Raw genomic sequence first — 57,671 nt, forward strand, 5'->3', positions numbered from 1 at the left:
CTTGGAGAGCTTCTTGTTGCCCTCGCCCATGACGTAGGGGAGGTGGCCGAAGGCGGGGATCTCCTTGGCGATGCCGAGGGAGATCAGCGCCCGGTAGAGGGCGATCTGGCGCGGGGTGGAGGAGAGCAGGTCCTCGCCGCGCAGGACGTGGGTGATCTCCATCAGCGCGTCGTCGACCGGGTTGACGAGCGTGTAGAGCGGGGCGCCGTTGGCGCGCACGATGCCGTAGTCCGGGACGTTCTCGGGCTGGACGGTGATCTCGCCGCGGACCAGGTCGGTGAAGGTGATGGCCTCGTCGGGCATCCGGAAGCGGACGATCGCGGGGCGGCCCTCGGTCTCGTACGCCTCCTTCTGCTCGTCGGTGAGGTCGCGGCAGTGCCCGTCGTAGCCGGACGGCTTGCCGGCGGCGCGGGCGGCGTCGCGGCGGGCGTCCAGCTCCTCGGTGGAGCAGTAGCAGTGGTACGCGTGACCGGCCGCCAGCAGCTTCCCGGCGACGTCCTTGTAGAGGTCCATGCGCTGGGACTGGCGGTACGGCGCGTGCGGGCCGCCGACCTCCGGGCCCTCGTCCCAGTCGAGGCCGAGCCAGCGCATCGAGTCCAGGAGCTGCTGGTAGCTCTCCTCGGAGTCGCGCGCGGCGTCGGTGTCCTCGATGCGGAAGACCATGGTGCCGCCGGTGTGCCGGGCGTAGGCCCAGTTGAAGAGGGCGGTACGGACGAGGCCCACGTGCGGGTCGCCCGTCGGGGAGGGGCAGAACCTTACGCGGACGGGGACGGAGGGTGCGTTAGCCACGCTTGATCACCTTGTTGGTGAGAGTGCCGATGCCTTCGATGGTGACGGCGACCTCGTCGCCGACGTTCAGGGGTCCGACACCCGCGGGGGTGCCGGTGAGGATGACGTCTCCGGGGAGGAGGGTCATCGCTTCGGAGAGGTGCGAGACCAGGTCGCCGACCGAGCGGACCATGTCGCTGGTGCGGCCGAGCTGGCGCTGCTCTCCGTTGACCGTGCACTGGATGGTGAGGTCGGCGGGGTCGAGGTCCGTCTCCACCCAGGGGCCGAGCGGACAGGAGGTGTCGAAGCCCTTGGCGCGGGCCCACTGCTTCTCCCGCTGCTGGACGTCACGGGCGGTGACGTCGTTGGCCGCGGTGTAGCCGAAGACCACGTCCTTGACGCGGTCCGCGGGGACCTCGCGGCACATGCGGCCGATGACCACGGCCAGTTCGGCCTCGTGGTGCAGTTCGGAGGAGAAGGAGGGGTACGCGATCGAGTCGCCGGGGCCGATCACCGAGGTGGACGGCTTGAAGAAGGCGAGGGGGAGGTCCGGCACCTCGTTGCCGAGTTCCGCCGCGTGCTCCGCGTAGTTGCGGCCGATGCCCACGACCTTGCTGGGCAGCACGGGCGGCAGGAGGCGCACCTTGCTGAGGGGGACCTTGACGCCGGACAGCTCGAAGTCGGCGTACGGGATGCCCTTGATGATGTCGAGGACGAGGTCACCGGAGTCAACGGTTCCGTCGCCCTCGACCGCGCCGAAGGCGACGTTGCCGTCGATGGAGAATCTGGCGATGCGCACGGTGTGCCTGTGCCCCTCACTGAGCTGGCGGAAGTCTGACGCTCCAGGCTAACGCGGGTGGGGGTGGCGACTTCGCCCCGTTCGGCGTGCGGGGCTCCGGCGCGCGGCGCGGGGCCGCGTTACGCGGAGACGGCCTCGGGGAGCTGCTGGGCCTCCGGGGCGACCATCAGGACGGTGCGGCGGGCGTTCGCGGTGACGGCGGGCAGTTCCTGGGCGTACTGGGGCAGGGCGGCCGTCTTGGGCGTGGCGGAGGAGTCCAGGTGGGCGAGCGTCGTGCGCTGCGGGTTGGCCAGGTTGCGGATCGCAGGGGCCGACTTCTTCGCCGTCTTCGTCGTCATGTGCAGGTCGCGCCTATTCGTGAGGGCGCCGCGCGGGCGCCGATGGTCGGATTCGCAATCCCTGTAAAGCGTCAGGCTAAACATCCGCTTCCCGGCCAAAGCCGGGAATGTGCGGGGATCTTCGTGTGAGTTTGCTCACGGGTTGTTGGGCAAATGTCGCAATTCGGGCTGTTGATCTTGCGGAGGGAAACGGACATTGCATGCCTGAAGGCACCATTCCGCTCCCGATCATCCCGTGTGGGGCGCGACCGGGGCACCCCCCACCCCTAAGTGACTCGTCAGTAATTGCCCGTTTGATACCGATAAGGACTCTACGACTGGTGACCCGGTCGACACAAAGCGTCACTCCGGCCGTACCGCGAAACACGGGCCTTGTTGGAGATCCTGCACTGTGCTGGAATTCCCCGGACCGCGGTCACTCACGACCACCCAATGGGGACGATCCGGTACCCCACGACTCGACACCGTTCGGCCGCTCTGCGGCGGAACGCCTGGTCCAGAGGTTGCGACGCTAGTGCAGGGACGTTTCAAGAGGGATGGCAGCGCTGCGGCGGAGCAGGAGCCGCGCGGCGGGACCGACCGTGGCTCATCGCCCCAGCCCCAGCACGCCCGGACCCCCCAGGACAGGGACCCGGCGCAGGCCGGCGGAGCACCCGGGGCCGCCCAGCACGGCGGTTCGGGCGGTGACCGCGGCAGCGGTGCGTTCGGCGGCGGCAACGCGTTCGGCGGCGGTGGCGGCCAGGAGTCCGCGAGCGCGGCCGGCGGTGCCAAGCCGAAGGCCGCCAAGGCTCCCAAGCCGATCAGCGCGGGCACCCGAATATCCCTGCGCAACTGGAGCATCAGCACCCGCCTCGTCTCGCTGCTTGCCCTTCCCGTGGTCGCGGCGACCTCGCTCGGTGCGCTCCGCATCAACGAGTCCCTCAACGACATGCAGCAGCTGGAGCACATGCAGCTGCTGACCGACATGACGCGGCAGGCGACCGACCTCGCCGCGGCACTGCAGAACGAGCGCGACAAGACCGCGGGGCCGCTCGCCAACGGCACGCCCCGCACCGCTCCGGTCGTGAAGGCCGAGACGGACAAGACCGACCGCGTCCGGGCCGCGTTCCTGCGCGGGACCAAGGAGGTCGCGGCGGGCGACGAGTCCGACCAGGCCCTCAACAGCATCCGAGGCAGCCTCCGCGAGATCTCGGTCCGGCTGAACTCCCTGCAGTCGGTGCGGGCCGACGCGTTCCAGGCCGGCGCGGGCGCGGGCAACGCCCAGACCGTCAGCGCCTACAGCGGGATGATCACCGCCCTGCTCAGCCTCTCCCAGGACATGGCGCAGGCCACCTCCAGCCCGGAGATGATCACCCGCACCCGCGCACTCGCCGCGTTCTCCTCGGCCAAGGAATACGCCTCGGTGCAGCGCGCCATCATCGCCGCGGCGCTGCCGGCCACGCCCGAGGGCCCCAACTCGGACACCCGCCTCGTGGAGAGCGACCGTCTCTCCGGTCACACCGCCCTGCTGAACGAGGTGGCGGCGCTCGAAACGTTCCGCCGGATCTACGGCGACGCGTCGTTGCCCCTGCTGGACGTCCTGCAGAACTCCAACCCCGACTCCAAGCGCGCCGACAAGTACGCGAGCCTCGTCCTGTCGACCGAGGGCGCCATGAAGGCGGCCCCCAAGCGGTCGTACCAGGACTGGAACGACCAGGCCAGCATGGAGATCGAGGTGATGAAGCGCATCGAGGCCACGCTGCTCAACGACATGGAGCAGAAGGCACGCGAGCTCCAGGCGGACTCCGAGCGCTCCACGATCATCTCCGGTGCGGTCATCCTCCTCGTGCTCGGCGTCTCGCTCGTGGGCGCCTTCGTGGTGGCCCGCTCCATGATCCGTTCGCTGCGCCGCCTCCAGGACACCGCGACCCGGGTCGCGCAGGAACGGCTGCCCGAACTCGTCAAGGCGCTCTCCGAGTCCGACCCGCAGGACGTGGACACCTCCGTGGAGTCCGTCGGCGTGCACAGCCGGGACGAGATCGGCCGCGTGGCCTCCGCGTTCGACGACGTGCACCGCGAGGCCGTACGACTCGCCGCCGAGCAGGCGTTGCTGCGAGGCAACGTCAACGCGATGTTCACCAACCTCTCGCGGCGTTCGCAGGGCCTCATCCAGCGTCAGCTCTCGCTCATCTCCGAACTGGAGTCCCGCGAGGCCGACCCGGACCAGCTCTCCTCCCTCTTCAAGCTCGACCACCTCGCGACCCGCATGCGCCGGAACGGCGAGAACCTCCTCGTCCTCGCGGGCGAGGAGCCCGGCCGCCGCTGGACCCGGCCCGTGCCGCTGGTCGACGTGCTCCGCGCCGCCGCCTCCGAGGTGGAGCAGTACGAGCGCATCGAGCTCTCCTCGGTGCCGTCGACCGAGGTCGCCGGCCGCGTCGTCAACGACCTCGTGCACCTGCTCGCCGAGCTGCTGGAGAACGCCACGTCGTTCTCCTCGCCGCAGACCAAGGTGCGCGTCACCGGTCACGCGCTGCCCGACGGCCGGGTGCTCGTCGAGATCCACGACACCGGCATCGGTCTCTCCCCCGAGGACCTCTCCGCGATCAACGAGCGGCTCGCCGCTCCCCCGACGGTGGACGTCTCGGTGTCCCGCCGCATGGGTCTGTTCGTGGTCGGCCGGCTGTCCCTGCGACACGGCATCCGCATCCAGCTCCGTCCCTCGGACTCCGGCGGTACGACCGCGCTGGTCATGCTGCCGGTCGATGTCGCCCAGGGCGGCAAGAAGCTTCCCGGCAAGCCCGGCGGCCCGGGCGGTCAGGGCGGCGCTCCGCAGATGCCCGCCGGTCCCTCCGGTGCGCGTGCGGGACTGCCCGGCGGCCCCGGCGCGGGCGGCGGTCCCGGCAGCCGTCCCGGCGGGCCGCAGGCCGGTCAGGGTGCGATCGGCGCCGAGCCGTCCCGCCCCCAGGTCGGCGCGGGCTCGGGTGCGCGGACCGCGCTGCCCGGCCGTACGCCCGGCGCCGGTCTCGCCGCGAACCCGGCTCCGGCCGGTCCCCCGAAGCGGGGCGGCGGCGGTCTCGCCGGCGCCTTCGGCGGGGGCCGCGGCGGGCGCGAGGACGTACGCCAGACCGCGTCGCAGGACCAGCACGGCGGCCCGGCGCCGCTCCCCCGGGCCGGCGGTCCGCGTGCGGAGCTGCCCGGCGGCAACCCGGCTGCGCCGCAGGCCCCCCGTCCCCCGCAGCAGGCCCAGGCCGCGGGGTGGGGCGCCCGGCCGCACCAGAACCCGGACGCGCCGCGCGGCCACGAGGAGGCGGAGGACCGCCAGGGTCCCGGCGCCACCGCCCAGTTCGACCGCCCGGACTTCAACGGGCCCCCGCCCGGCCAAGCTTCGTCGACGACCGGACAGTACGAGCGTCCCGACGTACGGCAGGACCCGGCGGCCACCGGCCAGTTCGAGCGCGCGGACGTGCGCGGACCGCAGGGAGCGGGCAGCACGGGCCAGTTCCCGCAGGTCGACGCCCGCGGACCGCAGGACCCGGCGGCCACCGGTCAGTTCCCGCAGCCCCAGTTCCCCCAGGGCCAGTTCCCGCAGTCGCGCGCCGGCTACCAGGACCCGGCGTCGACGGGGCAGTTCCCGCAGACCCCGCAGCCGCAGGCCCCGCAGGACGGCCGGCGCGGCGGGCAGGACCCCGCGTCCACCGGACAGTTCCCGCAGGGCGACCTCTCGTCGGCCACCGGCCAGTTCGAGCGTCCCGACGTGCGCGGCGCGCAGGACGGCGGCAGCACCGGGCAGCACCAGCTGGACCCGTACGACACCGGTCAGCACCGGGTCGACCCGTACGACACCGGTCAGCACCGGACGGGACAGTTCCCGGCGCAGCCGCAGGCCGGCCAGTACGGGCTCTCCGAGCTCGACGGCCCCCTGCCGGCCCCGCCCGCCGGAATGCCGCAGACGCCGGACGCGCCGCGTCCCGTCGCGAGCCTCCCGGTGCCGCCCCAGCAGCCCGGTCGATCCGCCCAGTTCGCTCCGCAGCAGCGTCAGCCGCAGGGCGGCAGGTCCCCCCAGCGCCCCGATTCGCTGCCGCCTGCCGCGGGTCCGGGGGACGGCCGTACGCCGCTCTTCGACACGCTGGAGTCGAACTGGTTCCACGGCGAGCAGGGCCAGCCGGGTCGGCCTCAGCAGGCCCAGGCGCAGGCGCAGTCCCCCGCCGTGCCGCAGCAGCCCGCCGCCGCTCCCGAACGGGAACCGGCCGGCGAGGTCAGCTGGCGGCCCTCGCCGAACGACGAACTCGTCCGGCAGGCCGAGCGGGTCCGCAAGCCCGCCGCCGGCGGTGTCACCACCTCAGGACTTCCGCGTCGGGTCCCGAAGGCCAACCTGGTCCCGGGCACCGCGCAGGAACAGAACCACCAGACAGGTCCGCAGGTCTCCCGTGCGCCCGACGACGTACGCGGCCGGCTGACCAATCTTCGTCGGGGCATCCAGCAGGGCCGCCAGGCCGGTTCCAACGGAACCACTGGCACCTTCCGCACCGTTGACCCCACTCACCAGCAGGAGCGTTAGTTGAGTCCGATGAGCCAGGCGGCCCAGAATCTGAACTGGTTGATCACCAACTTCGTGGACAACACCCCAGGGGTGTCCCACACGGTGGTGGTCTCCGCCGACGGACTCCTTCTGGCTATGTCCGAAGGTTTCCCGCGTGACCGAGCCGACCAACTCGCGGCCGTGGCTTCGGGGTTGACCTCCCTGACGGCCGGAGCGTCCCGGATCTTCGAGGGCGGCCCGGTCGCCCAGACCGTGGTGGAGATGGAGCGCGGCTTCCTCTTCCTCATGTCGATCTCGGACGGTTCCTCGCTGGCGGTGCTCGCGCACCCCGACGCCGACATCGGTCTGGTGGGGTACGAGATGGCCCTGCTCGTCGACCGGGCGGGGACGGTCCTCACCCCGGACCTGCGCGCGGAACTGCAGGGCAGCCTGCTGCACTAGCCGCGCACCGCCGTACCCCCGCAGTACCCCTCATCAGGAGGGGCTTCCCCCCAGCCCCTCACACCGCCTGGCCGTCAACCGAATCCCCCACCGGCCCAGTCAGACGGCACGCCGACCCCCTGCTGTCATGCCCGGAGGACCCATGACCCCGCCCCCCGCCTCACACGATTCGTACGGTGGCGCGCATCTCGACGCCCCGTACGAGTACGAGGGCGATCAGCCGCTGGTTCGCCCCTACGCGATGACCGGCGGCCGGACCCGTCCCCGCTACCAGCTCGCCATCGAGGCGCTGGTCAGCACCACCGCCGATCCGGCCCACCTGTCCACGCTGCTCCCCGAGCACCAGCGGATCTGCCACCTGTGCCGCGAGGTCAAGTCGGTGGCCGAGGTCTCGGCGCTGCTCTCGATGCCGCTCGGCGTCGCGCGCATCCTCGTCGCCGACCTGGCGGAGGCCGGGATGGTGGCCATCCACCAGCCGGGCGAGGGCGCGGACGCCGACGGAACGCCGGCCGTCACGCTGCTGGAAAGGGTGCTCAGTGGACTTCGCAAGCTCTAGTTCGGACGGCGCGACGGGAGCGGCCCGCTCCACGACCTCGGCGAAGATCGTGGTCGCGGGCGGTTTCGGCGTCGGCAAGACGACGTTCGTGGGTGCGGTCTCCGAGATCAACCCGCTGCGTACGGAGGCCGTCATGACCTCCGCCTCGGCGGGCATCGACGACCTCACCCACACCGGGGGCAAGACCACCACCACGGTGGCGATGGACTTCGGCCGCATCACGCTGGACCAGGACCTGATCCTGTACCTGTTCGGCACGCCCGGTCAGGACCGCTTCTGGTTCATGTGGGACGACCTGGTGCGCGGCGCGATCGGCGCGGTCGTCCTGGTCGACACCCGCCGCCTCGCGGACTGCTTCCCCGCGGTCGACTACTTCGAGAACAGCGGCCTGCCCTTCGTCATCGCCCTCAACGGCTTCGACGGTTACCAGCCGTACACGCCCGAGGAGGTCCGCGAGGCGCTCCAGATCGGGCCCGACACCCCCATCATCACCACCGACGCCCGGCACCGGGCCGACGCGAAGAGCGGGCTGATCACGCTGGTCGAGCACGCGTTGATGGCCCGGCTCAAGTAGGGCACAAGTGGGGCGCGGCGTACGGCAGTTGCCGTAGCCAAACAGGGACGGACTGTGGCGTACGACACTCTCCGCCCCTGTTTGGTCACGGAGTTCATAACGTTTCGAAAGAGAATTGCACGAGCAAGGCAACCCGGCGCGGTCGTACGGTGTCGCTGCGCTCACACGAGCCCCGCCTTTTGGCGGGGCTCGTTCTTTATGCCCGTTTTATCTGAGGGATGGGCCACTAGGAACGCTGCCTTCCGGCTGTTTGGCCCGGAACCGTCGGGCGTGCTGGAATTCGGCGAAACTCCTGAGTAGGTACAGCCGTCCTGAACAGGCACAGCCGTAAGTACAGCCCTGAACGAAAACCGGCACAGCGTAGGTGCCGACGCCGAGAGGTTGTTGGTCGAGTGAGGCGAAGCAAGAACGGCTCCGCAGAGCAGCAGGCGCGGGGCAACTTCACGCCGCCGTCGCACGCCGCGGCGCCGCCTGTCGCTGAGGCGTCCGCCGCGCCGGCGGGTGGCAGCTCCAGCCGGATGTCCCCCCGCAACTGGCGGGTGGCCACCCGGCTGAACGCGATTCTCCTCATACCCGTCCTGGTCGCCCTCGTGATGGGCGGCTTCCAGGTGAACGGTTCCGTGCAGACCTGGCGGCAGGCCCAGGACGCGGAGAAGACCGCACTCATCGTGCGCTCCGCCGCCGAGTACGGGCACGCGCTGCTCAACGAGCGCGACCTGACGGCCCAGCCGCTGCTCAGCGGGCAGCGCGACAGCCCGGAGGTCAAGAAGGCCTACGCGGCGACCGACGAGGCGGCCAGGAAGTTCAGGGAAGTCGCCACGGACCTGCCCAGCGACGGGCTGAAGCGGCGGCTGAAGAAGTTCCAGGAGGAGGAGCCGAAGCTCGACTCGATCCGCAAGACGGCCTTCACCGCGCAGGTCGAGGCGGCCCGCAAGGACGAGGCGAAGGGCATCGGCCCGGTCGCCACCGAAGAGGGCTACGTCGTCGTCCAGCACTCCCTGATGGAGCTGGCGAACGAGCTCAGCCTGGACACGGGCAACGTCACGAGCTACGGCCGGTCCGTCTACGCGATCCAGCTGGCCAAGGCGGCGGGTTCCCTCCAGCGCTCCATCGGCATGCACCTGCTGGTGCGCCCGAGCGGCGAGGAGGACGTCAAGGCCGCGCAGACCGTCGCCTTCACCTCGTACACCTACCTGGAGCGCATCGCCCTCGGCGAGTTCGTCTCGGGCAGCACCGCCGCCGACGAGCAGCTGCTCAAGGACGTCATGGCGGGCAAGACCCGGGACGGCGAGCAGAAGCTCGCCACCGCCAAGGCGCGCGCGACCGCCGCGGGGCAGGACTTCCCGACGCCGCCGCGCGGCGCCGACGGTTCGATCCTCACCGGCATGGGCCAGGAGATCGCCACCGGCAAGGGCAAGCAGGCGCTGGCCAGGAAGGGCATCGTGCCCGACACCTGGATGGCCGCCTCCACCGCGAAGTTCGACGGTTACACCGAGGTCGAGGAGCAGCTCGTCACCAAGGCGGTGGACGAGGCCGCGCAGATCTCCGCCGACGCCCGCAACGACGCCATCATCAACGGCGCCGTCGTCGTGATCGCGCTCCTCGCGGCGTTCGTCCTGGCCGGGATGATCGCCCGCCAGATGAGCCGCTCCATGAAGCGCCTGCGCACGGCGGCCTTCGCCGTCGCCGAGCAGCGCCTGCCGATGCTCGTGGACCAGCTGTCGCGCACCGAGCCGGGCCGCGTGGACACCCGCGTGCAGCCCATCCCGATCACCTCGCACGACGAGATCGGCGAAGTCGCCCGCGCCTTCGACCAGGTGCACCGCGAGGCCGTGCGGCTCGCCGCCGAGCAGGCCATGCTCCGCGGAAACGTCAACGCGATCTTCACCAACCTCTCGCGCCGCAACCAGTCGCTGATCGAGGGCCAGCTGACCCTCATCACCGACCTGGAGAACAACGAGGCCGACCCCGACCAGCTGGAGAGCCTGTTCCGGCTCGACCACCTGGCCACCCGCATGCGCCGCAACGGCGAGAACCTCCTCGTCCTCGCCGGCGAGGAGCCGGGCCGCCGCTGGAACCAGCCGGTCCCCCTCGTCGACGTGCTGCGCGCCGCCTCCTCCGAGGTGGAGAACTACGAGCGCATCGAGCTGAGCGGTGTGCCCGAGTCGGAGATCCACGGCCAGGCCGTGACCGACCTGGTGCACCTGCTCGCCGAGCTGCTGGAGAACGCCACCACGTTCTCCTCGCCGCAGACCAAGGTCCGCGTCACCGCGACCCGGCTGCCCGACGGCCGCGTCATGGTCGAGATCCACGACAAGGGCATCGGCCTCACCGCCGAGGACTTCGCGGACATCAACCACAAGCTGGCCAACCCGCCGACGGTGGACGCCGCCGTCTCGCAGCGCATGGGCCTGTTCGTGGTCGGCCGCCTCGCCGACCGGCACGGCATCCGCGTCCAGCTCCGTCCCTCGGGCGAGCAGGCCGGCACGACGTCGCTGGTCATGCTTCCGGACGCGATCACGCACGGCGGTGGCGGCGAGGACGTCCACGCGGACGACTTCACGGTCTCGTCGATCATGGCGGCCCAGCAGCCGGCCCCCGAGCAGCCGGGCCCCGACCACTCCACGATGCGTACCGCCGCCGAACTCGGCTTCGACGACTCGCAGTACGAGCGCGGGCAGGACGAGTCCGGCCGCATGCCGCTCGATCCGGTGAACCGCTCGCGGATCCGTGAGGAGCGCAGGGCCGCCCTGGAAGGCCGCGGCGGAGCGGACGACGACCGCCCGCTGTTCCGCGACGAGGTGCAGGACGCAGCGGAGCCGCAGGGCTACCCGGAGCCCTCGCCCGGCTACGGGGAGCAGCAGTACGGGGAGCAGCAGTACCAGGAGGCGGCGTACGACCCGTACGGTCAGCCGCAGCAGCCCTCGTACGACCAGAACGGCTTCCCGGCCGCGCAGGCGCCCCAGACCCCCACGCCCGGCTTCGACGGCTTCGGCCCGCGGGACTCCTTCGGCTCGACCGAGCGCTACGTTCCGCAACAGCAGTCGCAGCAGCCGCAACAGGGGTATGTGGAACCCACGTACGACAACGCGGAACCTGCGTACGAGAACTTCGATTCCTCGTCCCACCAGGCCAACTGGCCCGAGCGGCAAGGTTTCCCGGCCGCATACGAACCCTCGTACGAGTCCGAAGCGGAATCCGCGCAGTCTTCGTCCGCCCCTGCCGGGGCGGACGCGGAGAGCGTAGGCTTCGACAGTCAGGGAACCGCTTCTCCCGCACCGCGTGCCGGTCACGGGCTGACCGACGCCGGCCTCCCCCGCCGCGGCAGCCAGCCCGGCCAGGAGTCGATGCTCAGCCGGCACAGCAAGTCCGCCGGCCGCACCGAGCCGGAGCAGCAGGAGAAGGCGCCCCGGGCGCAGCTCCCGCAGCGGCCCGCCGCAGGGCAGGACGGTGCGGACCCGGGCACGGCGACGGGCACGGGTGACGGCGGCTGGCGCACGTCGAACGACGAGCGCTGGTCGCGGGCCGAGAAGCTCAAGGACCCGAAGGCCGGCGGGATCACTCCCTCCGGACTCCCCAAGCGGGTGCCCAAGGCCAACCTGGTCGAGGGCGCAGCGGAGCAGGCTCCGCAGGGCGGCCCCCAGGTCTCCCGCGCACCCGAGGACGTACGGGGCAGGCTGAGCAACCTGCGGCGCGGTGTCCAGCAGGGACGCAGCGCGGGAACAGACCAGAACCAAGCGGCCACTTACGATCAGCACAGTGGACCGGGTAGTACCTACAACCAGGAGCGTTAGTGTGAGCCCGATGAGCCAGGCGGCGCAGAATCTGAACTGGTTGATCACCAACTTCGTGGACAACACCCCCGGTGTTTCCCACACGGTGGTGGTCTCCGCCGACGGACTCCTGCTGGCGATGTCCGAAGGATTCCCCCGCGACCGTGCCGATCAGCTGGCGGCCGTGGCCTCCGGTCTGACGTCGCTGACGGCCGGCGCCTCTCGGATCTTCGAGGGCGGCGCCGTCAACCAGACCGTGGTGGAGATGGAGCGGGGCTTCCTCTTCATCATGTCCATCTCCGACGGATCCTCGCTGGCGGTGCTCGCGCACCCCGACGCCGACATCGGCCTCGTAGGCTACGAGATGGCACTTCTCGTGGACCGGGCCGGAACCGTCCTCACCCCGGACCTCCGGGCAGAGCTCCAGGGGAGTCTGCTCAACTAGCGCACAGCCACTGCCGACCGTTTCGCAAACGGTCGAACAAGCGGACACAAGTGTTCTCAACTAGCAGACACCCCGTGCGCATGGGCGTCCCCGGGCTTTAGGGTTCGGGGACGTGGCCCCACAGTGAATGGCGCCCGCAGTGCAGTCGGAGGAGGAGAACGTGGCAACGCCCCCAAACGGTTCGTCGGCCGACTGGCCCTATGGCCGTGGCCCGGTCCAGGGCCAGGGAGGTCAGCAGGGGGGTCCCGGCGACCCCTCCCAGAACCGGTTCAACTTCCCCTCCACGCCCAGCCGTTCACCGTACGAGCAGAACGGGCGCCCGGACGGGTCCGGTCGGCGGTACGACCAGCAGCACCCCTACCAGCAGCAACCCCCGCAGCCTCCGCACCACGGGGGGCAGCACCGCGCACCGCAGCAGCCCGGCAACCGCTCGGCCCCGCCGCGGGCGGGCGGTGTCCGGGGCGCGGGCTCGCCCGCGTCCTCGGGCGGCGGCACCCACAATCCCCTGGTGCGCCCGTACGCCATGACGGGCGGCCGTACCAGGCCCCGCTACCAGCTCGCCATCGAGGCGCTGGTGCACACCACGGCGGAACCGGCACGGCTGCAAGGGCAGTTGCCCGAGCACCAGCGGATCTGCCAACTGTGCCGTGAGATCAAGTCGGTCGCCGAGATCTCCGCACTGCTCTCCATTCCCCTCGGCGTTGCCCGAATCCTCGTCGCCGACCTGGCAGAGGCCGGACTCGTCGCCATCCACCAGCCCGGCGGCGACGAAGCCGCGGGTGGTCAGCCAGACGTGACACTGCTCGAAAGGGTGCTCAGTGGACTTCGCAAGCTCTAGCAGCGGAGCAGCCCGCTCCACAACCTCCGCGAAGATCGTGGTGGCGGGCGGCTTCGGCGTCGGCAAGACGACGTTCGTCGGAGCCGTGTCGGAGATCAACCCGCTGCGTACCGAGGCCGTCATGACCTCCGCCTCGGCCGGGATCGACGACCTCACCCACACCGGGGACAAGACGACGACCACCGTCGCCATGGACTTCGGCCGCATCACGCTGGACCAGGACCTGATCCTGTACCTGTTCGGCACGCCCGGTCAGGACCGCTTCTGGTTCATGTGGGACGACCTGGTGCGCGGCGCGATCGGCGCGGTCGTCCTGGTCGACACCCGCCGCCTCGCGGACTGCTTCCCCGCGGTCGACTACTTCGAGAACAGCGGCCTGCCCTTCGTCATCGCCCTCAACGGCTTCGACGGGCACCAGCCGTACAACCCGGAGGAGGTCCGCGAGGCCCTCCAGATCGGGCCCGACACCCCCATCATCACCACCGACGCCCGGCACCGGGCCGACGCGAAGAGCGCGCTGATCACGCTGGTCGAGCACGCGCTGATGGCCCGGCTGCGGTAGCACTGCCGCACAGGCTGTGGGCAGGGCCCGTCGTCCCGGGGTCTCCTGGGGTGGACGGGCCCTGCCCGTGCGCCCCTGGGGCGGTCTCGGCGCGGCGGGCGGCGGCCGGTCGCCGAGTCCCCCGCGCTCCCCAGGCACTGGCCCGCGGACGTACGCCGAATGGCCCGGCCCCCCTCGCTTCGAGGGGGGCCGGGCCATTCGGCCTGCGCGACGGGTGTGCTCAGCCCTGCCAGCTGTGCGGTGCGCGGAAGCCCGGCGTGCGCTCCAGCCGGCGCCAGCCGGCAGCGGTGCGGCCGTGCGGCGCAGAGACCTCGGCGGGGCGGGCGGCGGCCCGCGCGAGCAGGATCGCGGTGATCGCGGCCAGCTCCTCGGGGGCGGCCTCGCCCTTCTCGACGCGCAGCAGGTTCTTCGTGGCAGCCGTATCGGCGGGGGTGCTCATCGGTTTCGTGGTCTCCGTATCGTCATGGTGCGGCACCGAGGTGCGGGAAGGAAGTTACTGGGGCGGGTTGCCGTGCTTGCGCGAGGGGAGGTCCGCGTGCTTGTTGCGCAGCATCGCGAGGGAGGAGATGAGGACCTGGCGGGTCTCGGCCGGGTCGATCACGTCGTCCACGAGCCCGCGCTCTGCCGCGTAGTACGGGTGCATCAGCTCGGCCTTGTACTCCTTGACCATGCGCGCCCGCATGACCTCGGGGTCCTCGGCCTCCGCGATCTGCTTGCGGAAGATCACGTTGGCCGCGCCCTCCGCGCCCATCACGGCGATCTCGTTGGTCGGCCAGGCGTAGGTGAGGTCCGCGCCGATGGACTGGGAGTCCATGACGATGTACGCACCGCCGTACGCCTTGCGCAGGATGAGCGAGATGCGCGGCACGGTCGCGTTGCAGTACGCGTACAGCAGCTTCGCCCCGTGCCGGATGATGCCGCCGTGCTCCTGGTCGACGCCGGGCAGGAAGCCGGGGACGTCGAGGAGCGTCACGAGGGGGATGTTGAAGGCATCGCACATCTGGACGAACCGGGCAGCTTTTTCGCTGGCCTCGATGTCCAGGACGCCCGCGAGGGACTGCGGCTGGTTGGCGACGATGCCCACGACCTGGCCGTCCAGGCGGGCCAGTGCGCAGAGGATGTTGGTGGCCCAGCGCTCGTGGACCTCCAGGAAGTCGCCGTCGTCGACGAGCTCCTCGATGACCTTGCGCATGTCGTACGGGCGGTTGCCGTCGGCCGGGACGAGGTCCAGGAGGACGTCGCCGCGCCGGTCCGCGGGGTCCTCGGAGGCGACCGTCGGCGGGTTCTCGCGGTTGTTGGAGGGCAGCATCGAGATGAGGTAGCGGACCTCGGCGATGCAGGTCTCCTCGTCGTCGTACGCGAAGTGCGCGACGCCCGAGGTCTCGGCGTGCACGTCCGCCCCGCCGAGCCCGTTCTGCGTGATCTCCTCGCCGGTCACCGCGCGGACCACGTCCGGGCCGGTGATGAACATCTGGGAGGTCTCGCGGACCATGAACACGAAGTCCGTGAGAGCCGGGCTGTAGGCCGCGCCGCCCGCACACGGACCGAGCATCACACTGATCTGCGGGATGACACCCGAGGCGCGCGTGTTGCGCTGGAAGATGCCGCCGTACCCGGCGAGCGCGGAGACGCCCTCCTGGATGCGGGCCCCCGCGCCGTCGTTCAGCGAGACCAGCGGGGCGCCGGCCGAGATGGCCATGTCCATGATCTTGTGGATCTTCGTGGCGTGCGCCTCGCCCAGCGCACCGCCGAAGATCCGGAAGTCGTGCGCGTACACGAAGACCGTCCGGCCCTCGACCGTGCCCCAACCGGTGATCACACCGTCGGTGTACGGCTTCTTGCTCTCCAGGCCGAAACCGGTCGCCCGGTGCCGCCGGAGCTGCTCGACCTCACGGAAGGAGTCCGGGTCGAGAAGCAGCTCGATGCGCTCGCGGGCGGTCAGCTTGCCCTTGGCGTGCTGCGCCTCGGTGGCCCGCTCGCTCGGGCCCTGTACGGCCTGCTCACGCAGCGCCAGCAGCTCGGCCACCCGGCCACGGGAGTCGGTGGGCTCGCCCGGAGCGCCCGGAGTATCCAAAACGGTCATGTGTCGACCCTACGAAGAACGACAAGAAAACGGTCCGTCGACTCTGCACAGTCTCCGGGCCGTATCCCTGTGGGGGACGGACAGAACCGTGTCGGGGAGGAAGGGAAGTCCCTGTTCGCGCCGGGGGCTCTTTGTAAAGAGGTCACAAAGGGCGCCCGGTGTGGCTTCCTGCACACGGAAGGGTCCGTCAGCGCGGTTCGCACACCCCGGACAGGCTCGTCCCCAGCCTGCCCTCCCGCTCTCGCTTCTCCTTGTGCTCCTCCTGCACCTTCTGGATGTCGGCCAGCCGCTGCTTCAGGCGCCGGTCGCCGGGGTCGGGTTCGGTGTCCGCAAGGTGCAGGAGCGTGGCGTCGTAGAAGGCGTCCCGGACCGCGGGGGACATCACGTCCGAGGCGTCCAGGCAGCGCACGCTGCCCGTGCCGCCGGTCAGCCGCAGGGCGGTCTGCTGGTCCGGGCCGCCGCCCTTGGGGGCGACGTCGGAACGGGCCGAGAAGACGCCGCCCTCGCCGGTGCCCGCCCAGCGGGCCTGCCCCTTCTGCGAGACCAGCTTCTTCAGCAGTTCGCGGGCGAGGGGGGTGTCGTCGAACAGGACGGCGAAGTCGGCGGACACCTCGTACCCCCGTTGCCGGTAGGGGCCGCCGGGCAGCAGGGGCGCGGAGTCGGTGAAGTCCGCCTCGGCTGTCCGCTCGCCGTAGAAGGCGGGGGCGAACGAGCCCTGGTGCTCCAGGGAGCAGCCTCCTTCGTCGAAGAGGAGTCCGCCGCCCCGGGGGGTGCGGCCCCGGTGGTCGGTGTGCAGCGCGCGCTCGGCGGCCTCGGGGTCGGCGGCGGCCATCGCGCCCCAGGCCCGCCAGGCGCGGACGATCCGCTCGTGGGTCCACGGCACGTCCACGTGGCCCGTCGCCCACTTCTCGTACACGTCGCGGCCCTGGGACTGCAGGACGATGTCCTCGATCCAGTCGCTGCCGGGCCAGCCGGACGCCCCGTCGTCGCCCATGCCCGTGCACCAGGCCGCCATCCCGACCGGTCCGGCCGGCGGGACGACGCCCCTGCGGTGCCACACGATGCTCTTGAGGTTGGCCTTCACCGGGACCCAGTACGTCATGCCGTCGGCGGTGCGGGGCTGCCAGGGCGGTCCGTACTTCTTCAGCTCCTCCTCGCCGAGGAGCTCGTCCAGCGGTTTGAGCCGGCCCGTCTCGGCGTACTCGGCCAGCTCGCCCACCCCGGGCATGATGGCGACGTGCGGCGCGGTGCCCGTCTGGACCTGGGAGAGCAGCATCTCGCGTTGGGCGGCGGTGCCCTGGTAGGCGAACGGGATGCCGAAGCCCTTGAGCAGTTCGGTGAACTGGTGTTCCTGCTTGTCGGTCCACGGGCCGAGGACGACGACCTTCTCACCGTCGGCCGGGTCGCCCGGCGCGGCCAGGGCGCAGGCGGTGACCGGCAGCAGCAGCGCGAGGAGCAGGACCACGCCGCGCAGGGCCTCGCGTGCGGGACGGGTGCGGTGCGGAGTCATCCGGCTGCCCTCCAGTAGTCGGCGTTGAGCCTGCGGGCGCAGCCTGCGACGGGCAGTACGCAGACCAGGACGCCGCCGGTGAGGATCGAGTAGTGGACCCACGGGGGACGGCCGTCGTCGGCGAGCCCGGCGTGGACCCGCGGAATGCGGTCGGCGAGGGTCTGCTGGGCGCTCTCGACCCGGGGCGAGGCGCTCACCGCGTCGGTGGCGAGCGCGCGCAGGGCCCGGTGGGATGCGTCCAGCCGGTGGTGGGTGACGGCGGCGGCCCAGAGCGGGAGGACCGCGAGGGCGGCGGTGAGCAGCAGTGCGGCGACGAGAGAGAGCTCGTAGCGTCTCCCGCAGCGGCGGCGCAGCACGCGCAGGGCGGACAGGACCGTCACGAACAGGGCGACCAGCGCCAGTTCGGCGACCGCCCAGCCCGCGTACCGTGCGGGTCCGAACGAGACGTCGGCCTCCACCTTCTCCAGCTGGTTCGCCTGGAGCAGGTCGAGCCGCGACACCATCCCGGTGACGGGCCGCCGGAGCACGTAGTCGGCCTCGCGGAGCCGCTGCTCGCGCAGGAGTTCGTCGGCGTGCGTCGCGTCGACCTGCCGGGTCGTGGCCAGGTTGACGGACTGGGCGTACGCCCCCATCAGGCCGTACAGGGGTTCGATGATCGCTTTGCCGCGGGACCCGTCGATCTGGTTACGGGCGAGCCTGGCGTGGCCCTGGAAGGCGACGGCCCACTGGGCGCGGTACTCCTCCCCCGCGTCGACGACGGGGGCCAGTCCCGAGTCCACCGAGGCGCGCGCCTCCTCGTAGGAGCGCAGCAGGGCGAGACGGGTGGAGGCCACGTCGACGACGGCGGGCGCGGCGGCGGTGCGCAGCTCGTAGGCGGCACGGTCGGCCGCGCGGTAGGAGACCAGCAGGGATCCGGCGCCGACGAGGGAGAGCACCAGGGCGAGCGCCAGGTGCCGTTCCAGGAGGTGGCGGGTGCGCGAGCCGGTGCGCCGGGCGTGCCCCCAGCGGCGCAGACGGCCGGGGGCGGGCGGGGTCGCGGGCGCGGTCGCGGGCGGGGAGGGCTGGTCGGTCATCGCAGGCGTTCTCCGCACGTGATGCAGTACGCCGCGGGCAGGCCCACGAGCTTGCGGCAGCTCGGACGGGGGCAGCGGCGTTCGACGCCGTGGGCGTAGTCGCGCAGGAGGTCCTGGGCGGTGCCCGCGTCGCCGCCGGTCAGGATGTCGGCGCGCAGCCGGTCCTGGTCGTAGCTCTCGTGCAGGCGCACGATGCCGCGGGCCGCGTCGTCGATGTCCGCGATGGCGCGGATGCGGTCCAGGGGCCAGCTGATGCCGAGCTGGTGGGCGAGCTGGGCGGCCGCGCCGAGGTGGCGTTCGGCGGAGTCGCGCCGATTGCGGTGCGCGGCGAGCTGCCCGCGGTCGAGTTCCTGCCGCAGCCGGCCGAGCGCGTCGGCGAGGGTGACGGTGAGGTTGTCGTCGGTGCTGACCCGCTCCTCGGCGGACATCAAGCGAGGCCGGGTCTCCCAGCGGACGACGACCGGGGTCACGGCGTCCCCGAGGGCGACCGAGGCGAGTTGCAGGTCGACGCCGAGCGGTTCCGTGTGGGCGTCGACGCCCAGTTGCAGGAGGTACTCGCGTCTGCCGACGTCCCACTGGTAGGTGGGCAGCTGGTACCGGCCCGGCCGGCCGGGGTTGGGGCGTACCGCAGTGGAGAGCAACTGCCCTTCCGTTTCCTGGAGTTCGAGCAGTCGGACTCCGGTGCGCAGGGTCAGTTCCAGGGTGAGTTCGGGGCTGCGGATGCGGCGCCGCGCGGCGATCAGCGAGGTGGCGTACGGGGCGAACGCCTCGGGGGCCAGGCCGCGTTCCCCGTACAGGTTCCGGGCGACGGTCACCAGCGCGTGCGGGTCCCAGGATCCGCTGACAGCCAGCACGTCGCAGGTGAACTCCCCCGCGCAGCGGGCTATCTCGTCGTCGAGCGGGCCGACGGGGGCGGTGCCGTCGGAGAACAGCAGCAGGTGCCGTACCGGCAGGGGGCGGACGGCGAAGCGGGCACGGGCGGCTGCCAGCAGCCCGGCCAGCCCGGTGTCCTGCGCGCCCTGTGCTCCCGGCGGGTCGTACGGCTTGCGGGAGACGGCGGTGAAGGCGGCCTCCCCCCGGGTGTCCGCGTCGGCGACGGCCCAGCCCCCGTCGAAGGGGTAGCCGCCGCCGGTGCCGATCAGCGCGAAGGAGGCCCCGTCGGGCAGCGCCAGCAGGGTGTGCGCGAGGGCTTCCCTGGTGCCCGGATCGCGGTCGGGGGCGAGGTCGACGGCGAGTGCCACGGCGAGGTGCGCGGCGGGGAGTTCGCCCGTCGGGTCCGCGCCGACGGCGCGCGCCTCGGCCTGGAGGACGGCCTTGACGACGGTGCCGGGGCGCGGGGTCCGCTCGCGGCGCGTCTCCACGTGCAGGTCGAAGCTCAGACCCGGTGCTGCGGCGGATGTGCCCATGTGCGTCACCTTCGTCGTTCGGCGGTCGGCCGGGGCTGTTCCCGGTGGACGCCCGGGGGCCCGCGGGGCGGGTGGGTCAGAAGCGGGTGCGGGGCCGTATCTCGTGGGAGAGGTCGATCAGGTGCTCGTACTCCGCCCGGTCCTGGCGTTGGTGGGCCAGGCGGCGGTAGTTCTCCTCCAGCCCTTCGCGTACGGCCCGCTCCCCCGCCGTGCCCAGCACGGCGTCCAGTCGGCGTTCCAGGAGTTCGGTGCGCAGCCTCAGCACGTCGTCGCCGGACAGCCGCATCGCCGGGTCCTGCTCGGCCTGTGCGAGGTCGAACAGGGCCTCGTTGACGGCGGACTCGGCCGCGCGCGCCCCGTCGGGGCCGAGCCGGGCGGCCCGGATCCGCAGCGCGGCGATCCGCGCGACGGCCCGGTCCCGCGAGGAGTCGGGGACGGCGGCCAGCACGTCGAGGGCGCCCGCGCGGTCCCCCGCGGCGAGCGCACGGCGGGCCAGGCCCAGGGCGGCCCCGCCGTGCGAGGGGTTGCGGGCGTGCACCGCCCGGTAGAGCGGGGCGGCGGCGTACCCGTCCAGGCCCTCCTCGTCGAGGAGTTCGGCGCAGTGCGCGAGGGCCAGCTTGGCCGCGTACTCGCCGGGCAGGGCGCGGAAGACGACGGTGAACCGGCCGCGGGCCTCCCGCAGCCGCGCGGTGCGCAGCCCCTCACCCGCCGCACCGCCCTCCGCGTCCTCGTCCGCCCCCGCCAGCGCCACCAGGGCCCGGTGCCACTCCAGGCGCCAGCCGTGGGCGTCCCGGGGAGCCCGGATGCGGCGGGCCTCGGCGAGCTGGGCGCGGGCGTCGACGAGGGCCCGGGGGGTGCCGAGGGCGACGGACACGCGCACGTTGTGCAGGCAGATCTCCACGGAGGGGCGGCGGCCCGGGGCCTGGGCGAGGTACTGGGCGGGGTCGTACCCGCTGCTGACCTGGAACCGGGCCGCCTGCGGATCGTCCTCGTACGGGCGGGGCGCCGGCAGCCCGGCCGCCACCTCCGCGGGAGTGGGCGCCGCGGTGTCCAGCACGGGCGAGCGCGGTGCGCGGCCGCGTCCGTGCAGGGGGCGGCGCAGCCAGTGCGCGGGCTCGGGCACGGCGCCCAGGCGTGCGCCGGGCAGCCGGGTGGCGGGGGTGAAGCAGGGCGACGGTTCGGGCGGGTCCTGTTCGCCGGGCCGCAGCGCCCTGATCTCCCTCAGCACGCCCCGCAGCTGGTCGGCCATGTCCCTGGCGGTGCGGAAGCGGCGTTCGGGGTCGCGGGCGGTGGCCCGGTCGAGGGCCGCGCGGAAGGACGCGGCGCCGACCCCCCGGCCGCGCGGCTCGTCGTCGACGGCCCATTCGGCGAGTTCGCGCAGGGTGGCGCCGACGGTGTGCAGGTCGTGGGCGACGCTCGGCACGCGGGTGCGGTTGATCTCGGGCGAGGCGTACCGGGAGGTGGTGAGGATGTCGTCGGGTCTGCGGTGGGGGCGGCCCAGTTCGCGCAGGGCGCCGAGGTCGATGACCTTGACGCCGTCCTGGTGGTGGACGACGTTGGACGGCTTCATGTCCATGTACGCGAGCCCGGAGGCGTGCAGGGCCTGGAGCGCTTCGAGGATCTGCCAGCCGTACGTGAGGACGTGCTCGATGTCGAGGACGAAGTCGCCGCGCCGGGTGGCGTCGATCATCGCCTCCAGGGTGCGGTCGCCTACGTCGTCCATGACGATGTACGCGCCGGAGACGGTGTGTGCGTCGGCGTCGAGCTTGCGGACGAAGTCCCGGATGCGGACGATGCGGTGGTGCCGGATGGCGGTGAGCCGGCGGCGTTCCTCGTCGGCCTGTGCGGGGCCGCCCTCCAGGTACCGGTTGAGCAGGCCCTTGACGGCGACGTGTTCGTCGAGGTGGTGGTCGACGGCGAGGTAGACCCAGCCCTGGCCGCCCTGCGCGATGGGCCCGAGCACCTCGTACTGGCCGGCCAGCCAGTCGGCCTCGTCCTTCGAACTGTCCAGGTCGGGCCGGTAGGAGTAGCGCTGCCCGCACACCGGGCAGTAGCCGTCCAGGGGAACGGGCCCCTCGGTGAGGGGCGGGCCGATGACCGTGCGGCACTCCAGCGACGAGCAGCGCATGACGGCGCGCAGCGGGTCGCCCGGCCGGCGCAGCCGTTCGCCTGCCGAACTGGGCCGTTGCCTGGGCAGTTCGAGGAACCGCGCGGGCCGGTCCTTCGCGGTGAGCGGTCCGAACCGCCGCTCGTCGGCGGCCAGCCCGCAGTGGTCGCAGTACCCGGTGGCGAGGACGTCGCCGGGGCAGCGGGCTCCGGTGCGCAGCCGGTGGGCGCAGCGGGTCATGGCGCGTACGGCTCCCGGACGGCGGCCCTGAGCCGTTCGGCCAGGGTCGCCAGCAGTCCCACCCGGGTGTGCGCGTCGGTCCACCGCGGGGCGATGCCGCGCAGTTCGGCGGCGTACCGGTCGGCGAGGCGCGCGCGGTGCGGGGGTGCGTACCGTTCGGCCTCGCGCAGTTCGGCGAGCAGGGCGCGGACGTGGTGCTCCAGACCGGGGGCCAGCAGGTCGCTCTCGGTGCGCCGCCAGGTCTCCTCGGAGCGGGGCGTGTCACCGCGTACGACGACCAGGACCCGCAGGCCCAGGTGGCGCACCCGGGCCAGGACGGGCAGCGTCCGGTGCGGGGCGGGGTCCCGGTCGAGGCCCAGGACGGCGAGGTCGACGGGCCTGCCGGGCAGTGCGGCGATCCCCGGCGGGGGTTCGCCGCCGTACAGCAGCCAGGTGCGGAACGCGCTCAGCCCGCCGTGTCCGAGGGGGAGCTGGGCGGCGATCTGTTCGGTGAGACGCCTGCGGTCGCGGGTGGCGCAGTCGTGGACGAGCTGGGCGCGGGCGAGGGCGTGCTCCAGGGTGCGGTCCCGGCCGCCGCCCTCGGGCACGAGGCACAGTTCGACGGGCGGCCGGCGGTCGCCCTCGAACCAGTCGCGCAGCCGCCGGCGCAGTGCGACGTCCCAGGCGCCGGGCGTGCTCAGCTCGTCCACCAGGGGCACCTCGCGGGCCAGCGCGGCCACGGGAAGCATGTACGACCGTTCCTGGCCGGCCGTCGCGGTGCCGACCTGGGCGACCGTCATCCCGAGGACTTCGGCGGGGGCGCCGTCCTGGGCGACGGTGGACACCGCCCCGCCGCTGAATCCTTCCTCCACGGGATCGTTGACGGGGTCGAGCTGCACCCACCGGCCGTGCGGGCCGCCGAGGGTGGCGAAGAGCGTCAGGCCCGCTTCGTGGTGGACGGTGTATCCGGTGGCCCGGAGCGTGCGACGGTCGGCGGGCAGGTCGCGGCCGAGGAGGGCGGGGTCCAGATGGGGGCGGTCCTGCTCCAGTGCCAGCACCGCGACGTCGAGACCGGACTCCGGGGCGTGCGGGACCGGGGGGATCCAGCTTCCGGGCTCCGGGGCGAGGCGCGCGCCGACCGGTGCCACGCCGTGGCCCTCGGCGAACTCCACCCAGATCCGCTGCTGGGCTTCCCCCAGTACGTGGGCGCAGGTGAGCACGCGGTTCCTGGTGAGCAGTATCCCCGCTCCGCACACGCGTCCCCGCGCGTCGCCCAGCCTCAGCCGTAACCGCCAGTCCGCGTAGAAGTCGTGCCTCCCACCGCTCCCCGTGGCCCCCATGCCGCCCGAGGATACGCCGGACACGGGCAACCCCCCAGGGCGTGGACGCGCACGGGGGACTTCGTAGCGCATTCGTGTCGCTTACTGCGTGGGGAACGTCAACTCCCGTACCGGAAGAGCCCACTTCTCCGGTCCGTCCGGTCCGGATGGACGACGCGCAGGACCCGGGCCCGCGGTGGGTCCGCTCGTCCCCGCGGGTGAATCCCAAGACTACCGATCCGTAAAGGTTGAATGTTGAACATCGTCGCGCTATCGTCGTTCTTGCTGAACAGGTTGAACGTTCAACCAATACGTCCGCATCTCTCCCAGGAGGAACGCCATGGGTCTCTTCGGCCGCCGCAACGACACCATCGACACCACCACCGCCCCGGTCGCCGTCGACCCGGCCCTGGCCGCCCTCACCGGCGAGTACACGGTCGACCCGAGCCACAGCAGCATCGGCTTCACCGTCCGCCACGCGATGGTGACCAACGTGCGCGGCACCTTCGCCGAGCACGAGGGCACCCTGCGCCTGAACGGCTCGAACCCGGCCGACTCCGAGGCGCGGATCACCGTCCGGATCGCAAGCATCGACACCGGCGTCGCGGACCGCGACAACCACCTCCGCAGCGCCGACTTCTTCGACGCGGAGACCTTTCCCGAGATGACCTTCCGCTCCACCGGGGCCGAGCAGCTCGGCGGCGACGACTACCGGATCACCGGCGACCTCACCATCAAGGACGTCACCCGCCCCCTCTCCATCGACCTGGAGTTCAACGGCACGGCCACCGACGTCTACGGCAACGAGCGCGTCGGCTTCGAGGGCAGCGCCACCATCCTGCGCTCCGACTGGGGCCTGACGTGGAACGCGGCACTGGAGACGGGCGGCGTCATGGTCAGCGACAAGGTGAAGCTGAACTTCGACATCTCCGCGATCAAGAAGGCGGCCTGAGCGGGAGACGGTCGCGGGGGGCGGTCAGGTGTTCGTCCGCACCCCCGCGTTCCTGAGGATCTCGCCCGCCGGCAGCGCGACGCTCTGCCCGGCGGTCAGGCCGGTGGCCGCCAGGTGGGCGTCCACGAGGCGAAGGCCCACCGTGTACCCGGCGAAGTCCGGGAGACCCACCGGGGCGAGACCCATGAGCTTCGCCGTGGCGTCCCCGAAGACGTACGGCGGCAGATACCGCATTCCGGCGAGGTCGACCGCATCGGTGATCTTCTCGTAGGCGTCGTCGAGGTCCGTGCCGGAGACCGCCGTGGCCCACGGGCCCATGGCCCGCTCGCCCGCCAGTTCCCGAACGAACGCCTCGGCCAGGCCCTCGGCCACGACGTGCTCCCCGACGGTGACCGTCGCGGGATCCCAGACCACATTGGCATAGCGCACGTTGTGATGGAGTTCGTGCGCGGCGGTGTGGTGGATCTTGGCCAGGCTGGTGTCGGTGGGCCACATGGCGAGGTGGATGCCACCGGGGAAGCCCCCCATTCCGAAGTAGCCCTCACTGCGCACGGTCAGGTGCTCGTCGTCGGGGTCACCGAGGACGAGGACGACGTGGACGGTCTCGGCGCGCGCCGCGTCGGGTGCCTCGGCGGCCAGCCGCTCCCGGGCGGCGGCGAGGGAGTCCTCGATCCGCTCCCACACCCGGGCCCCGCGCATCTGCCGAAGGGCCGCCGCAAGGCGCGGGTCGTCACGGTCGAGGGGAAAACCGCTGCCCGTACTGTGCAGTTGCACCGCGTCCATGCCGCCGCCCGTCACCCGGTCGAGCACCTCCTGGAACGGGGCGAGCAACTCCCGCAGCGCATCGGGGCGTTGGGGCACGGGGAGCGCGAGGAGGTCGGACATGGCGGACGCGGTGTCGTGCACGAGGATCTTCATGGCACGGACGGTAGAACCTCACGTCGCGTGAGGAGCAAGCCCCGCCGGGGGCGGCGAGCGCCTCAGAAGCTGCCGCCGCCGAAGTCCCCTCCGCCCCCGAAGTCGCCCCCGCCTCCGAAGTCCCCGCCTCCGAAGTCGCCCCCGCCGAATGCGGAGGGGTCGAAGTCCGAGCCCGAGACGTCGCCGCCCTCGAAGCCCGATCCGGCGGTGTCGAAGCCGGTGCCCGCACCGTAGTCCGACGCGTACGCGGGCGTGGCCAGCATCGATCCGAGCATGGTGCCCATCAGCAGGCCCGGGAGCATGCCACCGCCGAAGTAGCCGCCCGCCCAGGGCCCGTAGGCCGGGCCCGCGTCGTAGTAGGGGCGGCGGCCGTCGGCCGTGTCGACGGTGCGGACGGCCGGGTCCCGCCCGTCGGCGAGACGGGTGGCGTCCGCCGCGCAGACCGGGACCTCGCGGGCCCCACCGCCCGGCGGCGTCCACGTCGCGTCGGTGACCGAGGGCCCGTGCCGGGGGTCGAAGAAGCAGGGCGAGCGCCGTTCGGGCACGGGGCGGCCGGAGCGGCGGGCGTCCAGGACGGCGAGCGCGTAGCGCCCGTCCTCCAGGGCCTCGGTGACCCCGCGCACGTCGTTGGGCTCGCGGACCGACGCCATCCGGGACTTCGCGGTCTCGTACAGGTCGAGCGCCCGCTCGTAGTCGGTGCGCATCGTGTCGGTCGCGCCCGGCTCGGCGGGGTGGAAGTCGAGGCGGTCCAGCTCTTCGCCGTACGCGGTGATGTCCTCGTCGACGACGACCGTCAGCTTGCGGAGCGCTTCGAGGCGCTCGGCCTCCTTGCGCGCGCGGTTGCGGCGTACGAGCGCGTAGCCGCCCGCGCCCGCCACGAGCACGACCGCGCCGACCCCGACGAGCGCGCCGGTGTTCACGCCGTCGTCCGTGCCGCCGCCCCAGGACGCCGGGGCGTGGCCCTTGACCTGCGGGAGTGTCTGGTCGACGAAGGTGCTGAGCTGAGTGGCCGCGTCCAGGCCCGCCGGGGTCTTGGCGGCGGCGACCAGGTTGCGGAGCGACCGGTGCGGCAGTGCGCGCGGGTCGGCGCCGGCCTCGAAGCCGTCGCCGAGGCGGACCGCGTACACACCGGTGACGCCGGTGGCGTTGCGCAGGTTGCGGCGCACCGTCTCGGGCGGGAACTCCTCGTTGCGCGGCAGGACCGCCACGAAGAGGGGCTTGTCCGCGTCCTTGATCTTCTTCGCCAGCGCGTCCTGGTCGGCCCGGGACAGTTGCCCCCTGGCCTCCGGCGCGACGTAGACCGGCCCCTCCTTCAGGGCGTTGCCCGCCTCCGTCGTCCCGGTGGCGGCGAGGGCCGTCGGGGCGAGCGGCAGCAGGAGCAGCAGCGTCGACCCGGCAAGGGCCGATATGACGGAAAACGACCTGGTCCTCATGTATTCGACGCTACCCGAACTGTTCGAACACGCACGTGTTGCTTTCCGTCACCGCTGATCAACCCACCGCGATCTTCTCCCCGGTGGCGAACTGGGTGGCCGCCAGCTCCGCGTACAGAGCGTCCGTGCGCACGAGTTCGTCGTGGGTGCCCCGCGCGCGCACCCGCCCCGCCTCCATGACGACGATGCGGTCCGCCCGTACGACGGTGGACAGCCGGTGGGCGATGACCAGCACCGTGGTGTCGGCGGCGAGTTCGACGATCACCTCGCGCAGGCGCTCCTCGTTGACGGCGTCGAGCTGCGAGGTCACCTCGTCGAGCAGCAGCAGCCGGGGCTTGCGGAGCAACGCGCGGGCCAGGGCGATGCGCTGGCGTTCCCCGCCGGAGAGCGTGACACCGCGGTGGCCGACCTGGGTGTCGAGTCCCTCCGGGAGCCGGGCCACCAGGTCGTCCAGGCGGGTGCGGGTGACGGCGTGCGCGAGTTCGCCGGGGGTGGCGGCGGGCGCGGCCAGGAGGAGGTTGTCGCGCAGGGTGCCGGCCAGAACGGGGGCGTCCTGTTCGACGTACGCGAGGGCGGCCCTGAGGTCGGCCAGCGGCCAGTCGCGGATGTCCCGGCCGCCCACGGTGAGGGTGCCGGCGTCGTGGTCGTAGAACCGCTCCAGGAGGGCGAAGACGGTCGTCTTGCCCGCGCCGGACGGCCCGACGAGTGCGGTCAGCCCGCCGGGCGGGGCGGCGAAGGTCACGCCGTGGTGGGCGGGCGAGCGGGAGTCGCCGTACCCGAACACGACGTCCTCGAACCGGACTCCCAGCGGCGGGAGGTGCTGGGACGCGCGGCCGGGCGCGGGCGGGTCCGCCGGTCCCCGGCCGCCCTCCCCCGGCAGCGTTTCGACCTCGTCGATGCGGCGGACGGCCGCGAGTCCCGTCTGCAGGCCGGTCCAGCCGTCGGTGAGCTGACTGAGCGGGCCCATGAGGCCGAAGACGTACAGCAGGAACGCGATGAGCGAGGAGACCTCCATCGCGCCGGAGACGACGCGCGCGCCGCCGACGCCCAGCACGGCCAGGAACGCGAGCTGCGTGGCGAGGAACATCGCGACCTCGGAGGCCGAGGTCCAGCGGGCGACCGCGATTCCCCGGTCGTGCGCGGTGCGTGCCGCCGCACCGATGCCGGCCGCCTCGCGGTCCTCGATGCCGCTGGCCTTGACCGTACGGAATGCCTGCAGCGAACGGTCGAGCAGCGAGCCCATCTCGCCCACCGCCTCCTGCGCCTGGAGCTGGGCGCGCTGGATCCGCGGCATGAGCAGGGCCAGCACGCCCGCGCTGAGCAGCAGGACGAGGACAGTGACGCCCAGCAGGAGCGCGTCCACGACGGCCATCAGCACGACCGTCCCCACCAGCATCAGTACGCCGCCGACCGCCTCGACGACGCTGCGGGAGAGCACGGTGTGCAGGAGCGTGGTGTCACCGGTCGCGCGGGAGAGCAGGTCGCCGGGGGTCAGCCGGTCCACGGAGGCGACCTTCAGCCGCAGCATCCGGTCGACGAGCCGTCGCCGGGCGCGCAGTACGACGGCTTCGCCGGTACGGGCCAGCAGGTAGCGTCCGGCGGCGGCGAGCAGCGCGCCGACGATCACCACGGCGGTGAGCACCACGAGCGGCCCGGTGGTCGAGCGCCCGCTGCCGAAGGCGTCGACCGCGTACTTCGCGGTCATCGGCATGACGAGCCCGGCCCCGGACCCGGCGAGCGACAGCAGTCCGCCGCAGAGGAGCAGCTTCCAGTGCGGGCGGGTACGGGACAGGAGCAGCGTCAGGGGGCGGGACGCGCCCCGCGCCGCCGCTGCCTCACCTGCCACCCGCGACGCGCCCCGCGCCGGCGGTGCCTCGTCTGCCACCCCCGACGCGTCCTGTGCCTCACCTGCCGCCCACGACGTGCCCCGCGCCGCCGGTACCTCACCCGCCACCCGCGGCCACCTTCATCAGTGGCCGGAAGTCGCTCACGTTCTGCTCGCCCACCGTGCGCCCCTCGGCGGCGACCCAGGCGTGCGGCTGGAAGGGCGGTGCGTTGCGGACGCCCGCGTGCCAGTCGGGCCAGGTGCCGGACATGCGGCAGACCAGGGCGATCGCGATCGACCGGGGCAGGCAGCCGTACCAGCCGGCGCACTTGCGGCTGGTGGCGACGACGCGCTCGTACGTCTCCAGGGTCTGGTCGTACGTCGCCGGGCGCGCTCCCGCGCTGAGCCGGGTCAGCACCTTGCGCAGTCGGCCCGGCTTGAGCTTGGCGAGGAGGAGGGCCGCGGCGACAGCGGCGCGCAGGCGGAGACCCCCCGGCCCCGCCCCGCGCCGGGGCATCGTCATCTCCGTGGTCATCGGGCCGCTCCGACCCGGGTGACGATCTTCGCCCTGATGAGCTGGTCGGTCAGTTCGGCGACGTCGGCCTCGGCCTCGGCGCGGTCGACCTCGTACTCGGCCAGGAGCTGCTCGACGGCGTCGGACGGGGAGCGGCCCTCGGAGATCGCGGTCACGACGAGGGTGCCGCACTCGTTCAACTGCCAGTACGTGCCGTCCTTCTCGTCGAGCAGGACGCCGCCGTACTCGGTGGTGGTGACGGCGATGCCCTTGCGGAGGGCGAGCTGCGCGGTGGGGTCGGTCCGGCTCATGGGGCTGCCTCGCTGTTCGTCGTGGGAGCGGTGTGCGTCGCGGCGGCGGGCCCGGCGGGCGGCCAGGCGTTCTGCGCGGTGCGCAGCCACGCCTCGCAGGACACCGTCGAGTCGATCGGGTGCTGCTGGAGGAGCGGCGAGTAGGGGTCGTCGGCGAGGCGGCGGAGCCGGCCCGCGTCGATGAGGCCCCGCTCGTCGAGGAGGGACCCGGTCCACAGGTCCCGCAGCCCGGGGGCGTGCACGCGCAGCCCCTGGACGTCGTCGGCGGACATGTGGTCCTTGGTGGTGCGGGAGAGCAGCGCGTCCGGGACCACCCCGCGCATGGCCTCGACGAGCAGCGGCTTGTACCGCCAGGGCACGACCCGGTCCTCGACCCGTACCGCCAGGACCGCTTCCACCACGCGGTCGTCGAAGAAGGGCGCGGCGACGGGCAGCCCGAGCCCGGCGCCCACGTCCTCCATGGCCTGGAAGTACCGGGCGCCGAGGCGGACGGTGTCGATGTCCATGTGGCGGCCGGGGCGCGGCGCGATGGGTTCGGCGGTGGCGGCGGCCCTGCGGAACTCCTCGCGGACCAGGTCCCTGGCGCGCTGTGTGAACCAGGGCCGCATCGCCTGCCGCATGCCCCAGGAGACCTGCGGCGTCCGGGAGTCGGCGGTGGCGGTGTCGATGAGGGAGCCCGCGAGCCAGGTGCCGAAGGCGGGCGGGAGGAGCATGCCGCGCAGGGTGGGCAGCAGTGGCCAGCCGGACTGGTGGCGCAGCGCGCTGATTCGGTTCCACGCCTTGAGCGGTTTGCCGGGGAGGAGGTCCTGGCAGGCGGAGGCGAGGCCGTTGAACAGTTCGTCGCCGCCGTATCCGGTGAGGTGGTACTCGGAGCCGGTGGCGGCGGCGCGGGAGAGCAGCATGGCGGCGCGGGCGCGGGCGGGGGCGACGGGGAAGGGCTCGTCGAGGAGTTCGCCCGCGGTGGCGGGCAGGTCGGCGTAGAAGAGCGGGGCGTCGTCCGCGGGGACGACGACGTGTTCGATCTTGCGTGCGCCGGCGTCTCGCTCCGCGGCCTGCCGGGCCGCGCGCACTCCCCGTTCCGCCCAGAGCTGGTCCTCGGAGCGGCTGTCGCGGGCGGCGACGGTCAGGAGCGTGGTGTCGGGCGCCCCGGCGTGCTGGGCGAGGAAGGTGACGGAGGTGGAGTCCATGCCGCCGGAGAGTTCGCCGCTGACGCGGGTGCGGCCGCTCAGGTGCGCGGCGACGGACGCGGCGAGCGCGGCGGCGACCAGCGGGGCGCCCTCGGCCATGGTGAGGCGGGGCTGCGGCGGCTGCCACCAGCGGCGTACGGAGCAGGAGCGGGCGGCGTCCCGCAGGACCAGCGCGTACGCGGGGTCGACCTCCCGGACGCCCTGCCAGACGGGCCGCTCCCGCAGCGGGTGCGGGACGAAGTCGAGCAGGCGCAGGGCGAGCGCGCCGTCGTCGAGCGCGGCCCCGGTGAGGTGCGCGAGGGCGGCGGGGCGGTCGGAGGCGAGCCGGGAGCCGGCCAGGTCGGCGTGGTAGACGCGGCGGTGGCCGGAGGCGGTGCCGCGGACGCACGTCTCGCCGTCCACGCGGGAGACGACGTGCCCGAGGCCGGGCAGCGCGGTGAGCCTGCGGTGCAGGTCGAGGGTGTCGCGGGCCGGGCGCAGGACGGCGTCCAGCTCCGCGGCGGAGGTCTTGTTCGGGCCGATCAGGACGAGGGCGTCGTCGCCCCGCACGACCTGGACCAGGTTCCGTACGAGGAGGCGGGCCAGGATCCAGGGCCGGCCGGAGGGGTGGGAAACGGTCTCGAAGGCACCGGGGGCCTCCGGGGAGGCCGGCGCCGCCGAGCGAAGATGCCCGGCCGCTGCCTCGCCTTCGGCGGTGTCCGGGAGGACAACAAAGAAGTCACGCAGGTGACCGGGCATCTTCATCACTCAGCCGTCCGCCGGATCAGATGCAGAGCCGACGGGACCAGTACTCCTTGCAGGAGGCATAGAACATGCCCGCGGTCTTCTTGCTGAAGTCGCCCTGGTTGAACAGCGACGGCTTGACATAGGTCTTCTTCATAATCGTCACGTCCTCTCCGTAAGTAGGGATGCACCGAGCAATGAGACGGCCGTGACGGGAGTGCGCGGTGCGGAACATGTGAACCATGTGCACCGCGTGAACTCCGTGACGGCCGGGAACAGTTGATCTGTTCTTCGCACTCATGTGCACCCCCGGACCTCGGAGATGGCTTGATCACCTGCACACGTGACGAGATCACCCCCCTTGACGGAGGGTGAACGAGCGCTTACTAGTTGTTCATTAAACGTGATTGGTCACATGCTCAAGTTCTTCCGGCCGAAAGGGCTCCCCGCCGTCATTCCGTCGGCTCGACGCCCGCACGTAGAAGTCCGTACGTGTACGCGTCCTCCAGCGCCTGCCAGGACGCCGCGATGACGTTCTCCGCGACCCCTACCGTCGACCAGTCCTCCCCGGAGCCCGCGCCGTCGCCCGTGGTGATCAGGACGCGGGTGGTGGACTCGGTGCCGTGCGTGCCCTCCAGGATGCGGACCTTGTAGTCCAGCAGCTCCAGCTTGGCGAGCTGCGGGTAGATCCGCTCCAGCCCCACCCGCAGGGCCCGGTCCAGCGCGTTGACCGGACCGTTGCCCTCGGCCGTGGCGACGATCCGCTCGCCCTTGGCCCACAGCTTCACCGTCGCCTCGTTGGCGTGCGTGCCGTCCGGGCGGTCCTCCACGATGGCCCGCCAGGATTCGACCCGGAAGTACCGGCGGGCCCGCCCCTCCGCCTCCTCGCGCAGCAGCAGCTCGAAGGACGCGTCGGCGGCCTCGTACGTGTAACCCCTGAGCTCGCGCTCCTTGACCCGGTCCACCACCCGGCCCACCAGCTCGCGGTCGTCGCCGAGCTCGACGCCCAGCTCCTTGCCCTTGAGCTCGATCGAGGCGCGGCCGGCCATGTCGGAGACGAGCATCCGGATCCGGTTGCCGACCAGATCGGGGTCGATGTGCTGGTAGAGGTCGGGGTCGACCTTGATGGCGGAGGCGTGCAGACCCGCCTTGTGCGCGAACGCCGAGACGCCCACGTACGGCTGATGCGTGGACGGCGTGAGGTTGACGACCTCGGCGATGGCGTGCGAGATCCGGGTCATCTCCCGCAGCGAGCCCTCGGGCAGCACCTTCTTCCCGTACTTCAGCTCCAGCGCGGCGACCACCGGAAAAAGGTTGGCGTTGCCGACGCGCTCGCCGTAGCCGTTGGCGGTGCACTGCACGTGGGTGGCGCCGGCGTCGACGGCCGCCAGGGTGTTGGCGACGGCACAGCCGGTGTCGTCCTGGGCGTGGATGCCGAGCCGGGCCCCGGTGTCGGCCAGGACGGTCGCCACGACCGCCTGGATCCGGGCGGGCAGCATCCCGCCGTTGGTGTCGCACAGGATGACGACGTCCGCCCCCGCCTCGCTCGCCGCCCGCACCACGGCCTTCGCGTACTCCGGGTTCGCCCGGTACCCGTCGAAGAAGTGCTCGCAGTCCACGAAGACGCGCCGCCCCTGCTCGCGCAGGTACGACACGGTGTCGCGGACCATCGCGACGTTCTCGTCCAGCGTCGTGCGCAGCGCCAGCTCGACGTGCCGGTCGTGCGCCTTGGCGACCAGGGTGACCACCGGCGCCCCTGACTCCACCAGCGCCCGCACCTGCGGGTCGTCGGCGGCCCTGGCCCCGGGCCTGCGAGTGGCTCCGAACGCCACCAACTGGGCGTTGCGGAAGGTGACTTCCTTCTGCACGCGGGAGAAGAACTCGGTGTCCCGGGGGTTCGCGCCGGGCCAGCCCCCCTCGATGAACCCCACCCCGAAGTCGTCCAGATGACGGGCGATGGCCAGCTTGTCCGCGACGGTGAGGTTGATCCCCTCGCGCTGCGCGCCGTCGCGCAGCGTGGTGTCGAAGACGTGGAAGCTGTCGTCAAGGCTGTCTGCGGTCGTCATGCTCTCTGACTCCTGTCGGATCCTGGGCTCACGTTCCAGGCGGTGAATGCACTCAGCCGGAATGGCTGGTTCCACTTGTCCCCATCTTCGCGCGCGCCTCGTCCCTCGGGCCGGGGTGGGGCCGTAAAACGAAAAAACCTCTCGCGGGTGCGAGAGGTCTGCGCGCGGGTCGTGGCTGGGCGGCCGTGCCGTACGGGGTGGTGGGTGTACGGGACGGTCACCGCGGACCGGCGCGCCTGCTGCCGATAATCATGGCGAACGAGGACACGGGGGCAGTCTGGCACACGGCTGCCCCCGTGTCTCAGGGCGTCTCAGGATGCGGGCGCTCGTGGGGGCGAGCAGCGAGGACGGCCGGAACGGCCGGCGAACACGGCCGACCGCGGCCGACGAGAGGGCCGGCCGCGGTCGACGAGGACGTCGACGACGGTCAGCGGAGACGGCGTACGAAGACGTCCGGCTCGCCGTTGGTGTCGCCCGCGACGAAGGTGCCCTCGTCATAGCCGGAGAAGGCGACGGTCGACGCGTCGGCGCTCAGCGCGGAGCTGCCCACGCCCCGCGGGGAGCCGTCCAGCCCGGGGGTGGCCAGGGTGTCCCTGCCGGTGCGCAGATCGCGTACCCACTGTCCCTGGGAGCTGCCCGAGCGCGAGTACAGCACCTTGCGCCCGTCGGCCGAGAGGCCGGACGCCGTCGTGATGTCGGTCGGCACGGGGGCGTCGATCCGCGTCAGCTTCTTGCTGCGCAGGTCGTACACGAACGGGTTCCAGCCCCGGTTGGGGTCGGTGCCGGGCACCAGGTTGGTGGCGTAGGAGTGGAAGACCACTGTGGTGCCGTCGCCGCCCAGCCGCGGCTCGACGGACGCCTTGTCCGCCTCGGCCCCGTCGTGCGTGGCGTCCGCCTGCACGGTCTTCCCGGTGGTGCGGTCGTGGACGAGGACGTCGCCCCAGTCGTCGCCCCGGGGCCCGTTGGTGTACGAGTCCTGGTAGACGACCTTCGAGCCGTCGTCACTGACGGACCCGACGAAGCAGCCGCGCGCCCCGTCCGCGTCGTCGGGCGAGTGGCTGATCCGCTCGGTCCTCCCGGTGGCGCGGTCGTACAGGTAGACGCGGGGGCCGTCGTCGGCGGCGGCCGGGGTGGCGTCGGTCGCGTCGGCCCCGAAGGCGACGTACCGGCCGTTGGCGCTGAGCGCCGACCGGCCGGGGGAGACGGCGTACGCGTCGCCGAGGACGGGGGCGAGCCGCTCGGTGCGGCCGGTCCGCACGTCCCGGACGTGGACGCCGTGCGTCCGGGTCTCGCTGGTGGACGAGAACGCGAGGAAACGGCCGTCGCGGCTGAGCGCGGCCGCCGAGGTCGTGGCGCCGGGCACGGTCACCCGCTGGAGCGGGGCGCCGGGCGCGGGGCGTACGAACACGTCCTCGGTACCCGGCTTGTCCCCGGCGACCAGGTTCGAGGCGTACGACTGGAAGGCGAGCACCTTGCCGTCGCCGCTGAGCACCGGGTCCCCGGAGGAGTCGTCCGCCTGCGCGCCGCCGGGTGCGGTGCTGGCCTTCTCGGTGCGGGGCGCGAGGGGCCCGGCGGAGGCGGTGGGCAGGGTCAGTGCGGTGAGGGCGGCGACGAGTGCCGCGCCGATCGCGGTGCGTGAGATGGTGCGCATTGCTGGAACTCCCCGTGGTGGTGCGGTTGTTGGACCGTACTGGAGTGAAGGACGCGTGCACGGGGCGGTTGGTTCGCTCGCCGCCCCGCCGGTTCCGCATTCCGGCGAGCGGACGGCCGGGTAGGTTCGGCGCATGCGCGTACTGACATGGAACCTGTGGTGGCGGTTCGGCCCCTGGGACGCCCGCCGGAAGGCGATCCTCGCCGTTCTGCGCGAGCAGCGACCGGACGTCATCCTGCTCCAGGAGGTGTGGGCCAACGACCGGGAGAACATGGCTGGTTGGCTGGCCGGGGAGCTGGGGCTCGACCACTGGACGTGGGTGCGGTTCGCGGAGCCGCACTACTGGCAGCGGCGGACCGACGGGGACGCGTCGGACATCGGGGTGGCCGTCCTCAGCCGGTGGCCGATCGGCGAGCGGGCGTCGGTGCGGCTGCCCGCGGACGGGGCCGTGGACAACGGGCGGATGGCGCTGTACGCCCGGGTGGACTCCCCCGCGGGCCCCGTCCCGGTGTTCACCACGCACCTCAACTCGGCCGTGTACGACTCCGCCACGCGCTGCGTGCAAGTGCGCGCCCTGAGCCGTTTCGTGGCGGAGCACCGGGGCGCCGGAGCGTTCCCCGCGGTGGTCGCCGGGGACTTCAACGCCTGGCCCGACTCGGACGAGATACGGCTGATGGGCGGGTACAAGACCGCGCCCCCCGTGCCGGGGCAGGTCTTCGTGGACGCGTGGGAGTACGCGGCACCGCAAGCTCCGTGGGCCACCTGGGACGCCACGAACGGCTACCACACCCCGGGGCCGAGCACCCGGATCGACTACGTGTTCCTGGGCGTGCCGGGCCCTGGCGGGCTCGGCGCGGTGCGCTCGGTCGCCCGCTTCGGGCACGGCCCGGTGGACGGGGTGTGGCCCTCCGACCATGCGGGGGTACGGGCGGACCTGGAGACGGGCGTGCTGCGCTGAGGGCCGGGGAGCCGGTCCGGCCGGACGCGGGGATGCGGTCCCGTCCCCGTGGGCCCGCCCGTCAGCGGGAGGGCGGGCAGGGGGCGGCGTCCCGCGGGCGCGAGCCCGCCCCGCACCGCCCCCGCCCCGGTTCCGCGGGGCCGAACGACCGGCGGCTGCCTAGGCCAGCTCGTGCATCCATCCGTGCACGTCCTCGGCCTTGCCCGTCTGGATCTCCAGCAGCGCCTTGCGCAGTGCCATCGTCACGCGTCCCGGCCGGCCGTCCGCGGTCGTCCACTCCCCGGAGGCGGACTTCACGTGGCCGACCGGTGTGATGACCGCCGCGGTGCCGCAGGCGAAGACCTCGGTCAGCGCGCCGGACTCCGCGTCGGCCCGCCACTGCTCCTTGGAGATGCGGCCCTCCTCCGACGCGTAGCCCAGGTCACCGGCGAGCTGGAGCAGGGTGTCCCGGGTGACGCCGGCCAGCAGGGATCCCGTCAGCTCCGGGGTGACGATCTTGTCCCCGTACACGAAGTACAGGTTCATGCCGCCCATTTCCTCGACCCACTTGTGGTGGAGGGCGTCCAGCCAGACGACCTGGTCGCAGCCCTTCTCGGCGGCTTCGGCCTGGGCGAGCAGGGAGGCCGCGTAGTTGCCGCCGGTCTTCGCGTAGCCCATGCCGCCGGGCACGGCGCGGACGTAGTTCTCCGAGAGCCAGACCGAGACGGGCTTCACGCCGCCCGGGAAGTAGGCGCCGGCCGGTGAGGCGATCACCAGGAAGAGGTACTCGTTGGCGGGCTTGACGCCCAGCCCGACCTCGGTGGCGATCATGAAGGGGCGCAGGTAGAGCGACTCCTCACCGCCGTGCGGCGGGACCCACGCCTCGTCCTGCTTGACGAGCGCGTCGCAGGCCTCGATGAAGGTCTCCACCGGCAGCTCCGGCATCGCGAGCCGGTGTGCGGAGGCCTGGAAGCGCTTGGCGTTGGCCTCGGGCCGGAAGGTCGCGACGGAGCCGTCGGGCCTGCGGTACGCCTTGAGCCCCTCGAAGATCTCCTGCGCGTAGTGCAGGGTCATGTTCGCCGGGTCGAGGGAGAGCGGTCCGTACGGGACGAGCTGCCCGTCGTGCCAGCCACGGCCCTCCGTCCACTTGATGGTCACCATGTGGTCGGTGAAATACCGGCCGAACCCGGGGTTGGCCATGTTCGCCTCGCGCTCCGCGGCGCCCAGCGGGCTGGCTGAGGGCTTGAGCTCGATCGTCGTGGGCGTCGTCATGAGTGCGTGTCCTTCACCGGTTGCTGGGAAGGGCCGCGCACGCCATCCGTCACAAGTAGGACGTCCGAGCTTCCTCTCATACCGCGACCCTGCGTTCGATTATCGCGCGCGAGGGGGCAGGTACGAAACGGTGTGCGGCGTGCGGTGTGCGCGGCCCGGCTTGATGGTCTCGTACCCGGTGGCCGCAGAGGAACAGCCGCCGGGTCTGGAGACCCGGCGGCTGTCGTGAGGGAGAGTCCGTCGGGTCAGCCCGCTACTCGCAGGGCGAGGGCGTCGCCGATCTCGTCCGTCGTGCGGACGGTGTCGGCGGAGCGCTCGGCGAGGTCGGCGGAGACGGCCGTCTCGATGCGGGCGGCCTCGGACTCGTGTCCGAGGTGACGCAGCAGGAGCGCGACGGAGAGGATGGTCGCCGTCGGGTCGGCCTTGCCCTGGCCCGCGATGTCGGGCGCGGAGCCGTGCACGGGCTCGAACATGGACGGGAAGGCGCCCGTCGGGTTGATGTTGCCGGAGGCGGCCAGGCCGATTCCGCCGGAGACGGCGGCGGCGAGGTCGGTGAGGATGTCGCCGAAGAGGTTGTCGGTGACGATGACGTCGAAGCGTTCCGGCTGGGTGACGAAGAAGATCGTCGCTGCGTCGACGTGCAGGTAGTCCGTGGTGACGGACGGGTACTCGGCGGCGACGCGGTCGAAGGTGTTCTTCCACAGGTGGCCGGCGTAGACGAGCACGTTGTTCTTGTGGACGAGCGTGAGCTTCTTGCGCGGACGGGCCGCCGCGCGCTCGAAGGCGTCGCGCACCACGCGCTCCACGCCGTACGCCGTGTTGAGGCTGACCTCGGTGGCCACCTCGTGCGCGGTGCCCGTACGGAGGCTGCCGCCGTTGCCGGTGTACGGGCCCTCGGTGCCCTCCCGTACGACCACGAAGTCGATCTCCGGGCGGCCGGCGAGCGGTGTCGCGGTGTTCGGGAAGAGCTTCGAGGGGCGCAGGTTGATGAAGTGGTCGAAGGCGAAGCGCAGCTTGAGGAGCAGACCGCGTTCCAGCACCCCGGAGGGCACGGACGGGTCACCGATCGCGCCGAGCAGGATCGCGTCGTGCCGCTTGAGCGCGTCCAGCTCCGCGTCCGGGAGGGTCTCCCCGGTGCGGTGCCAGCGCTGGGCGCCGAGGTCGTACTCCTTGGTCTCCAGCTTCACGTCCTGCGGGAGGACGGAGTTGAGGACCTTCAGGCCCTGGGCCACGACCTCCCGGCCGATGCCGTCACCGGGGATCACTGCGAGATTGATGCTGCGAGACATGTCGGGGACCCTACTCCGCGTCCCAGGGGATGACACGTCGCGTCCGCCATGTGGACGCGACGCGTCACCCCGATCGACTCAGTGGCCGGTCTCGCCACCGTTGTCGCGGCGGTCCAGGGCGCGCTGGAGGGCGGCTGCGGCCTGCTTGCGGTCGGCGGCGTCGGCGGAGCGGGAGCTGTGGCGGACCCGGCGGGAGGGGGTCGCGTGCAGGGTGATCGAGGTCTCGGACACGGGGAATCGACTCCTTCAGAGGCATGGAGGTACGCGCAGTGCGTTGCCGTGCACGCGCAGGGAGTTGCTGCATCTGTGAGGCGCCGGAATGAGGCGGGGAGCGGGTGCGGCAGGGGTTGCCTGCTCGGGGGCACCGGCCCGCGACCGCCAGTCGCTGATGGAGCGAGACGTTCGGCTCCTACAAAGCTAGGACAGGTACGGGCAGCTGTCTCCACAATTACTCGGACTTCCTACTATCTGAGACGCGATCTTGAGGAGCCCGTGCTCCACGGGCGGTCGGCATGTCACCTAGGTTGCATTCCTACCTAGGTAGTGGTGAACTCTCTGCATGGCCGCAGACCGCAGATCCAGTTGGCTCAAGGGTGTCCTCGATCTCCTCGTCCTCTCCTGTCTCACCGAGGGCGAGAGCTACGGATACGAAATCTCCAAGGCGCTGGCCGGGGCGGGACTCGGGGACATCAAGGGCGGCACGCTCTACCCGGTCCTCAACCGGCTGGAGGAGGCCGGCCACGTCGTCGGCGAGTTCCGGGCCGCCGCACGCGGCCCCGGCCGCCGCTACTACCGGCTCACCGGGGACGGCCGTGCCGCACTGGCCCGGCAGACCGGCGCCTGGCTGGAGTTCCACACGACCGTACGGAAGACGCTCACCGCGTCACTCACCACGGGGGAATCATGATGACGACCGCTCACGCCACCTACTTCGACCGGCTCGGAGCCCTCCTGCGGGCGAACGGCAGGCCCGCGGACGAGGTCGCGGCGACCGTCGCCGAACTCGCCGCCCACCTGGCCGACGCGGACGGCGCCGACCCGGTGGAGGAGTTCGGCGCACCCGAGGACTTCGCCGCCCGGCTGACCGGGGGCACGGAGGTGGAGGATCCCGCCCCGGGCGCCGAGACGTGGAAGTGGACCACGGACATCTACCACGACCGCAGGCTCCTGAACCAGTACGGCGACCAGGGCTGGGAGGTGGAAAGCCTCGACCGCCTCGGCCGGTTCGTCTGCCGCCGCGACCCCGCGACCGCCCTGCGCTGGGAGTACTGCCGCGCGATGGCGAACGGGGCGGCGGAGCGTGCCGCCCGCACCGCCGAACTGGCCCCGGACGCGTGGGAGCCGTGCGGGCACTGGGCGTTCTACATGTACTTCAAGCGGCCGAGGGCGGCGAGCGCGGGTCCGGCGGCAGCCCTGGACGCGCTGGCCCGGAGGCCCGCGGAGCACGTGATGTTCGGCAGCCGCGTGCGCCGCCTGCTGGTGGCCACCTGTCTGATGGCACTGGCGGCCGCGGTGGCCCTCGTGTGCTTCGACTACGGCGACTTCGTGGCCGAACACCCCTGGTCGCTCGCGGTGTTCGCGGCGGCGGGCGTCGCAGGCGGCCTGGGCGGCTGGTACGGCACCAAACGCGACGTGGCGAAGGGCGTCGAGGAGTAGAGCCCCCTACAGCACGTCTCCCTCCCGCCAGTCGAAGAAGAGCGCCGCCTCCGGGTCCGGCAGCGCGCGGCCCGCGGCCGCCCGCACATAGGTCGACCCCTCCTCCTCGGGCAACGGCAGCACCCCGGCCGGTCCCAGCGCCGCCAGGCCCCCGGCCCACACCTGCCACCCCCGCCCCGCGTACATCGCCGCTCCCGCGTCCGACGCGGACAGGGCGCCGAAGTCGTACGCCCGGTCGACGGCCTCCTCCAGGGCGGCCATGATCCGGCCGCCCAGCCCCTGCCGCCTGCGGTCGCCGCGTACCGCCACCGCCTCCACGTACCCCACCCGCAGCGAGCGCCCCCGGTGCACCACCCGGCGCTGGACGAGGCTGCCGTGGGCGACGATCTCCTCGTCGGGCCCCTCGGTGACCAGCGCGTGCAGGCCGCCGAGGCTGTGCTCCCAGTCGGCGTCGGCGAAGTCCCCGTCGAAGGCGCCGTCGAGGAGGACGCGGACGGCGGTGAGTTCGGCGGGGGCGAGGTGTGCGGTGTGGACGGTGCGCAGGGCGCTCCGGACAGTGGTCTCACTCATGGGGAGCACTCTCGCAGACTCCGCCCGGCCGCCGACCGGAGCATGCGCGGTACCGGCCGCCGACCGGAGCATGCGCGGTACCGGCCGCCGACCGGAGCATGCGCGGTACCGGCCGCGTCCGTGGGAGGGGGGAGGGCGGCGCCGGGCCCTGGGGCACCGGCCGTCTTCTCAACTGCCCCACGGAGCACGCAGACTCGACCGCATGACTGCTTCCCGAGGCACCCCGGACGCCACCTCCACCGCCGGACCCCGCATGCGGCAGTGGGTCCATCGCACCTTCGGCGGGCCCGAGGTCCTGCAACTGGAGGAGACGGACCGTCCGAGGCCAGGCGAGGGCGAGATCCTGCTCCGGGTGCACGCGGCCGGTGTCAATCCCGTCGACGCGCGCACCCGTCGGGGGGCTGCCCCACCGCCGGGCGGCCCGCCGTACGTCCCCGGCTGGGACTCCTCGGGCACGGTCGAGGAGCTGGGCCCGCGAGTGTCCCGCTTCCGGGTCGGCGACGAGGTGTTCGGGATGCATCCCGGCGGCGCGTACGCCGAGTACCTGGTCGCCCCGGCCGATTCCTTCGCCACGAAGCCCCCCGGCATCTCCCATGTCGAGGCGGCCGGGGCTCCGGTCGCGGCCCTCGGCGCGTGGCAGGCGCTCGTGGAACTGGGCCAGGTGCGTCCGGGGCACCGGGTGCTGGTGCACGCGGCGGCCGGCGGCGTGGGGCACATCGCCGTGCAGCTGGCCAAGTCGCGCGGCGCGTTCGTGTACGGGACCGCGCGCGAGCCGAAGCACGCCTTCCTGCGCGCGCTGGGTGTGGACGAACCGATCGACTACACCGCGGACGACTTCGTGGCGGTCGCCCGGGACGTGGACATCGCCCTGGACCTGATCGGCGGCGAGTACGGCCCGCGCACCCTGGCCACTCTGCTCCCCGGCGGGCTGCTGGTCTCGACGGTCGTCTCGGACCCGGGCTTCGGCGAGACCGCGGCGCGGGTGGCCGGGGCGCGGTGGGCCCCGCTCCTGGCGACCCCGTCCGGCGCCCAGCTCTCGGAGATCGCGGTCCTGCTGGCGGACGGACGGGTCCAGGTGCACGTGGAGGCGACGCTGCCTTTCGAGGAGGCGGCGAAGGCGACGGCGCTGGTGGAGACGGAGCGCACGTACGGAAAGCTGGTGCTGGACCTGGCCCCGTGACCGGAACCGAGGCACGGCGCACGCATCCGCACCCGTGATCCGAACCGATGGCCGGGCGCACGCGCCGCACCATGCCCCGAACCCAACGGCATGGCACACGTGACCGCCGCCGTGACCGGCCGCCCGCCCGGACTCTCCCGCACACGGATTCGTTTCCGCACGTGCACCGGGGGCACACGCCTGCCGACGGTCCCCCAGGGGACCAGAGGGAGGCAGAAGCGCGTGAGCGGAACCGGACAACGGACGGCCAAGGGCACCGCCCGGCAGGCTGCCGACAGCGACACCATGAAGTACGCCGCCCGCGCGGGGTTCGCCGCCCGCGGCGTCATTCACCTGCTGATCGGGGTGCTGGCGATGCAGATCGCCGTGGGCGGCGGAGACAAGTCGGCCGACCAGGGCGGGGCGCTGGCGGAGATCGCGGAGAAGCCCTTCGGCAAGGTCCTGCTGTGGGCACTGGGCATCGGGCTGATCGCGATGGCGCTGTGGCAGTTGACGGAGGCCCTGTTCGGTTCGGTGGGCCCCGACGGGCACAAGCCGCGCAAGCGACTGCTGGCCGGCGCCCTGTTCGTCTTCTACGGCTTCGTCTCGTACTCGGTGCTGGCCTTCGCGGTCGGCAGCAAGAGCAGTGGCGGCAACTCGAGCGACAAGGAGTCGCAGGACGTCACGGCGAAGGCGATGGAACTCCCGGCCGGGCGGTGGCTGGTCGGCGTGGTGGCGCTGGTCATCGTCGGAGCCGGGGTGTGGATCGCGATCCAGGCGGCGCGGCGCAAGTACCACAAGGAAATGAAGATGGGCGCGATGTCGCGCCGCACACGGCAGTTGGTGGATGTCACCGGCGTCGGCGGCGGGGTGGCCCGCGGTCTGGTCTTCGCCGTGGCCGGTGGCTTCGCCCTGGCCGCGGCCGTGACGTACGACCCGGACAAGGCCAAGGGCATGGACGACACGATCCGCAGCTTCCGGGAGACCCCGGTGGGACCCTGGCTGCTCGTGGCGCTGGCCGTCGGGCTGATCCTGTTCGGCGTGTTCTCCTTCGCGATGGCCCGGTGGCGCAAGCTCTAGCGCCGGGTGTCCGGGGGTATCTGTACGGAGAATGTCTCGCTTACTCCTGTAAGCGAGACATTCTCCGTGTGGGGGTACGTCGACCGCACGGGCCGCCGGACGTGACACCGCCCCCGTCCGATGTGGGGTCGGACGGGGGCGGGGATCAGGGGCCGCCGTGGCAGCGTCGGGCTCAGCCCTGGTGCGGGTAGCGGTAGTCGGTCGGCGGGACCAGGGTCTCCTTGATGGCGCGGGTCAGGGTCCAGCGCTGGAGGTTCTGCGGAGCGCCGGCCTTGTCGTTCGTACCGGAGGCGCGGCCTCCGCCGAACGGCTGCTGGCCGACGACGGCGCCCGTCGACTTGTCGTTGATGTAGAAGTTGCCCGCGGCGTAGCGCAGCTTGTCCATCGTGTGGGCGGCGGCGGCGCGGTCGCCCGCGATGACCGAGCCGGTCAGCGCGTAGTCGGAGACCGACTCCATCTGCTCCAGCATGGCGTCGTACTTGTCGTCCTCGTACACGTGGACGGCGAGGATCGGGCCGAAGTACTCGGTGGTGAAGACCTCGTTGGCCGGGTCGGTGCACTCGATGACCGTCGGGCGGACGAAGTAGCCGACCGAGTCGTCGTAGGTGCCACCGGCGACGATCGTGCAGGAGTCGTCGGCCTTCGCGCGGTCGATGGCCGCCTTGTTCTTGGCGAACGAGCGCGCGTCGATGACGGCACCGATGAAGTTGTCCAGGTCGGTGACGTCGCCCATGGTGATCGAGTCGACCTCGGCGGCGAACTCTTCCTTGAAGCCGTCGTTCCAGATCGACGCCGGGACGTAGGCGCGCGAGGAGGCCGAGCACTTCTGGCCCTGGAACTCGAAGGACCCGCGGGTCAGCGCGGTCTTCAGGATCGCGCGGTCGGCGCTCGGGTGGGCGACGACGAAGTCCTTGCCGCCGGTCTCACCGACCAGACGCGGGTACGTGCGGTACTTCGCGATGTTCTCGCCGACGGTCTTCCACAGGTACTGGAAGGTCGGGGTGGAGCCGGTGAAGTGGATGCCGGCCAGGTCGCGGTGGTTCAGCGCCACCTCGGAGACGGCGATGCCGTCGCCGGTGACGAGGTTGATGACGCCCTTGGGCAGACCGGCCTCTTCGAGGAGCTGCATGAGCAGCACCGCGGCGTGCGTCTGCGTCGGGGACGGCTTCCACACGACGACGTTGCCCATCAGGGCCGGGGCGGTCGGCAGGTTGCCCGCGATGGCCGTGAAGTTGAACGGCGTGATCGCGTAGACGAAGCCTTCGAGCGGGCGGTGGTCCAGTCGGTTCCACACGCCGGGCGCGTTCGCGGGGGGCTGCTCGGCGAGCAGGTCGCGGGCGTACTTGACGTTGAAGCGCCAGAAGTCGATGAGCTCGCACGGGGTGTCGATCTCGGCCTGCTGGGCGGTCTTCGACTGGCCGAGCATGGTGGAGGCGGCCAGCGTCTCGCGCCACGGGCCGGAGAGCAGCTCGGCGGCGCGCAGGATGATCGCGGCGCGGTCGTCGAAGGACATCGCACGCCACGCCGGGGCGGCGGCGAGCGCGGCGTCGATGGCGTCCTGGGCGTCCTGCTGGGTGGCGTGGGCGCCGGTGCCGAGCACGGCCTTGTGGCGGTGCGGCTGTACGACGGTGAAGGTGTCGCCGCCACCCATTCGCTTCTCACCGTTGATGGTCATCGGGAGGTCGATGGGGTTCTCGGCCAGCTCCTTGAGCTTGGCTTCGAGGCGGGCGCGCTCCGGCGAGCCGGGGGCGTAGGAGTGCACCGGCTCGTTCACCGGGGCGGGGACCTGGGTCACAGCGTCCATGGGTTCCATAGCTCCTTGAATCAGTCTGCCGGGGGTGCGGCAGTTCGGTGCGATGACGTCGGGGCGATCAGTTCTTGGTGATGATCGAGCGGCCGAAGAAGAGCAGGTTCGCGGGCTTCTCCGCCAGGCGGCGCATGAAGTACCCGTACCAGTCCGTGCCGTACGCGGTGTACACACGCATCCGGTGTCCCTCGGCGGCGAGCCGGACGTGTTCGTCGCTGCGGATGCCGTACAGCATCTGGAACTCGTACTCGTCCAGCTTGCGCCCTGCGCGGCGCGCGAGCTCCTGCGCGATGGCGATCAGCCGCGGGTCGTGGGACCCGATCATCGGGTAGCCGTCGCCCTCCATCAGGATCTTCGTGATCCGCACGTACGCCTTGTCGATCTCGCCCTTGTCCTGGAAGGCGACGGACGCGGGCTCCTTGTACGCACCCTTCACGATACGTACGCGACTGCCGGCGGCGGCAAGCCTGCGGGCGTCGGCCTCGGTGCGGAAGAGGTACGCCTGGATGACGCAGCCGGTCTGCGGGAAGTCCTTCCGCAGCTCCTCGTGGATGGCGAACATCGAGTCGAGGGTGGTGTGGTCCTCGGCGTCCAGGGTGACCGTGGTGCCGATGGCGGCGGCGGCCTCGACGACGGGACGCACGTTCGCGAGGGCCAGCTCGTGGCCCCCCTCCAGCGCCTGCCCGAACATGGACAGCTTCACGGACATCTCGGCCCGGGTGCCCAGACCCAGGTCCTTGAGGTGCGCGATCAGGTCGAGGTACGCGTCGCGGGCGGCACCGGCCTGCTCGCGGGTCGTGATGTCCTCGCCGACGACGTCCAGGGTGACTTCCAGGCCCTTGTCGGTGGCGTCCAGGACGATCGGCACGACGTGCTCGACGGTCTCACCGGCGATGAACCGGTCGACGACCTGTTTGGTGCCCGGGGCGACCGAGACGAAGCGGCGCATCCGGTCGCTGCGCGATGCGGCCAGGATCACGGGACCCAACACGGGGCACCTCCACGGAAAGCAATAGAAGGGGCCGTGACCAGCACTTTTGTAACGGAACTGGGACGGCACGGATAACCACGGTGAAATCTAGGTATCGCGCCGACCTTGGACTACCGACAGCTGTCACGCATCCGGGGACACCACCTCATACATATGTCTGAAGCGGTGCGAGAATGGCACCGTGAACGCCGATTACCAAGACCTGGTCGATGAGATTTCCGCCCTGCTGGGCGCGCCCGCGACCCTGGAGGACCGGGACTTCCGGCTGATCGCCTTCGGCGCGCACGACGGCGACGACGCGGGCGCGATGGACCCGGTCCGCACCCGCTCGATCCTGACCCGCCGCTCCACGGCCGAGGTCAAGGCGTGGTTCGAGCGCTTCGGCATCGCGACGGCCACCGGCCCGGTGCGCATCCCCGCGGACCCGGGCGCCGGGGTGCTGCGCGCGCGGCTGTGCCTGCCGGTCCGGCACCGGGGAACGGTGTTCGGGTACGTGTGGCTGCTGGCCGGCGACGCCCCCGTGCCGAGGCTTCCCTATACGGAACTGGCGGACGCGGACCTGGACGCGGCGATGGCGGTGTGCGCCCGGATCGGGGCCCAGCTCGCCGACGAGGCCCGCGCCCGCGCCGACCTCGGCCCGCACCTGAACACCCTGCTCACCTCGGACTCCGAGGACCGCAGGGAGGCCGCGCTGACCACCCTGTCCGGCCCGCTGGGCGCGGGCGGGCCCTACACCCTGCTGTGCGCCGTGCCCTGGACCGCTTCCCCGCCGGGCCTGCGCACGGTGCCGGGGGCCTCGGCACTCACCCTCGTACCGGTGCCGGGGGCCGCAGGGCCCCGGCTCGCTGTGCTGGTCAGGCTGGGGGCGGGAGCGGACCTGGGGCCGGCCGGGGCGGCGGCGAAGGCGCTGCTGGCGAGCACCCCCGGGCCCCCGTCCCCCACCGCGCTCACCGCCGCCCCCGCGTCCACCGCCGTCGGCATCGGCACCGCGGCGCGTACGCTCGCCGACCTTCCCGCCGCCTGGCGCGAGGCGTCCGCCGCCGCCCGCGCCGCACTGGCCCGCCCGCACCTGGGCCCGGTGGCCGAGTGGTCCGCCATCGGCCCGTACCGCCTCCTGGCCGCACTCCCGGACAGCGGCCCCGGCCACCCGGTGGACCCGGCCGTCGGCCCGCTCCTCACCCCCGCGCACAGCGAACTGGCCCGCACCGCCGAGGTGTTCCTCGACTGCGCGGGCCAGGCGGGCCGTACCGCGACCGCCCTGAGCATCCACCGCCAGACCCTCTACTACCGCCTGTCCCGGGTGGAACAGCTCACCGGCCTGGACCTGCACGACGGCGAGGACCGGCTGCTGCTGCACATGTCGCTGAAGGCCGCCAAGCTGTAGGGGGTCCGCCAGGCGTCCGCTTCAGTCCTCCAGCTCTTCGATCGGCCGGTCGGTCACCACGGCGATCAGGAAGAACGGGCAGTCGCCGTCGATCTGGTTGACGGAGAGAGCCACCCAGCGGTCCGCGTCACCTCCGGGCGGACGTACCGGACCCCAGACGTGCAGGGTTCCCAACGCGTCCAGATCGCGCAGCTGTCCGTAGAGCGGCGGCAGGGCCGGGTCGCCCTCCGTCCACCAGACGGCCACGCGGTTGTCGATGTCCCGGTGGGCGCCCCAGCGGGCGTCCAGCTGCTCCACCAGCACGTCGCCGTGCCCGTACGCCCGCTCCTGTGCCTCCTCCCACTCCTTCTCGTACACCCCTTGCAGGTCCTCGCCCGACCAGAGTTCGGCGATCGCGTACCCCTCGCCCCGCACCGACAGGGTCTCCCCGGTGTGGGGCAGGCTGTCGTACTCCGGCGGCCCGCTCGCCGGGACCTCCCCGGCGAGCAGGACGTCGATCTCGGCGAGGGCGCGAGCGGCCTCGAAGGTCTCGCCTCCGCGTGCGTTCACAGGGTGCTCCGGTCCATGGGAGTGGGCAGCGGCTGGAGGGCCCCCGACTCGCGCAGGCGCAGATGAGCGGCGAGCAGGGCGTCGTGGTCGCCCGGCGCGGCGATGTCCAGCAGCACTCCGCCGGTGGGCAGTTGCGTGCGTACGGCCTTGAGGTCGTCCGGAACGCGGGCGGCACGGGCCGGGGAGAGGTAGGTGAGCCAACCCGCGGCGGGATCACCGGTCTCGTAGTCGGCGTGGTCCTCCAGCAGGTCGAAGACGTCGTCGTCGAGGACGTTGCCCGTGTCCGGGTCCCACAGCTCGGCGACCGCGGCCAGTAGTTCACTTTCCGGGACTGCGGCGTCGTCGGGCGACCTGACGGTGATGACCATCGAGTTGGACACGTACTCGCTCTCCTGGCCCACCAGGCCGTACAGGTCCAGCTTCCAGCCTGCGGGGCCCGTGACGACGAGGAACAGCCCGCCGTCGTCCTCCCACCCCTCCCGGAGCGCCGCGTCCAGCGCTGCGGGGGTCGGCGTGAGCGGAACGGCCGACCCGTCGCGGACGCGCTGCCAGGTCCAGAGAGCACCGGAACCCGGCGGCCGCACCTGTGGAAGAAGGACGGCCACGCGGCCCAGCGTGGCTTCCCAGCGCGCCGCCTGCTCCTCGAAGCTCTCCGCACGAGGGCCCCAGAAGACCCGCACCAATCGTTCCATCTGCTCCTCGTTTCCCTGGAGGTGGCCCTGCCGTCGTGGGCCAAGGTAGCCGGGTCAGTCGAACGCACCGGGCTTCCGGGCGCTCTGGGTCGGGTCCTTCGGCTGGGAGACGACCTTGATCTGTTTCAGTCCTGCTCCTCTGAACGCCTTCCTGGCCGCTTCCGCGACCTCGGCGTTGGAGAAGTGCCACTCCACGGTGCGGCCTCCTGCTGCCTTGACCTGAGCGGTCGCCTCCTTCAGGAACTTCTCCCTCCCGGAGTCCGTGAGCTTGTCCCGCCCCGCGGTCAGGTAGCTGTCGTAGCCGTTCTTGGCCTCCAGGTAGGTCTGCCGCGAGGAGTCCCAGCCGTCGTACTCGACCGGTTTCTTGCCCTTTTCAGGATGCGGGACGACGTACTCGTTGCCCCGGGTCTTGCCGGTCACCTGTTCCTGATAGCGGAGCCAGGACTCGTTGCCCCAGTTCGGGACGGGATTGCGGTCACGGCCGGCCCAGTAGCCGTCGCCCTTGTCCGCGTCTCCGAGCTTCGGGGTGTCGAGGTCCTTGGCCCAGTCGGGCTTCTCGTAGTTGCGCGGGTCGCTGGTGTCACCGCGCTTCGGCTCGGGGTACGCCTGCTTGTCCTTGAGCGCCTTGGCCGCCCGCGCCGGCTCCTCCGCACGCTTCTTGGCCACCCACGCGTCCCGCTCCGCCTTGCGGGCCGCCTCCGCCTCGGCCTTGGCGGTCTTGTCGCAGCCGTCGGCGGCGAGGTAGCGGATCCCGGGGGCGCGACCTGCCGCGATCAGCCCCGTACCGGAGCCGCGCACACCACCGAGGCCGGGGGCCCCACCGAAGCCCGGACCGCTCGCGATCGGGCACCCCGCGCTGCGGGCCCGGTCCTCCGCGAGGTCCGCCGCCTCGTCCGCCTCCTTGGCGGCCCTACGGGCTCCCTCGACGTCCCCCGCGTCCGCGGCCCTGCGCGCGCGGGTCGCCGCATCGCCCGCCTTGTCGGCCGCCTCCGCCGCCTCGGCGACTCCCTTGGCCGCCTTGCCCAGGTGGGAGAACTTGCCGACCACCTTGGCGACGTCGTAGCCGGGGATGAAGAGCGACCCGACGTTCCAGACGACGTCGGTGACGGCGCGGGTCTTCTCGCCGTTGTTCCAGCGCCGGCGTACCTCGTCACCGACGAAGAGGTCGTCGCCGACTCGGAAGGCGGTGTTCCAGGACGCCTTCCCCCAGTCCCCGATCGCGCCGAAGTAGTCGCCGTCGCCCCACTTGCCGGCCGCGTCCTTGGAGTCCTGGAGCCACTGACCGCCGAGCTGCTCGCCGTACTCCCCGATGCCCTCCCAGGTCTCGCCCTTGAAGAGGTCGACGAATCCGGTGACGTCTCCCCAGACGCCGTCCACCACGACGCCCTTGAAGACCTGGGTGACGCGGTCGCCGGCACAGCCGAAGAAGCCCCAGCCGGAGCAGTCCTCCTTCTCCTCGGCCTCGGCGTCGTCCTTCTTCTCCTGCTGCGGAGGCTCCTCGGCCTCCTCGCCCGGTGCGGGCATGTCGTCGTACTCGGCCTCGGGCTCCGGGCCCGCGTTGATCTGCGTGTCGCCCGGGTTCCCGACGCCGCCGGTTCCACCGGGCCCACCCTCACCCGCCGTACCCCCGGCGCCACCCGCTCCCCCGGCACCGCCCGCCCCGCCGTCCGCACCGCCCGCCCCGCCGTCGGCACCTCCGGCTCCTCCCGCACCGCCGACCGCGGCCCCACCGGCCGCACCACCGGCACCAGCGACACCACCAGCTCCACCGGCCGCACCACCGGCACCGTCAGCACCACCAGTCGCACCACCCGCACCGTCCGCCCCGCCGGCACCCTTGCCCGCCGGTCCCCCGGCTCCCCCGTCCGTCCCGCCCGTCGGCGGCTCCGCCGCCCCTTGCTCGCCGCCGCCCCCGCAGTCCGTCCCGCCCGTGATCGAGCAGACCGCCTGCCCGAGTCCCTCCGCGATACGGCCGCCGAACCCGGACAGGGTCAGCGCCAGCACGATTCCCGCGAGGATCACGACGAGACCGGCGTACTCGACCGTGGACTGCCCCCGGTCCCGGCGCCAGGTGATCATCCGGGGCAGTGAGAAGCGCCAGTCCCAGCGGCGGGCGGGCGGCGCGGGCCGGTCCGGGCGGTCGAACCACTTCCGGCTCTCCGCCCGCGTCAGCAGCCACAGCACCACCAGCGGCACCAGTAACTGGCTGAAGCCCCGCAGGGATCCGCCGGCGATGCTGCCGATGCCCCCGAGGACCAGCCAGACCTGTACGCCGAGCAGCCCGCCCCACACCCGCCGCCCGCCGGTCTGCAACCGCCGCGAGAGCAGGTACCCGGCGACGCCGGGCGCGGCCCCGTAGAGCACGAGACCGAGCACCCCGGCGAACGGCCCGTCCGCCGCGAGCGCGGACCCGAGCAGACCGAGTCCGCCCAGCACGGTGACCGCGAAGAGGAGGAGGACCAGGGCCCGGACCGCGACCAGCGACCCGGGCAACGGCGGCCGGGGCACCCGTCCGGGACGCGCCGGGACCGGTCCCGCGGGTATGCCACCGACCGCAGACATGCACCACCCCAACTGCCGTACTCCGCCCACGTTCTGCGTACGGAGGAGCGGCTCACGCTAGGGCGGTGCGGGGTGGGCGTCATGGGCCCCTGGGCCCCACCCCGGGCCCAAGATCGGCGGGGCGGACGGCCACGCACCGCACCCCCGCCCCGGACGCCTGTGCGGGACAGACGGTCAGGGCGGGGGTGCGGGGGATCCCGGGGTCGGCGGGCGCGCTAGTCCGCCAGGTTGACGGAGCGGGCCGAGGCCGCGCCGATCTCCGCGGCCAGTTCGGTGAGCACCGTCTGCGGGACGGTGTCGTCCACGGTCAGCACGGCGAGCGCCTCGCCGCCGGCGTCGGCGCGGGCGACCTGCATGCCCGCGATGTTGAGGCCGGCCTCGCCCAGCACCCGGCCGACGGTGCCGACGACACCGGGACGGTCCTGGTAGCGCAGTACGACCATGTGGTCGGCGAGGGCCAGGTCGACGTCGTAAGCGCCGATGGCGACGATCTTCTTAAGGTTCTTCGGGCCGGCCAGGGTGCCGGAGACGGAGACCTCCTCGCCGCCGGTGAGCGTGCCCCGTACCGTCACCACGTTGCGGTGCTCGGGGGACTCGCTGCTGGTGGTGAGGCGGACCTCTACGCCACGCTCCTGGGCGAAGAGCGGCGCGTTGACGTAGGAGACGGTCTCGTCGACGACGTCCTCGAACACGCCCTTGAGCGCGGAGAGTTCGAGCACCTTCACGTCGTGCTGGGTGATCTCGCCGTACACCTCGACGTCGAGCCGGGCAGCGACCTCACCCGCGAGCGCGGTGAAGATCCGGCCGAGCTTCTCGGCGAGCGGCAGGCCGGGCCGTACGTCCTCGGCGATGATGCCGCCCTGGACGTTGACCGCGTCGGGGACCAGCTCGCCGGCGAGCGCCAGCCGTACCGACCTGGCGACGGAGACGCCCGCCTTCTCCTGGGCCTCGTCGGTCGAAGCGCCCAGGTGAGGGGTGCACACGACCTGGTCGAGCTCGAAGAGCGGGGAGTCCGTGCAGGGCTCCTTCGCGTACACGTCGAGGCCCGCCCCGGCGACGCGGCCCTCCTTGAGCGCCGAGTACAGCGCGGCCTCGTCGACGATCCCGCCGCGCGCGGCGTTGACGATGCGGACGGCCGGCTTGACCTTGTGCAGGGCCTCGTCGCCGATGAGCCCCAGGGTCTCGGGGGTCTTGGGGAGGTGCACGGTGATGAAGTCGGAGACTTCGAGCAGCTCGTCGAGGGTGAGGACCTTGACGCCCATCTGGGCGGCGCGGGCGGGCTGCACGTACGGGTCGTAGGCGACGACCTTCATGCCGAACGCGGACATGCGCTGCGCGACCAGCGCGCCGATGCGGCCGAGGCCGACGACGCCGAGGGTCTTCTCGGCCAGCTCGACGCCGCTGTACTTCGAGCGCTTCCACTCGCCGTTCTTCAGGGCGGAGTTGGCCTGCGGGATGTTGCGGGCCGTGGCGAGGATGAGGCCGCAGGCGAGTTCGGCGGCGGTGACGATGTTGGAGGTCGGCGCGTTGACGACCATGACGCCGGATTTGGTGGCGGCGGAGACGTCGACGTTGTCGAGGCCGACGCCGGCACGGGCGACGACCCGCAGTTTCTTGGCGGCGGCGATGGCCTCCGCGTCGACCTTGGTCGCCGAGCGGACGAGGATCGCGTCCACGTCGGCGATGGCGGGCAGGAGTTCGTCGCGGTCGGCCCCGTTGCAGTGCCGGATCTCGAAGTCCGGCCCGAGGGCGTCGACGGTGGCGGGCGACAGCTCTTCAGCGATGAGTACGACAGGCTTGGCAGTGCTCACGTGAGTCCTCACTGGTCCTTTGCGGACGGCCGTCCCGACGGCCGCAGGCGTGGAGGGGGCTAGCCGCGTGGAAGACGCACGACGCTGTGGGCCTGACGCGTGTATTGGTTCAGAAGTGTAGTGGTGCGGGCGCCCGCATTCTCCGCCCGCGCGCAACGATCACCCGTCCGTGAAGGGACGGGGTGCCCGCAGCGGCGGGAGCGGGGCGGGGGCCGCGCGCTCCCGCGCCGCGGCCCCCACCCCTCGGGGCTTACGCCTCTTCGTCGTTGACCCAGCTCATGAGCTTGCGGAGCTCCTTGCCCGTGGTCTCCAGCAGGTGGTCCTCGTCGGCCTTCTTGTACTCGGAGTACTTCTTGAGGCCGCCGTGGTACTCGTCCATCCACTGCTTGGCGAAGGTGCCGTCCTGGATCTCGGTCAGGACCTTCTTCATCTCGGCCTTGGTGTCGGCGGTGATGATGCGGGGACCGGTGACGTAGTCGCCCCACTCGGCGGTCTCGGAGACCGACCAGCGCATCTTCTCCAGGCCGCCCTCGTACATCAGGTCGACGATGAGCTTCAGCTCGTGGAGGCACTCGAAGTAGGCGATCTCCGGCTGGTAACCGGCCTCGGTCAGCGTCTCGAAACCGGCCTTGACCAGGGCGGCGGTGCCACCGCAGAGGACGGCCTGCTCGCCGAAGAGGTCGGTCTCGGTCTCTTCGGTGAAGGTCGTTTTGATGACGCCGGCGCGGGTGCCGCCGATCGCCTTCGCGTACGAGAGGGCCAGCTCGAAGCCCTTGCCGGTGGCGTCCTGCTCGACGGCGGCGATGCAGGGAACGCCGCGGCCCTCCTCGTACTGGCGGCGGACCAGGTGGCCCGGACCCTTCGGGGCGACCATGGCGACGTCGACGCCGGCCGGCGGCTTGATGAAGCCGAAGCGGATGTTCAGGCCGTGGCCGAAGAAGAGGGCGTCGCCGTCCTTGAGGTTGTCCTTGACGGACTCCTCGTAGACCTGGGCCTGGATCGGGTCCGGGACGAGGATCATGATGACGTCGGCCTCGGCGGACGCCTCCGCCGGGGTGACGACGCGCAGGCCCTGCTCCTCGGCCTTGGCCTTGGACTTGGAGCCCTCGTGCAGACCGACGCGCACGTCGACGCCGGAGTCACGGAGCGACAGCGCGTGGGCGTGGCCCTGGCTGCCGTAACCGAGAACCGCGACCTTGCGGCCCTGGATGACGGAAAGGTCTGCGTCGGCGTCGTAGAACAGCTCGGCCACTGGGTTTCTCCTATGTGTGCGGGTTGTGCGACCCACCGTACGGCGGGCTTCGGAAGGGAGGTCTTCGGGTCTCGGTATCCGAGAGGCCGGGGGTTTACGCGGAGCGGTCGAGGGCGCGCAGCGAGCGGTCCGTGATGGACCGTGCACCGCGCCCTATGGCGATCGTCCCGGACTGGACGAGCTCCTTGATGCCGTACTGCTCCAGCATCTTGAGCATCGCTTCGAGCTTGTCGGCGCCGCCCGTGGCCTCGATGGTCACCGCGTCGGGCGACACGTCGACGGTCTTGGCGCGGAACAGCTGGACGATCTCGGTGACCTGGGAGCGGGTCTCGTTGTCGGCTCGGACCTTCACCAGGACGAGTTCGCGCTGGATCGCGGCGGCGGGTTCCAGCTCGACGATCTTCAGGACGTTGACGAGCTTGTTGAGCTGCTTGGTCACCTGCTCCAGCGGCAGCGCCTCGATCACGTTGACCACGATGGTGATGCGCGAGATCTCGGGGTGCTCGGTGGTGCCGACGGCGAGGGAGTCGATGTTGAATCCGCGCCGGGAGAAGAGGGCGGTGATCCGGGCGAGGACGCCGGGCTTGTTCTCCACCAGGACGGAGAGCGTGTGCTTGGACATGAGGCTGTTTCTCTCTCTGCTCTCTCGGCTCACTCTTCGTTGTCGCCGAAGTCGGGGCGGACTCCCCGGGCGGCCATGACCTCGTCGTTGGACGTGCCGGCGGCGACCATCGGCCACACCATGGCGTCCTCGTGGACGATGAAGTCGATGACCACGGGGCGGTCGTTGACGGCGTTGGCCTCCTCGATGCACTTGTCGAGGTCCTCGGGACGCTCGCAGCGGATCGCGTAGCAGCCCATCGCCTCGGACAGCTTGACGAAGTCCGGGACGCGGGTGCCCTTGGCCTCGTTGCCCTCGCAGTCCTGGCCGCTGTGCAGCACGGTGTTGGAGTAGCGCTGGTTGTAGAACAGGGTCTGCCACTGACGGACCATGCCGAGGGCGCCGTTGTTGATGATGGCGACCTTGATCGGGATGTTGTTCAGGGCGCAGGTGGTGAGTTCCTGGTTGGTCATCTGGAAGCAGCCGTCGCCGTCGATCGCCCAGACCGTACGGTCCGGCATGCCGGCTTTGGCGCCCATCGCGGCCGGGACCGCGTAGCCCATCGTTCCGGCGCCGCCGGAGTTGAGCCAGGTGGCGGGCTGCTCGTACTGGATGAAGTGCGAGGCCCACATCTGGTGCTGGCCGACGCCCGCCGCGAAGATCGTGCCCTCGGGGGCGAGTCGGCCGACGCGCTCGATGACCTGCTGCGGGGAGAGCTGGCCGTTGTCGGGGAGGTCGTAGCCGAGCGGGTAGGTGTCCCGCCAGCGGCTCAGGTCCTTCCACCAGGCGCTGTAGTCGCCTCTGTTGCCTTCCGTGTGCTCGGCCTGGACGGCCTGCACCAGATCGGCGATGACCTCGCGGGCGTCTCCGACGATCGGGACGTCGGCGGCGCGGTTCTTGCCGATCTCGGCCGGGTCGATGTCGGCGTGGACGATCTTCGCGTACGGGGCGAAGCTGTCCAGTTTGCCGGTGACGCGGTCGTCGAAGCGGGCGCCGAGGGCGACGATCAGGTCGGCCTTCTGGAGCGCGGTGACGGCGGTGACCGCACCGTGCATGCCCGGCATTCCGACGTGCAGCGGGTGGCTGTCGGGGAATGCGCCGAGCGCCATCAGCGTGGTGGTGACGGGCGCTCCGGTGAGCTCTGCGAGGACCTTCAGTTCGGCGGTGGCCCGCGCCTTGAGGACGCCTCCGCCGACGTACAGGACGGGCCGCTTGGCGGCGGCCATCAGCTTGGCGGCCTCGCGGATCTGCTTGGCGTGCGGCTTGGTGACGGGCCGGTAGCCGGGCAGGTCGTTGGCGGGCGGCCAGGAGAAGGTGGTCTGCGCCTGGAGGGCGTCCTTGGCGATGTCGACGAGGACGGGGCCCGGCCGGCCGGTGGAGGCGATGTGGAACGCCTCGGCGATGGTGCGCGGGATGTCGGCCGGGTCGGTGACCAGGAAGTTGTGCTTCGTGATCGGCATCGTGATGCCGCAGATGTCCGCCTCCTGGAAGGCGTCCGTGCCGATGGCCTTGGAGGCGACCTGCCCGGTGATCGCGACGAGCGGCACGGAGTCCATGTGGGCGTCGGCGATCGGGGTGACGAGGTTGGTGGCGCCGGGGCCCGAGGTCGCCATGCAGACGCCGACCTTGCCGGTGGCCTGGGCGTAGCCGGTGGCCGCGTGGCCCGCGCCCTGCTCGTGGCGGACCAGGACGTGGCGGACCCGGGTGGAGTCCATCATCGGGTCGTACGCCGGAAGGATCGCGCCGCCCGGAATGCCGAACACCGTGTCGGCCCCGACCTCTTCGAGCGACCGGATGAGGGACTTGGCGCCCGTCACGTGCTCGACGGGGCTGCTCTGGGGTCCGCTGTTTCGGGGTCGGGGCTGCGGATGGTGGGCCCCGGTGGCCTGCTCGGTCATCGGCGTTCTCTTCTCGAAGCTGAGGGTGTGAGCTGAGGGTGGGAGACGAGTCTTTTGAGAGGTTTCGGGCGGCGGTTCGGGCGGCACAGGTGCAACAAAAAACCCCCCGTGCCGTCAGGCAAGCGAGGGGAGCGCGTCGGGGCGGGACAAGCAGGTTCAGCGGTGAACCGTGCTTCAGCCGACGCGCTTTCCAAGTACGAGAATTCGGGTGCGCATGGCATTGACCCTCCCTCCGGCGCACGGGGTGTGTCAAGTGGGTGGGACGGACGTCTCAGTATTTGAGCGCAATGGCGGATGTGTGAACGAGTCCACCGAGGACGCTCCGGCATGCCGTACGGGAAGCGGGCCGCCGCTCAGGACCGGCAGCGGAGCCCCCTTGCCGAGGCCCGCTCCGCCGGGCACCCGGAGCCCGCCGAGCCCGCCAGGACCCCCGGGTGCGCCCGGGGCGCCGGACACACCCGGAGCGCCGGGGACCGGGTAGGCGCCGCGCACCAGGGCGCGACGCAGCCGGTACTCGTCCAGCGGGCCGGAGAAGGCCATGCCCTGTCCGTGCGTGCACCCCATCGCCCGCAGTGCGGTCACCTGTTCGGGGAGGTCCACGCCGTCCGCGACGGACTGCATCCCGAGGTCGTCGGCGATGCGCAGCAGACCGCTGGTGATCTTGTACAGCCGGGCCGATTCCACCACTCCTTCCACGAGGCTCCGGTCGAGCTTCAGTACGTCGACGGGCAGTCGGCGCAGCGCGTGCATGGCTCCGTGCCCGTTGCCGAAGCCGTCGAGGGCGATCCGTACGCCGAGCCGGCGCAGCGCGGACAGGCGCTGTTCCAGGTCGTCGAAGGAGACCCGGGGGTCGCTGTCGGCGATCTCGATGACCAGGGCGCCGCAGGGCAGTCCGTGCCGGGTGAGGAGGGCTTCGACGGAGCCCAGCGGCAGCGACCGGTCGACGAGGCGGCGGGCGGGGAGACGGACGGAGACCGGGACGGGGTGCCCGGCCCGGTTGCGTTCGGCTGCCTGCTCCACGGCTTCCTGGAGCAGCCAGCGGCCGAGTTCGGCGGTGCGGTCGCTGTCGTCGGCGACGCGGAGGAACTCGGCCGGGGTGAAGAGGATGCCCTGCGCCGAGCGCCAGCGGGCCTGTGCGGCGACGGCGGCGACCCGTCCGGTGGCGAGGCTGACGACGGGCTGGTGCAGGAGTGCGAACTCGCCGTCGTGCAGTGCGGAGCGCAGGCGCGTGGCGAGTTCCGTGCGCCGCAC

At 72.0% G+C, this 57,671-nt stretch carries 48 protein-coding genes (2 of these 48 only partly in view); 15 read left to right on the forward strand and 33 right to left on the reverse strand.

Translation table 11 applies throughout. The annotated features are described in order from the left end of the window. From gltX to ACQPZG_RS10230, 3 genes are all read right to left on the reverse strand, one after another. Positions 1–789 carry the 5' portion of a glutamate--tRNA ligase gene (gltX, locus tag ACQPZG_RS10220; RefSeq protein ID WP_433545499.1) on the reverse strand. Its footprint begins 696 nt before the window's first position, so the window shows 789 of its 1,485 coding nt (coding positions 1–789); it begins with the start codon at positions 787–789; its stop codon lies beyond the left edge, outside the window. Continuing rightward, on the reverse strand, positions 782–1,567 hold the full coding sequence (locus ACQPZG_RS10225) for a fumarylacetoacetate hydrolase family protein (RefSeq protein WP_433545500.1): 786 nt from the start codon (positions 1,565–1,567) through the stop codon (positions 782–784). Before ACQPZG_RS10225 ends, gltX begins: the two co-directional genes overlap by 8 nt. Positions 1,568–1,686: 119 nt before the next feature. Then, on the reverse strand, positions 1,687–1,905 hold the full coding sequence (locus tag ACQPZG_RS10230; RefSeq protein ID WP_433545501.1) for a hypothetical protein: 219 nt from the start codon (positions 1,903–1,905) through the stop codon (positions 1,687–1,689). Between the two features lie 514 nt (positions 1,906–2,419). On the opposite strand from ACQPZG_RS10230, the gene ACQPZG_RS10235 reads away from it, so the two are divergent. From ACQPZG_RS10235 to ACQPZG_RS10270, 8 genes are all read left to right on the forward strand, one after another. Next, positions 2,420–6,442, forward strand: coding sequence for a nitrate- and nitrite sensing domain-containing protein (locus ACQPZG_RS10235; RefSeq protein WP_433545502.1), 4,023 nt, complete (start codon positions 2,420–2,422; stop codon positions 6,440–6,442). A 9-nt stretch (positions 6,443–6,451) separates the two neighbouring features. Then, positions 6,452–6,865, forward strand: a complete 414-nt coding sequence (locus ACQPZG_RS10240) for a roadblock/LC7 domain-containing protein (RefSeq protein WP_185034582.1) — start codon at positions 6,452–6,454, stop codon at positions 6,863–6,865. A gap of 142 nt (positions 6,866–7,007) precedes the next feature. Next, positions 7,008–7,421, forward strand: a complete 414-nt coding sequence (locus tag ACQPZG_RS10245; RefSeq protein WP_185034334.1) for a DUF742 domain-containing protein — start codon at positions 7,008–7,010, stop codon at positions 7,419–7,421. Next, positions 7,402–7,995 carry a GTP-binding protein gene (locus tag ACQPZG_RS10250; protein WP_185034333.1) on the forward strand — a complete coding sequence of 198 codons (594 nt, stop codon included), beginning with the start codon at positions 7,402–7,404 and terminating at the stop codon, positions 7,993–7,995. Before ACQPZG_RS10245 ends, ACQPZG_RS10250 begins: the two co-directional genes overlap by 20 nt. 392 nt (positions 7,996–8,387) lie before the next feature. Then, complete coding sequence (locus ACQPZG_RS10255) at positions 8,388–11,789, forward strand: nitrate- and nitrite sensing domain-containing protein (protein WP_433545503.1); 3,402 nt, start codon at positions 8,388–8,390, stop codon at positions 11,787–11,789. A 10-nt stretch (positions 11,790–11,799) separates the two neighbouring features. Beyond that, positions 11,800–12,213, forward strand: coding sequence for a roadblock/LC7 domain-containing protein (locus ACQPZG_RS10260; RefSeq protein ID WP_030980891.1), 414 nt, complete (start codon positions 11,800–11,802; stop codon positions 12,211–12,213). A gap of 160 nt (positions 12,214–12,373) precedes the next feature. Next, entirely contained in the window at positions 12,374–13,051 is a 678-nt protein-coding gene (locus ACQPZG_RS10265) for a DUF742 domain-containing protein (protein ID WP_433545504.1), read from the forward strand. Next, positions 13,032–13,613 (forward strand): GTP-binding protein, encoded by a 582-nt coding sequence (locus tag ACQPZG_RS10270; RefSeq protein WP_185034326.1) that lies wholly within the window; start codon positions 13,032–13,034, stop codon positions 13,611–13,613. The genes ACQPZG_RS10265 and ACQPZG_RS10270 overlap by 20 nt, the downstream gene beginning before the upstream one ends. A 220-nt stretch (positions 13,614–13,833) precedes the next feature. Here ACQPZG_RS10270 and ACQPZG_RS10275 read toward each other — a convergent pair whose 3' ends face one another. From ACQPZG_RS10275 to ACQPZG_RS10305, 7 genes are all read right to left on the reverse strand, one after another. Further along, positions 13,834–14,052, reverse strand: coding sequence for an acyl-CoA carboxylase subunit epsilon (locus ACQPZG_RS10275; protein WP_185034324.1), 219 nt, complete (start codon positions 14,050–14,052; stop codon positions 13,834–13,836). A gap of 54 nt (positions 14,053–14,106) precedes the next feature. Continuing rightward, a complete protein-coding gene (locus ACQPZG_RS10280; RefSeq protein WP_433545505.1) occupies positions 14,107–15,696 on the reverse strand; it encodes an acyl-CoA carboxylase subunit beta in 1,590 nt (529 codons plus the stop codon). Positions 15,697–15,883: 187 nt separating this feature from the next. Beyond that, on the reverse strand, positions 15,884–17,206 hold the full coding sequence (locus ACQPZG_RS10285) for an extracellular solute-binding protein (RefSeq protein WP_433545506.1): 1,323 nt from the start codon (positions 17,204–17,206) through the stop codon (positions 15,884–15,886). After that, positions 17,203–18,279: a hypothetical protein gene (locus ACQPZG_RS10290; RefSeq protein WP_433545507.1), complete on the reverse strand. Its 1,077-nt coding sequence runs from the start codon at positions 18,277–18,279 to the stop codon at positions 17,203–17,205. The genes ACQPZG_RS10285 and ACQPZG_RS10290 overlap by 4 nt, the downstream gene beginning before the upstream one ends. Continuing rightward, entirely contained in the window at positions 18,276–19,685 is a 1,410-nt protein-coding gene (locus ACQPZG_RS10295) for a hypothetical protein (RefSeq protein ID WP_433545508.1), read from the reverse strand. Before ACQPZG_RS10295 ends, ACQPZG_RS10290 begins: the two co-directional genes overlap by 4 nt. 76 nt (positions 19,686–19,761) lie before the next feature. Continuing rightward, positions 19,762–22,032, reverse strand: a complete 2,271-nt coding sequence (locus ACQPZG_RS10300; protein WP_433545509.1) for a tetratricopeptide repeat protein — start codon at positions 22,030–22,032, stop codon at positions 19,762–19,764. Next, positions 22,029–23,351, reverse strand: coding sequence for a trypsin-like peptidase domain-containing protein (locus tag ACQPZG_RS10305; RefSeq protein WP_433545510.1), 1,323 nt, complete (start codon positions 23,349–23,351; stop codon positions 22,029–22,031). Before ACQPZG_RS10305 ends, ACQPZG_RS10300 begins: the two co-directional genes overlap by 4 nt. A 319-nt stretch (positions 23,352–23,670) precedes the next feature. Between ACQPZG_RS10305 and ACQPZG_RS10310 the strand changes: the two genes are divergently transcribed. Next, on the forward strand, positions 23,671–24,282 hold the full coding sequence (locus ACQPZG_RS10310; RefSeq protein WP_433545511.1) for a YceI family protein: 612 nt from the start codon (positions 23,671–23,673) through the stop codon (positions 24,280–24,282). Positions 24,283–24,306: 24 nt separating this feature from the next. Here the strand turns inward: ACQPZG_RS10310 and ACQPZG_RS10315 are convergent, their stop codons facing one another. The 9 genes from ACQPZG_RS10315 to ACQPZG_RS10355 all read right to left on the reverse strand — a co-directional run bounded on the left by ACQPZG_RS10315 (position 24,307) and on the right by ACQPZG_RS10355 (position 34,910). After that, positions 24,307–25,200, reverse strand: coding sequence for a DUF2268 domain-containing protein (locus ACQPZG_RS10315; protein ID WP_433545512.1), 894 nt, complete (start codon positions 25,198–25,200; stop codon positions 24,307–24,309). Between the two features lie 62 nt (positions 25,201–25,262). Further along, positions 25,263–26,633, reverse strand: a complete 1,371-nt coding sequence (locus ACQPZG_RS10320; RefSeq protein ID WP_433545513.1) for a hypothetical protein — start codon at positions 26,631–26,633, stop codon at positions 25,263–25,265. Positions 26,634–26,691: 58 nt separating this feature from the next. Beyond that, a complete protein-coding gene (locus ACQPZG_RS10325) occupies positions 26,692–28,479 on the reverse strand; it encodes an ABC transporter ATP-binding protein (protein WP_433549340.1) in 1,788 nt (595 codons plus the stop codon). 97 nt (positions 28,480–28,576) lie between these two features. Beyond that, positions 28,577–28,993: a lasso peptide biosynthesis B2 protein gene (locus ACQPZG_RS10330; RefSeq protein WP_433545514.1), complete on the reverse strand. Its 417-nt coding sequence runs from the start codon at positions 28,991–28,993 to the stop codon at positions 28,577–28,579. Further along, complete coding sequence (locus tag ACQPZG_RS10335) at positions 28,990–29,283, reverse strand: lasso peptide biosynthesis PqqD family chaperone (RefSeq protein WP_433545515.1); 294 nt, start codon at positions 29,281–29,283, stop codon at positions 28,990–28,992. Before ACQPZG_RS10335 ends, ACQPZG_RS10330 begins: the two co-directional genes overlap by 4 nt. After that, positions 29,280–31,214: an asparagine synthase-related protein gene (locus ACQPZG_RS10340; RefSeq protein WP_433545516.1), complete on the reverse strand. Its 1,935-nt coding sequence runs from the start codon at positions 31,212–31,214 to the stop codon at positions 29,280–29,282. Before ACQPZG_RS10340 ends, ACQPZG_RS10335 begins: the two co-directional genes overlap by 4 nt. Before the next feature lie 19 nt (positions 31,215–31,233). Further along, positions 31,234–31,350, reverse strand: coding sequence for a keywimysin-related RiPP (locus tag ACQPZG_RS10345; RefSeq protein WP_433549341.1), 117 nt, complete (start codon positions 31,348–31,350; stop codon positions 31,234–31,236). Positions 31,351–31,645: 295 nt separating this feature from the next. Continuing rightward, entirely contained in the window at positions 31,646–33,259 is a 1,614-nt protein-coding gene (gene cimA / locus ACQPZG_RS10350; RefSeq protein ID WP_433545517.1) for a citramalate synthase, read from the reverse strand. A gap of 427 nt (positions 33,260–33,686) precedes the next feature. Further along, positions 33,687–34,910, reverse strand: coding sequence for a TolB family protein (locus tag ACQPZG_RS10355; protein WP_433545518.1), 1,224 nt, complete (start codon positions 34,908–34,910; stop codon positions 33,687–33,689). Positions 34,911–35,043: 133 nt separating this feature from the next. Here ACQPZG_RS10355 and ACQPZG_RS10360 point away from each other — a divergent pair, with 133 nt between their 5' ends. Further along, a complete protein-coding gene (locus tag ACQPZG_RS10360) occupies positions 35,044–35,868 on the forward strand; it encodes an endonuclease/exonuclease/phosphatase family protein (RefSeq protein WP_433545519.1) in 825 nt (274 codons plus the stop codon). Between the two features lie 159 nt (positions 35,869–36,027). On the opposite strand, the gene ACQPZG_RS10365 is transcribed toward ACQPZG_RS10360, so the two are convergent. The 3 genes from ACQPZG_RS10365 to ACQPZG_RS10375 all read right to left on the reverse strand — a co-directional run bounded on the left by ACQPZG_RS10365 (position 36,028) and on the right by ACQPZG_RS10375 (position 38,639). Continuing rightward, positions 36,028–37,119 carry a branched-chain amino acid aminotransferase gene (locus tag ACQPZG_RS10365; protein ID WP_433545520.1) on the reverse strand — a complete coding sequence of 364 codons (1,092 nt, stop codon included), beginning with the start codon at positions 37,117–37,119 and terminating at the stop codon, positions 36,028–36,030. A gap of 245 nt (positions 37,120–37,364) precedes the next feature. Next, entirely contained in the window at positions 37,365–38,408 is a 1,044-nt protein-coding gene (locus ACQPZG_RS10370; protein WP_433545521.1) for a 3-isopropylmalate dehydrogenase, read from the reverse strand. A gap of 78 nt (positions 38,409–38,486) precedes the next feature. Next, positions 38,487–38,639 (reverse strand): hypothetical protein, encoded by a 153-nt coding sequence (locus ACQPZG_RS10375; protein WP_433549635.1) that lies wholly within the window; start codon positions 38,637–38,639, stop codon positions 38,487–38,489. 328 nt (positions 38,640–38,967) lie between these two features. Here ACQPZG_RS10375 and ACQPZG_RS10380 point away from each other — a divergent pair, with 328 nt between their 5' ends. After that, complete coding sequence (locus ACQPZG_RS10380; RefSeq protein WP_433545522.1) at positions 38,968–39,315, forward strand: PadR family transcriptional regulator; 348 nt, start codon at positions 38,968–38,970, stop codon at positions 39,313–39,315. Then, positions 39,312–40,064, forward strand: coding sequence for a hypothetical protein (locus tag ACQPZG_RS10385; RefSeq protein WP_433545523.1), 753 nt, complete (start codon positions 39,312–39,314; stop codon positions 40,062–40,064). Before ACQPZG_RS10380 ends, ACQPZG_RS10385 begins: the two co-directional genes overlap by 4 nt. Before the next feature lie 6 nt (positions 40,065–40,070). On the opposite strand, the gene ACQPZG_RS10390 is transcribed toward ACQPZG_RS10385, so the two are convergent. Continuing rightward, complete coding sequence (locus ACQPZG_RS10390; RefSeq protein ID WP_433545524.1) at positions 40,071–40,634, reverse strand: GNAT family N-acetyltransferase; 564 nt, start codon at positions 40,632–40,634, stop codon at positions 40,071–40,073. 202 nt (positions 40,635–40,836) lie between these two features. On the opposite strand from ACQPZG_RS10390, the gene ACQPZG_RS10395 reads away from it, so the two are divergent. Both ACQPZG_RS10395 and ACQPZG_RS10400 read left to right on the forward strand, forming a co-directional pair. Continuing rightward, the gene (locus ACQPZG_RS10395) at positions 40,837–41,814 is read left to right on the forward strand and encodes an NADP-dependent oxidoreductase (protein ID WP_433545525.1); all 978 of its coding nucleotides are present in this window, start codon (positions 40,837–40,839) and stop codon (positions 41,812–41,814) included. A gap of 285 nt (positions 41,815–42,099) precedes the next feature. Then, positions 42,100–42,873: a DUF1206 domain-containing protein gene (locus ACQPZG_RS10400; RefSeq protein WP_433549342.1), complete on the forward strand. Its 774-nt coding sequence runs from the start codon at positions 42,100–42,102 to the stop codon at positions 42,871–42,873. 172 nt (positions 42,874–43,045) lie between these two features. Here the strand turns inward: ACQPZG_RS10400 and pruA are convergent, their stop codons facing one another. Together pruA and ACQPZG_RS10410 are read right to left on the reverse strand one after the other, a co-directional pair. After that, positions 43,046–44,677, reverse strand: a complete 1,632-nt coding sequence (pruA, locus tag ACQPZG_RS10405) for an L-glutamate gamma-semialdehyde dehydrogenase (RefSeq protein WP_433545526.1) — start codon at positions 44,675–44,677, stop codon at positions 43,046–43,048. Positions 44,678–44,744: 67 nt separating this feature from the next. After that, positions 44,745–45,671 (reverse strand): proline dehydrogenase family protein, encoded by a 927-nt coding sequence (locus ACQPZG_RS10410; RefSeq protein WP_433545527.1) that lies wholly within the window; start codon positions 45,669–45,671, stop codon positions 44,745–44,747. Positions 45,672–45,852: 181 nt separating this feature from the next. Between ACQPZG_RS10410 and ACQPZG_RS10415 the strand changes: the two genes are divergently transcribed. Beyond that, on the forward strand, positions 45,853–47,055 hold the full coding sequence (locus tag ACQPZG_RS10415) for a PucR family transcriptional regulator (RefSeq protein ID WP_433545528.1): 1,203 nt from the start codon (positions 45,853–45,855) through the stop codon (positions 47,053–47,055). Between the two features lie 21 nt (positions 47,056–47,076). Here the strand turns inward: ACQPZG_RS10415 and ACQPZG_RS10420 are convergent, their stop codons facing one another. The 8 genes from ACQPZG_RS10420 to ACQPZG_RS10455 all read right to left on the reverse strand — a co-directional run. After that, positions 47,077–47,604, reverse strand: a complete 528-nt coding sequence (locus ACQPZG_RS10420; protein ID WP_433545529.1) for a hypothetical protein — start codon at positions 47,602–47,604, stop codon at positions 47,077–47,079. Next, entirely contained in the window at positions 47,601–48,296 is a 696-nt protein-coding gene (locus ACQPZG_RS10425) for a hypothetical protein (protein WP_433545530.1), read from the reverse strand. Before ACQPZG_RS10425 ends, ACQPZG_RS10420 begins: the two co-directional genes overlap by 4 nt. A 54-nt stretch (positions 48,297–48,350) precedes the next feature. Continuing rightward, positions 48,351–50,858, reverse strand: coding sequence for a Tox-REase-5 domain-containing protein (locus ACQPZG_RS10430; protein ID WP_433545531.1), 2,508 nt, complete (start codon positions 50,856–50,858; stop codon positions 48,351–48,353). A gap of 215 nt (positions 50,859–51,073) precedes the next feature. Beyond that, positions 51,074–52,669, reverse strand: a complete 1,596-nt coding sequence (serA, locus tag ACQPZG_RS10435; protein WP_433545532.1) for a phosphoglycerate dehydrogenase — start codon at positions 52,667–52,669, stop codon at positions 51,074–51,076. A 250-nt stretch (positions 52,670–52,919) separates the two neighbouring features. After that, the gene (ilvC, locus tag ACQPZG_RS10440) at positions 52,920–53,921 is read right to left on the reverse strand and encodes a ketol-acid reductoisomerase (protein ID WP_433545533.1); all 1,002 of its coding nucleotides are present in this window, start codon (positions 53,919–53,921) and stop codon (positions 52,920–52,922) included. A gap of 94 nt (positions 53,922–54,015) precedes the next feature. Continuing rightward, positions 54,016–54,543: an acetolactate synthase small subunit gene (ilvN, locus tag ACQPZG_RS10445; RefSeq protein ID WP_185034274.1), complete on the reverse strand. Its 528-nt coding sequence runs from the start codon at positions 54,541–54,543 to the stop codon at positions 54,016–54,018. Between the two features lie 29 nt (positions 54,544–54,572). Next, complete coding sequence (locus tag ACQPZG_RS10450; protein ID WP_433545534.1) at positions 54,573–56,420, reverse strand: acetolactate synthase large subunit; 1,848 nt, start codon at positions 56,418–56,420, stop codon at positions 54,573–54,575. Between the two features lie 249 nt (positions 56,421–56,669). Then, a protein-coding gene (locus tag ACQPZG_RS10455) for an EAL domain-containing protein (protein WP_433549343.1) crosses the window boundary here: on the reverse strand, positions 56,670–57,671 show its 3' end. Its footprint extends 2,064 nt past the window's final position; only the last 1,002 of its 3,066 coding nucleotides appear in the window; its start codon lies beyond the right edge, outside the window — the gene reads right to left on this strand; its stop codon occupies positions 56,670–56,672.

The sequence above is a fragment of the Streptomyces sp. CA-294286 genome (assembly GCF_050947155.1).
In the GTDB taxonomy this organism is placed as follows: domain Bacteria; phylum Actinomycetota; class Actinomycetes; order Streptomycetales; family Streptomycetaceae; genus Streptomyces.

Coding starts and splice junctions, on each gene's coding strand:
- ACQPZG_RS10230 (WP_433545501.1), bottom strand. CDS start 1,905: ATGACGACGAAGACGGCGAAGAAGTCGGCCCCTGCGATCCGCAACCTG.
- ACQPZG_RS10240 (WP_185034582.1), top strand. CDS start 6,452: ATGAGCCAGGCGGCCCAGAATCTGAACTGGTTGATCACCAACTTCGTG.
- ACQPZG_RS10245 (WP_185034334.1), top strand. CDS start 7,008: ATGACCCCGCCCCCCGCCTCACACGATTCGTACGGTGGCGCGCATCTC.
- ACQPZG_RS10260 (WP_030980891.1), top strand. CDS start 11,800: ATGAGCCAGGCGGCGCAGAATCTGAACTGGTTGATCACCAACTTCGTG.
- ACQPZG_RS10275 (WP_185034324.1), bottom strand. CDS start 14,052: ATGAGCACCCCCGCCGATACGGCTGCCACGAAGAACCTGCTGCGCGTC.
- ACQPZG_RS10280 (WP_433545505.1), bottom strand. CDS start 15,696: ATGACCGTTTTGGATACTCCGGGCGCTCCGGGCGAGCCCACCGACTCC.
- ACQPZG_RS10285 (WP_433545506.1), bottom strand. CDS start 17,206: ATGACTCCGCACCGCACCCGTCCCGCACGCGAGGCCCTGCGCGGCGTG.
- ACQPZG_RS10290 (WP_433545507.1), bottom strand. CDS start 18,279: ATGACCGACCAGCCCTCCCCGCCCGCGACCGCGCCCGCGACCCCGCCC.
- ACQPZG_RS10295 (WP_433545508.1), bottom strand. CDS start 19,685: ATGGGCACATCCGCCGCAGCACCGGGTCTGAGCTTCGACCTGCACGTG.
- ACQPZG_RS10300 (WP_433545509.1), bottom strand. CDS start 22,032: ATGACCCGCTGCGCCCACCGGCTGCGCACCGGAGCCCGCTGCCCCGGC.
- ACQPZG_RS10305 (WP_433545510.1), bottom strand. CDS start 23,351: ATGGGGGCCACGGGGAGCGGTGGGAGGCACGACTTCTACGCGGACTGG.
- ACQPZG_RS10310 (WP_433545511.1), top strand. CDS start 23,671: ATGGGTCTCTTCGGCCGCCGCAACGACACCATCGACACCACCACCGCC.
- ACQPZG_RS10315 (WP_433545512.1), bottom strand. CDS start 25,200: ATGAAGATCCTCGTGCACGACACCGCGTCCGCCATGTCCGACCTCCTC.
- ACQPZG_RS10320 (WP_433545513.1), bottom strand. CDS start 26,633: ATGAGGACCAGGTCGTTTTCCGTCATATCGGCCCTTGCCGGGTCGACG.
- ACQPZG_RS10330 (WP_433545514.1), bottom strand. CDS start 28,993: ATGACCACGGAGATGACGATGCCCCGGCGCGGGGCGGGGCCGGGGGGT.
- ACQPZG_RS10335 (WP_433545515.1), bottom strand. CDS start 29,283: ATGAGCCGGACCGACCCCACCGCGCAGCTCGCCCTCCGCAAGGGCATC.
- ACQPZG_RS10340 (WP_433545516.1), bottom strand. CDS start 31,214: ATGAAGATGCCCGGTCACCTGCGTGACTTCTTTGTTGTCCTCCCGGAC.
- ACQPZG_RS10345 (WP_433549341.1), bottom strand. CDS start 31,350: ATGAAGAAGACCTATGTCAAGCCGTCGCTGTTCAACCAGGGCGACTTC.
- cimA (WP_433545517.1), bottom strand. CDS start 33,259: ATGACGACCGCAGACAGCCTTGACGACAGCTTCCACGTCTTCGACACC.
- ACQPZG_RS10355 (WP_433545518.1), bottom strand. CDS start 34,910: ATGCGCACCATCTCACGCACCGCGATCGGCGCGGCACTCGTCGCCGCC.
- ACQPZG_RS10360 (WP_433545519.1), top strand. CDS start 35,044: ATGCGCGTACTGACATGGAACCTGTGGTGGCGGTTCGGCCCCTGGGAC.
- ACQPZG_RS10365 (WP_433545520.1), bottom strand. CDS start 37,119: ATGACGACGCCCACGACGATCGAGCTCAAGCCCTCAGCCAGCCCGCTG.
- ACQPZG_RS10370 (WP_433545521.1), bottom strand. CDS start 38,408: ATGTCTCGCAGCATCAATCTCGCAGTGATCCCCGGTGACGGCATCGGC.
- ACQPZG_RS10380 (WP_433545522.1), top strand. CDS start 38,968: ATGGCCGCAGACCGCAGATCCAGTTGGCTCAAGGGTGTCCTCGATCTC.
- ACQPZG_RS10385 (WP_433545523.1), top strand. CDS start 39,312: ATGATGACGACCGCTCACGCCACCTACTTCGACCGGCTCGGAGCCCTC.
- ACQPZG_RS10390 (WP_433545524.1), bottom strand. CDS start 40,634: ATGAGTGAGACCACTGTCCGGAGCGCCCTGCGCACCGTCCACACCGCA.
- ACQPZG_RS10395 (WP_433545525.1), top strand. CDS start 40,837: ATGACTGCTTCCCGAGGCACCCCGGACGCCACCTCCACCGCCGGACCC.
- ACQPZG_RS10400 (WP_433549342.1), top strand. CDS start 42,100: ATGAAGTACGCCGCCCGCGCGGGGTTCGCCGCCCGCGGCGTCATTCAC.
- pruA (WP_433545526.1), bottom strand. CDS start 44,677: ATGGACGCTGTGACCCAGGTCCCCGCCCCGGTGAACGAGCCGGTGCAC.
- ACQPZG_RS10425 (WP_433545530.1), bottom strand. CDS start 48,296: ATGGAACGATTGGTGCGGGTCTTCTGGGGCCCTCGTGCGGAGAGCTTC.
- ACQPZG_RS10430 (WP_433545531.1), bottom strand. CDS start 50,858: ATGTCTGCGGTCGGTGGCATACCCGCGGGACCGGTCCCGGCGCGTCCC.
- ilvN (WP_185034274.1), bottom strand. CDS start 54,543: ATGTCCAAGCACACGCTCTCCGTCCTGGTGGAGAACAAGCCCGGCGTC.
- ACQPZG_RS10450 (WP_433545534.1), bottom strand. CDS start 56,420: ATGACCGAGCAGGCCACCGGGGCCCACCATCCGCAGCCCCGACCCCGA.